The sequence below is a fragment of the Miniphocaeibacter sp. genome (assembly GCF_049276255.1).
Taxonomy (GTDB): Bacteria; Bacillota; Clostridia; order Tissierellales; family Peptoniphilaceae; genus Miniphocaeibacter.
Genome location: NZ_JBASWB010000083.1, coordinates 173014 through 230684, shown reverse-complemented (window position 1 = coordinate 230684; position 57671 = coordinate 173014). Strand labels below are relative to the sequence as shown.

The following is a 57671-nucleotide window of genomic DNA, read 5'->3' as shown; positions in this document are numbered from 1 at the left end:
TATTCTAAGGTTTTTTTCATAAGAAAAGTGGAATCATCATTAGTTAAAGCTAAATTGTACAAATATTCTTTTAGTTTTTCTTTGGTGTTTAGGTCACTAAATCGCTTGTATTTAAATATCTCTAATATCTCATTAAAATGTATAGCTCTAGTCTTACGGTTATTATATTCAAATATATTTATAGGCGCAATCTTCAGTTGACTACTAATAAAATTAAGTAATCTGTTAGCATTATTATTCCAGTTACTTAAAGAACAACCAGGATATCTAGCTAAACATAATTGTAAAGCGAATCCAAATCTATTAATATCTCCTCTATCTTGTTTTATAATATCTATATCATATTCTGAAAAACTAAAGTAAGCCTGAAAATCTTCTTCTGATAAATGATCTGTAGATAAAAGCTGATCTCGCTGAGATTTTGTTAAAATAGTTTTTAAGGGCATATTTTAGTTTCTCTTTTATTGATATATCTGTATAATGTTGATTTGCTAATTTTAGCAGCTTCTAGAATTTGTGGTATAGTGTATTCTTTACTATCATACATTTTCAAAGCCATATTAATAGTTGAGGAATTCTTCTTTGGTCTACCGCCAAGTCTTCCTCTTGCCCTAGCTGCTTTTAGTCCTGCATTAGTTCGTTCTATTATAATATCTCTTTCAAGTTCAGCTAAACTGGCCATAACTCTAAAGAAGAACTTTCCCATTGATGTAGAGGTATCTAGATTGTCCTGAAGGGATACAAAATTTACTCCTAGCTCTTCGAATTTTTCCGAAAGTTCTATTAAATGTTTTGTAGATCTAGAAATTCTATCTAATTTATAAATAACAACTGAATCACCTTTTCTTAACAGTTTTTCCATTTCTTTTAATTCTGGTCTTTCTTTGTTAGCTCCAGTTACTTTTTCTTTAAATATTCTATCTACTTCATATTTTTCTAAAGCATCTATTTGTAGATTTAGGTTCTGATCTTCTGTACTTACCCTTGCATATCCAAATATCATAAATACCTCCATGATTTTTATTTTAATAGTATCATAACTTAATTCCTTACACAAAAAAGAAACTATGATATTTGTACGAGTTTAAGCACCATGAAAGCATAAAAATAGGACCTTTTAGTTAATTGCTAAAAAGTCCTATAATCGTCCGTTTTTGATACTGTTATTTTTATATTTTATCATACATGTTTTTTATGAAAATCTTTCCAATATTTCCTTAACGGTACAAATACCCCTCTCGCGCTCGGTACCCCTATAGTGAAATTAAGGCTCTAGCAAGTGGTAATCCTCTTGTAAAAGAAAAGCTAGACTTAGATACTGAAATTAATAAGTTATCTATGATAAAGGCTGAATATATCAAGGATAGAAATGCTTTGCAGGAAAAAGCTGTTCGAACATTGCCTAACATGATAACAGGACTTAAAAATCATATAGACGATTTAAAAACAGATGTGGAATATACTAAATTAAATCCTGATGATGATTTTAAAATGACTATTAACGGAGTAGATTATGATGATAAAAAGCTTGTAGTTGAAAAATTAAGCGAGGTTATAAGTCTAAGGAACATTAAGGGTAAAACACCTATTGAGGTAGGAAAATATCGAGGTTTTAGGCTGTCTATATCATATAGCTATGAGATGTATCAATTTTCGGCTCACTTAGTTAATAAATGTGAGTACGAAGTGCAGTTAGGTAATGATATGTATGGTAATTTAACCAGGATAAATAATAAGATAAATTCTATTCCAGAAGAACTGGAGAGATATACTAACAACTTAATTTCTAAAGAATGAGAGTTAAAGTCTGCTGAAGAATTATTAAAAGAAGATTTTCCACAGGAAATACTTTTACAGGAAAAGGTCAAGCGACTAGAAGAAGTTAATAAAATTTTATCTTCAGATAAAGAATTAGATAATAGAATAAAGGATAAAAAGAAAGAAAAATCAAAAGGGATATATTTATAGGGTTGTATGATTATAGAATCGATTTCTAGAAAATTATACTGTAGAAAAAGTATAGGTAAGCTATTTGGGACTGATTCATTTAAAAGAGACTTAAATAAAAAAACAAGCTTAAAACAAAGGTCTCTGAAACAATTTATGTATAAAGCGACAAAAAAGAACTGAATTTACAGAAAAGAGTTTGTACAACCAATTATCTTGTTATAGAAAAATCTAATTTACAGAAAAGATTCCACACAGCCAATAAAATAATCATTTGCTTCTTTTAAAGTGTCTATAACATTTAAACTTTGTGGACAAATTGATTCACATTGCCTACATTCTACACAAAGGGATGCGTCCTTATTTTCTTCAACTAAGGAAATATATTCTTTTTTGTATCTATCTTTTTTATCATAGATTATTGCATTATTATATTTTGAGAAAATAGATGGAATTTGAACTCCTTCAGGACAAGGAAGACAATATTCACAAGCAGTACAGGCTATTTTTGTCTTACTATTAAAAAATTCCTTAACCTTATTAATAGTTTCCAATTCTTTTAAATCTAAGGAGTTAGGTTCTGATTTACTTGCAATTTCAATATTTTCTTTTACTTGATCCAAGTTTGACATTCCACTTAAAGCTAAGGAAACTTCATTAAAATTATAAACCCATTTCAAAGCCCATTGTGCCATTGAATATTCTTTATCTAAATTTTTAAAATAATCTTTAACTTCCTTTGGCCCATTGGCAAGAAAACCACCTTTAACAGGCTCCATAACTACAACTGACAAACCCTTACTTTTTGCATAGCGTAAACCCTCAACTCCAGCTTGGTAATTTTCATCCATATAATTTAGTTGGATTTGACAAAAGTCCCAGCTATAAGAATCTACAACTTCTTTAAATAATTCAAGATTATCATGGAAGGAAAAACCTACATACTTCATTCTTCCACTTTTACGCTCTTTATCGAAAAAATCGAAAATATTATTTTCAACCATTTTTCTATAGGAATTTTCTCCTAAAGAATGGGCTAAGTAAAAATCAATATATTTGGTTTGTAATTTTTCTAATTGTTCTTCAAAAATATTTTCATAATCACTATATTCCTTACAAAGCCATAAGGGCATTTTAGTAGCCAAGTACAATTTATCCCTGCCTAGCTTTTTTATGGCTTCTCCCATAAAAACTTCACTTTGACCATCATGGTAGGTATAGGCTGTGTCAAAATAATTTATACCGGAATCAAAAGCGTATTTAAGCATTTCAAAGCTTTTTTCCTTATTAATACTTCCGTTGTCATTTGAATCATACAATGGAAATCTCATACAACCAAAGCCTAATATAGATATATTAATATTTTCATTAATAAATTTTCTGTATTTCACTTTAAACATCTCCTTTATAACTTTATTAAATTATAACATTAAATAAGAAAAAGGGAGATAAGGTTTTCATATTGTAAAATTAATCGTTTTAATTTATAATAAGTTAGAAGGGTAGTTTCGTTTTTTATCAAATATTTACTATTCTAAGGAGGAATTAAATGAGTGCAAAGAAAACACCGTTATATGATCGTCATATAGCAGCAGGTGGAAATGTAGTAGATTATGCAGGTTGGATGTTACCTGTAGATTATGTAGGACTTAAAGAAGAGCATAAGGCAGTAAGAGAAAATGTTGGTTTATTTGATGTTTCTCACATGGGAGAATTTGATGTTAAGGGTAAGGAAGCATTAAAATTCTTAAACTATGTTTGCTCTAATGATTTTTCAAAAGCAGCAGATGGACAAATTGTATATACAATGCTATGTAATGAAAATGGTGGTATTATAGATGATTTACTAGTATATAAGTATAACAATGAACATTTCTTAATGGTTCCTAATGCAGCAAATACTGAAAAGGATTACAATCATTTAATAAAATACGTTAAGGATTATGATGTAGAATTTAACAACTTATCTGACAACGTAGGAGAAGTAGCAATTCAAGGTCCAAATTCACAAAAAGTACTTCAAAAATTAGTAGATTTTGATTTAGACCAAATAAAATATTATCATTTTGTAGATGATATTGATTACAAAGGGTATAAATTATTAATATCTAGAACAGGTTATACTGGTGAAGATGGATTTGAAGTTTATACAAGTCCAGAAGGAATACAACAAGTTTGGGATGACTTACTTGAAATTGGTAAGGAATTCGAATTACAATTATGTGGACTTGGCTGTAGAGATACTTTAAGATTTGAAGCTTCAATGCCATTATACGGCAATGAAATGGGAGATGATATTTCTCCATTAGAAGCAGGATTAAAATTTGCTGTTAAATTTGATAAAGATGATTTTATTGGCAAAGCAGCTTTAGAAAAAGAATTAGCTGAAGGACCAAAGAGAAAAATTATTGGACTTGAAATGGAAGATAAAAGAATTCCAAGACATGGATATGAAATTCAAAAGGATGGAAAAACTATTGGTGTAATTACAACAGGTTATTTATCTCCAACTTTGAATAGACGTCTAGCAAATGTTTTAATTGATATTGACGAAGCAGTAATTGGAAACGAAGTAGATGTAATTATAAGAAATAAAGTTTCCAAAGCTAAAATTATTAGCAAAAAATTCATGAAATAATTAATTATTATTAAAAATTAAAAATAAATTTTAGGAGGATTAAAATGAACGTAGAAAAAGGATTATTGTATACAAAAGACCATGAGTGGGTAAAAGTAGATGGAAATACTGCTTATATAGGAATAGCAGATTTTGCACAATCAAATTTAGGTGATATCGTTTATGTTGAATTACCAGAAGAAGATGATGAAGTTTCAGCAAAAGATTCAATAGCATCTGTTGAGTCTGTTAAAGCAGCAGCTGAAGTATTCAGCCCAGTTGATGGAACAGTAGTAGAAATAAACGAAGATTTAGATGATGATCCAGGTCTACTAAATAAAGCTCCTTATGAACATTGGATTGCAAAAGTAGAATTATCAGACAAATCTCAATTAGATGAATTAATGAACGATGCTGAATATACTGAGTTTTTAAAGGAGGCATAATTAATGTCTAAATATCCATATATTCCTCATACTGATGAGGAAATTAAGGAGATGTTGGATGTAGTTGGAGTTAGTTCTCTTGAAGATTTATTTTCAGATATTCCTGAAGAAATGAAAATGAAGGGAGAACTGGATTTACCTGCTTCTAAATCAGAAGGTGAAGTATTTGGTTATTTAAGCAAGTTAGCAAAGAAAAATAAAACCACTAGTGATTTAGCTTGTTTTATGGGTGGAGGAGCTTATGATCATTATATTCCTTCTGTTGTTAGCCATATTACAGGTAGATCAGAATTCTATACTGCATACACTCCTTACCAGCCAGAAGTAAGTCAAGGTACTTTACAATATATATTTGAATATCAAACTTTAATGGCTAATCTAACAGGAATGGACTATGCTAATGCTTCATTATATGATGGTCAATCCGCTGTAGCTGAAGCTGCTATAATGACTGCACAAATGTCAAAGAAAAACAAAATAGCAATTTCAGAAACTGCAGACCCTCAAGCAATTACAGTTCTAAGAACTTACACTCATGCTAGAGGAATGGAATTGGTTATTATACCTAGAGATGGTATGGTTACAAGTTTAGAAAAAGCTAAAGAAATTGTAGACGAAACAGTAGGAACTGTAATTATTCAAAGTCCTAACTTCTACGGTTATATTGAAGATATGGCTCCTTTTGTTGAATTAGCACATTCTCAAAAGAAAAGATATATTATTCAATCAACAGACCCAACTTCATTACCAATAATGAAAAAACCTGGAGAACTAGGTGTTGATGTTGTTGTTGGTGACGGTCAAGCTTTTGGTATACCATTACAATTTGGTGGTCCTTACCTAGGAATATTAGCATTTAATAAACCTTTCATAAGAAAGATTCCTGGAAGAATTGTTGGACAAACTGAAGATATGGATGGAAAAAGATCTTGGGTATTAACTCTTTCAGCAAGAGAGCAACATATTAAGAGAGAAAGAGCTACTTCAAATATATGTTCAAATCAAGGATTAAATGTATTAGCAGCAACTGTATACATGTCATCACTTGGTAAAAAAGGTATGAAGGAAGTTTCATATCAATGTATTGCTAAGTCCCATTATCTATTTGAAAAATTAAGTGGTTTAGATAAAGTTAAAGTATTAACTGATAGACCTTTCTTTAAAGAATTTACAATAGGTTTTGACAAAGATGCTGACGAAGTACTTGCTAAGCTAGAAGAAAATGGTATCTTAGGTGGAATTAGTCTAAGTAGAATTGATGAAAGCCTAGGAAACGGATTAATTATAGCAGTAACAGAAAAACGTACTAAAGAAGAAATGGATACATTTGTTAAAACTTTAGAGGAGGTATTATAATGGCTTACGATAAATTAATATTTGAATTATCTAAACCTGGAAAAACTGGATATAGACTACCTTCTTTAGATGTTGAAGGCAAAGATTTAAGTGAATATATTCCTGAAGAATTATTAGCAACAGAAGAATTGGATTTTCCAGAAGTTAGTGAAGTAGATGTAATAAGACATTTTACTAATTTATCTATGAAAAACTATGGACTAGATAGAGGATTTTATCCATTAGGCTCATGTACTATGAAATACAATCCTAAAATCAACGAAGATGTTGCATCATTAGAAGGATTCACTAATCTTCATCCTTATCAAAAAGATGAAGATGTTCAAGGAACACTTGAAGCATTGTATAATGTTGGAGAAGCTTTGTCAGAAATATCTGGAATGGATTTTATGACATTACAACCAGCAGCAGGTGCACATGGAGAAATAACAGGTGTTATGCTTATTAAGGCATACCATGAACATAATGGACAAAATCAAAGAAATAAAATAATAGTTCCAGATGCTGCACATGGTACTAACCCAGCAACTGCAGCTATGGCTGGATATGAAATAATAGAAATTAAATCTAAACCAAATGGAATGGTTGACATAGACGCTTTAAAGGCTGTAGTAGGAGACGATACAGCAGGATTAATGCTTACAAATCCAAATACTTTAGGTATTTATGATGAAAATATAAAGGATATAACTAGTATAATTCATGATGCTGGTGGATTGGTTTATTATGATGGTGCTAATATGAATGCTATATTAGGACACAGTAGACCAGGAGATATGGGATTTGACATTGTACATTACAATGTTCATAAAACATTCTCTACACCACATGGTGGCGGTGGTCCAGGAGCTGGTCCAGTAGGAGTTAAATCTTTCTTAAAACCTTTCTTACCTAAACCAGTAGTTGAGAAAAGAGATGATGGTACTTATTATTTAGACTTTGATGTACCATATACTTTAGGAAAAATGAAGGCTTTTGTTGGTCACGTTGCTATTTTATTAAGAACTTATAGTTATATTTTAACTATGGGTAAAGATGGTCTTAGAGATGCAAGTACTATGGCAGTATTAAATGCTAACTACTTGGCACAAAGCTTAAAAGAAAATTATAATTTACCATTAGACAGATTATACAAACATGAATTTGTATTAGCTGGAATTAAAGATGATACTCATACAATTACTACATTAGATGTAGCAAAGAGAATTCTAGATAAGGGCTTCCATGCTCCAACAGTGTACTTCCCATTAATAGTACCTGAAGCATTGATGATTGAACCTACAGAATCTGAACCAAAAGATACACTTGATGACTTTATAAAAGCATTAAATGAGATTGCTGAAGAAGCTAAGACAAATCCAGAACTTCTTAAAACAGCTCCTCATGATACTCCAGTTAGAAGACCAGACGAAACTAAAGCAGCAAAAGATTTAGTTTTAAGATATGAAGGAGAAATGAATGCCTAAAATAGTAGTAATCGGTGCTGGACCTGGTGGATATGAAGCAGCTATAAGAGCTGCTCAACTAGGTGCAGATGTAGTGTTAATAGAAAAAGGTAAATCTGGTGGTACTTGTTTAAATATAGGTTGTATTCCAACTAAAACTCTATGGAAAACAGCAGAACTTTATGAACAAGTAAAACATTCTTCTGAATTTGGAATAAATTTAGAAAATCCTTCAATAAATATGCCATCAGTAAAAGAGAGAAAAGATTATGTAGTTAATAGAATGAATACAGGTGTTGACTTCCTAGTTGAATCCTATCCTAATATAGAATATATTGAAGGGACTGCTAGTTTTAAAGACGATAGTACAGTTATTGTTAAAACAGCTGATGGAGAAAAAGAAGTTACTGGAGATAATTTTATTATAGCTACAGGCTCAGCTCCTCTTATACCAGGATTTGAAGGTTCAAGATTAGATAATGTAATAACTAGTACAGAATTATTAGATTTAGATTATTTACCAAAAAAATTAGTAATAATTGGTACTGGCGTAATTGGAATGGAATTTGCTAGTATATATACTTCCTTTGGTACAGAAGTAACAGTTATTGGATCAGATTTGTTAAAAGCAGCTGATGGTGAAGTAACTAAAAGAATTCAATCTATATTCAAACAAAAAGGTATGAAAATACAAAAGGGATATAGGGCTAGTAAAATAGAAAAAACAGACAATGGTTTAAAAGTTGTTGCTGAAAATAAAAAAGGAAAGGTTATTGAAGCAGAAGGAGAATTAGTATTACTTGCTATTGGTAGAATTCCTTATACTGAAGGTTTAAACCTTGAAGAAATAGGAGTAGAAACCAATAGAGGTGGAGTAGTAGTAGATTCTAATTTAAAGACAAATAAGCCTAATATTTACGCAATAGGAGACTGTATTGCAGGAAATACTCAACTTGCTCATATAGCATCAGCTCAAGGGTTAAATTTAGTTGAATATTTAATGGGTAATACACCTCATATTGTTATGGATGTAGTTCCTGCAGCAACATTTACCTTACCTGAAATAGCACAGGTTGGAAAAACAGAAGAGGAATTAAAAGAAGAAGGAATTGAATATGACAAATCTAAATTCTTATTCTCAGGAAATGGTAAAGCTGTTTCTATGGGAGAAACTGATGGATTTGTAAAAATTCTAGCTTCAAAAGACCATGAAAAGATTCTTGGAGTTCATGTTTTTGGACCTCATGCAAATGATATAGTACATTTAGGAGCTTTAGCAATGGCTAATGATTTATCTGTTGCAGCATTAAATAGAACTATATTTGCTCATCCAACTTTAAGTGAAACATTTATGGAAGCAGCTCATGGATTAGAGGGAGCATCAATTCATAGTGCTAATGTTGGAAGAAAATAAAACTTTAAAAAGGAGATTAAAATCTCCTTTTTTTAATGGGGAATTTTAAATTTATAAGGTTTTATTTTAAATTTCAAGTATATATTTAGATTTATGATAAATAATATATATTAAGTAGATAAAATTATTTTATGTTAAAATAGATATATATATATATTTATAATAGTATAAGGGGTAAAAATGAAAAAAATTAAAACTCAAGATGCAATAGGTCATGTATTACCACATGATATGACAAGAATTGTAAAAGATGAATTTAAAGGACCGGCTTTCAAAAAGGGGCATATTATAAAAGAAGAGGATATTCCTCTATTATTGGAAATGGGAAAAGAACATATTTATGTATTGGAAAAAGATGAGAATATGATTCATGAAAATGATGCAGCAAAAAGATTAGCCAATATATGTATTAACGACTATATGGAAATGACCGATGTTCAAGAAGGTAAAATAGAAATAAAAGCAACAGTAGATGGTTTTTTCGAAGTAGACAGAGAAAGACTATTTGAACTTAACTACTTAGGGGACATTGCCATTGCAACAAGAACAGGGAACCTACCTGTAAAAAAAGGAGATGTTCTTGCAGGAACTAGAATTATTCCTCTTTTAATAGACAAAAAACAATTGGAAGAAGCTGAAAAAATAAAAAATAATATACCTATTTTTAAAATTACACCTTTTAAAAAATTAAAAGGTGGTATAGTTACAACTGGATCTGAGGTATATAATAATAGAATAGTAGATAAATTTACTCCAGTAGTAAAAAATAAGTTAATAGAATATAATGTTGAATTAATCCATCATGAAATATGCGATGACAACACTGAAATGATTAAAGATGCAATTATAAAAATTAAAAATATGGGAGCAGATGTAATTCTTTGTACTGGTGGCATGAGTGTTGACCCTGATGATTTAACACCAGCTGCAATAAAGGAAAGTGGAGCTAATATTATAGCTTATGGTGCTCCAACATTACCAGGTTCAATGTTTTTAGTAGGCTATTTTGATGACAATACAGCAATAATGGGGTTACCAGGATGTGTAATGTATACAAAAACTACAGTCTTTGATATACTTTTCCCATATGTTATAGCTGGTAAAAAAATTACTAGAGAACAAATAGCTCGTTTAGGATATGGTGGTTATTGTTTAAAATGTGGAACTTGCCATTATCCAAATTGTGAATTTGGAAAAGGAGTTTAGTTATAAAAAGTAAAAAGAAATTTTTAATTATATTAATTTTCTTTATATTATTTATTTCTTTTGGTTTATATTTAAAATTTAATGGAAATAAATATACTTTAATAGATTTTAAATTATTATCTTTAATAAGAGACAATATAAAACCGAATATGTTTTTTAAGAGTATGACTATTTTAGGCAATGTTGAATCCTATTTTATTATTTTTATACCGGTTTCCATATACTTGTTATTCAGAAGGAATTATGCTGAATTTGTTACAATTTTATTTGCTATATTAATTGCAGTGTTAACAATGCAGGTATTTAAAAATATTTTTCAAAGAGTAAGACCAGAGGAGTTTTTTGCTGTAAATCAAGGTGGTTTCAGTTATCCTAGTGGTCATTCCATAACAAGTGCAGCAACTTACTGGACTATATTTAGGATTTTAAAAATAAAAAAGGTTAATGCAATAGTTTTAATTCCTTTTTTACTAATTCCATTTTTAATAGGTTTTAGTAGATTAGCATTAGGAGTTCATTGGCCTACAGATGTTATTTTTGGATTGTTATTAGGGTATTCTATATCAATGATAAGTATTGACTTATATAATAAATTAAAGGTGAAATATGATTGATAATTTTATTATAATTTTTACAGTTATAATTTTAGCTTTGACCTTGCTATTTGGAAGAATTTTAACGAAAAGTAGTGGTTTTTCAATAGACTTAAAAGTTAGAGAATTTTTCTATAAAAATGCAACTAAGCAATTTAAACATGTAATGAATATGATTACAACATTTGCTAATGTTGAAACCATACTAATTATTTCGATTCCTATATTGTTTTATTTAATATCTGAAAAAATGCTTGATAAGGCAACAGCAATAATATTATCGGTGGTTTTTTCAGTAGGAATTAGTCAAATACTAAAATTCTTATTTAGAGTTAGTAGGCCTACAAAATCACAAGAATTTAAGTACATTGGCTATTCATTTCCAAGTGGTCACTCTACAGTAGGCATGGCCTATTATTTAACCTTAGGATATATTATAACTGGTGGATTAGCAGGATACGCAGAAATATTTTTCTTAATGTTTGTATTTGGGATTTTAATAGGATTTAGTAGATTGGTCCTAGGAGTACATTGGTTTACAGATGTTACAGTAGGATTGATTTTAGGATTATTGTGTAATTGGTGGGTAGTAGAAATATACAATACAGGATATTATATTAACTGGTTATTTAATTAAAGGAGGAAATATGAGTTTTTTAGACAGATTAAGAAAAGATAAAATGAAGGCAATGAAGGAAAAAGACAGAGATAGAGTAAATGTTATTACCTTGCTAATGTCATCAATATCTTTAGCGGAAAAAGAAAACAAAAAAGAATTAACAGATGAAGAAGCTTTAGTTTTTGTACAAAAAGAATTAAAACAATTAAAAGATACTTTAGAAGCTACTCCAGAAAATAGACAGGATATTATAGACGAAACTAAAAGAAGAATAGATATAATAGAAGGTTACCTTCCAGAACAAATGTCAGAAGAAGAATTAACTAAAGAAATTCTTAATATCATAGATGAAAAAAATCTAGAAAAAACAAAAAGAAATAAGGGAGTTATTATAAAAGAGGTTTTAGGTAAATTCAAAGGCAAAACTGATGGAAAAACCGTAAATTTGGTAATAGATAAAATATTGGAATAATCTCGTGTTTTGCGAGATTATTTGTTTTTATAATATTAAACATATGGTAAAATTATAGTTGAAGTAAAAACAAGGAATGATAATATGACAGAAGGTTTAAATAATTTTTTTAGTTTTATATCAACAATTAGAGTACAAGATATTATAGATATACTTATTGTTGCCGTAGCAATTTATAAAATATATATTCTTATTAAAGAAACAAGGGCAGAACAATTAATGAAGGGAATTTTAGCTATTTTCTTTTTCTCTATAATAAGTGATATTTTAAATTTATATACAGTTTCATGGATTTTAAAACAGGCATGGACTGCAGGTTTTGTATTAATAATTGTTGTTTTTCAGCCAGAATTAAGGAGAATGTTAGAGTATATAGGTACAAGTAATCTTTTTAAAAAATCCTTTGTAGATCTACAATATGATGCAGCAAAGCGTAACTCTACTGAAATTACTCGAGCTGTAGCTTCTTTAGCGAGACAAAAAATAGGAGCATTAATAGTATTTGAACGTAGAACGGGTTTAAATGAAGTAATAGAAACAGGAACTTTACTAAATGCTGTAATTTCAAGTGAATTATTAATCAATATATTTATTCCTAACACTCCATTACATGATGGGGCAGTTATTATTAGGGAATCTACTATAAAAGCTGCATCATGTTTTTTACCTATGTCTGAAAATCAATCTATTTCTAAGGAATTAGGTACTAGACATAGGGCTGCATTAGGAATTTCGGAAAAGTCAGATTGTTTATCTGTTGTAGTTTCTGAAGAAACAGGAACAATTTCAATTGCTGAAAAAGGAGAATTACAAAGATATATTGATGTTGAAACATTAGAAGACATTTTAATGAAATTTTATAATGTAAATAATGAGGAAAGCGTGAATGACTATGAAGAGTAGATTGAAAAATAATTGGCATTTAAAATTAATTTCTTTATTATTTGCAATTGGACTTTGGTATTATGTAGTTATGGATAAAAACCCTACAACTACAGCTAACTATAAGAATATAGAAGTAACAATAAAAAGTGAAGATTATTTAACAAAAAGGAACTTGGCTATTGTCGATCCAATAGAACCAGTTGTAAATGTTGAACTTAGAGGGACAATTAAGAAATTAAATGAAATTAAGCGTTCGGATATTATTGTAACTGCAGATATGTATGGAGTAACAGGGGATTCAGCAGAAATTGATTTAAAATATACAGTACCTGATGGAGTAACTATAGTTAATAAATCTCATGATAAGATGACCTTTAAATTTGATGAAGAAGTAGAAAAATCATTTCCTATTAAGGTAGATACAATAGGAGAACTTCCATCTAATAATATGCAGTTAATAGAAGCTGAACCTGTACCGAAAGAAGTAAAAATAAGCGGTTTTAAAAAGGAAGTTGCAAAAATAGATAAAGACCAAGTTAAAGTAACATTGGACTTGTCCGTAATAACAGAAAGTGGTAAAATCACCAAAGATATTGAAGTATATGATAGAAATGGTGATCCAATGAAGAACTTAATAATGGATAATACAAAGGCTACTGTTAATATTTATATTTCTAGTAGTAAACAGGTTTCTATTAAACCAGTTGTTAAAAATGAACCTGAAAATTTTTCAATGTCAGATTTAAAACTAAGTAAGGATAAAGTAACTATACTTGGTGAAGAGAAAATATTGAAGAATATTACTGAAGTAAATACAGAGCCAATAGATTTACAAGGTATTACTAGTAATGCTACTTTAAAAGTTAAATTGGATTTACCTGAAGGCGTAACATTATTAACAGGAGAAAATGGAGAAGAAACGATAGATGTGCAAATAATTACACATTCAGAAGAAACAGGTGTTACTAGTAAAAGGTTAGTTAAAGAACTTTCAGAATTAAAAATATTAAACAATGATGAAAATAGTGGTGTTTTATTTCCAAATAGCGAAAATGATATAGATATTGATATATATGGAGCTGAGGAAAAAATAAAAAATATTAAAGTAGATGATATTATTTTAAGTATCGATATTAAAGGGTTAAAACAAGGCAAACACGATGTTACTATTCAAGCAGAAAGTATTGAGGGAGTAGATAATATTATAATTAGTCCTTCAAAAATTACTATTGAAATTGAATAATATCATAGGAGGAAAAATGGGAAAATATTTTGGAACTGATGGAATAAGAGGAGTGGCAAATAAGGAATTAACTCCAGAATTAGCTTATAAAGTTGCTAGAGCGTCGGCATATAAATTAAATGAAGACAATAACAAATTAATAATAATTGGAAAAGATACTAGAAAATCAGGAGATATGTTAGAAAGTGCCTTAGTAGCAGGTTATACATCTATGGGATATAATGTATATCTACTAGGGGTAATACCAACACCAGCTATTGCATACTTAACTAAATATTATGGTGCAGAGGCGGGAATAGTTATTTCAGCTTCTCATAATCCAGCTGAGTTTAATGGAATAAAATATTTTGGTAGCGATGGCTTTAAATTACCTGATGAAGTAGAAGAAGAAATAGAAAACATTATAGAAAATTATAAAAAAATAGATGTTAGACCAATAGGTAAGGATTTAGGTACAGTTGAATTTAAAGAAGATGCTAAGGAGTTATATTTAGAATATTTAAAATCAAGAGTAAATCTTGATTTAACAGGAGTAAATATTTCACTTGATTGTGGCAATGGAGCTACTTATGAAATAGCACCTAGATTATTTAAAGATTTAGGAGCGAATGTTACTGCAATTCATACAGAACCAAATGGACTTAATATAAATTTAAATTGTGGATCAACTAATCCAGAAGAAATTGAAAACCTTGTGAAAAAAACAAAGTCTGATGTAGGTTTTAGCTATGATGGTGATGGCGATAGACTTATAACAGTTGATGAAAATGGTAATACATTAGATGGAGACCATTACTTAGCTGCTTGTGCTTATCATATGAAAAACAAAGGAACCTTAAAAAATTCCGGAGTAGTAGGTACGGTTATGACTAATATTGGTTTAGATGAATACTTAAGCAAAATAAATGTAGAGTTGAAAAAATCCAATGTTGGTGACAGATACGTACTAGAAATAATGAGAAAAGATGGCTATTCTCTTGGGGGAGAGCAATCTGGTCATATAATTTTTTTAGACGATAATACAACAGGTGATGGAATGTTATCCTCCTTAAAGATTTTAGAAGTAATGCTTGAATCTGGAAAAAGGATGTCTGAATTAAATGAATTAATGATAACCTACCCACAAGTATTAATAAACGCTAAAGTTTCTAATGAAAATAAGAACAATTATAAAAAAGATGAATTTATTTTAGAGGAAATAAGAAAATTAGAAGAAAAATTTAATGGAGAAGGAAGAGTTTTAATTCGACCTTCGGGAACAGAGCCTTTAGTAAGAGTAATGATAGAAGGTAAGGACCAAAATGTTCTAAGGAAAGAAGCGGAAAAATTAGTAAAAATAATTGAGGACAGATGTTCTTAGGAGGAAGTATGCAAGATTATATTTTAATAGCTGATTCAAGCTGTGATTTAAATAAAAAGTTAAGTAAAGAAGTTAAGGTTGAATTAGTTCCTTTTAATATAGATGTTAATGGAGAGACTTTTGTAGATGATGGTAAAACGGATTTAAAAAAATTTATGAAAAATGTTGATGAAAGTAAAACAGCACCAACAACTGCAGCTCCTTCACCTAATTTATTTATGGAAAAATTTAAAGAGAAAAAAGAAATTTTCATTGTAACAATATCCTCGAAATTAAGTGCAACTTACAACAATGCTACTTTAGCAAAAAATATGTTTCTAGAGGAAAATGAAGCAAAAATACATGTATTTGATAGTAAAAGTGCCGCTTCAGGAGAAACCTTAATAGCTCTAAAAATAAAGGAATATATTGAAGCTGGTTTAAATTTTGAAGATATAGTAAGTAAAGTTGAAGATTTTATAGAGAATATGAAAACATATTTTATTTTAGATAAATTTGATACACTGGTAAAAAATGGAAGAATGTCAAAATTTACAGGAACAATAGCAAAAGCTTTATCATTTAAACCTGTAATGGAGGCAGATAACGGACAAATAGGTGTTTTTGCTAAAACCAGAGGCTATAACAATGCTGCAAATAAATTAGTTGATACAATAGCAGAAACCTATGATAATTTTGAAAATAAAACATTAATAATAGCTCATTGTGATGCAGCTGATAGAGCCAAGAATTTAAAAAATAATGTAAGTAAAAGATGTAATTTCAAAAATATAGAAATTGTAGAAACAGGAATGCTTTCCTCTGTATATGCAAATACAGGAGGAGTAATAGTAGCTTTTTAAGGAGGGTTATGACTAAAAAAGTAATATTAGGTATGAGTGGTGGCGTTGATAGTTCAGTTTCAGCGCTACTTTTACGAAAACAAGGATATGAAGTTGCTGGTGCAACTATGAATATGATTCCAGAAGGGGAATTATTTAAAGAAAAGTATTGCTCATTGGCCAATGCTACAGAAGAGGCAAAATTAGTAGCAAAGGATTTGGGAATAGAACATTATATTATAGATTTAAAGAAGGAGTTTGACCAAGCTGTTATTGAAAGTTTTGTAAAGGAATATTCACTAGGCTATACGCCAAACCCTTGTGTTAGATGTAATAAATATATTAAATTTGGTGAATTTTTTAAAGAAATAAAAAAACTTGGTGGAGATTTTATTTCTACAGGTCATTATGCAAAGGTAGAATACGATAAAGATAAAAAAAGATATTTGTTAAAAAAAGCCAAAGATGCTAAAAAAGATCAAACATATTTTTTATATAATTTAAATCAAGAGGTATTAAAGGAGGTAATATTTCCTTTAGGGGATTTAACAAAAGATGAAGTTCGAGAAATAGGTGAAAAAAGTGGGATTGTAACCTATAGTAAAAAAGATAGTGAAGAAATCTGCTTTATTAATGAAGATGACCATGGAAATTTCATAAAAACAAGAAATCCCAGTGTAGTTGGTGTAGGAAACTTTATAGATGAAGATGGTAATATACTAGGTAAACATAAGGGAATTGTATATTATACTATTGGACAAAGAAGAGGTCTAGGTATTGCCTTAGGAAAAAGGGTATTTGTTAGTAAAATTAATCCTATAACAAAGGAAATAACCTTATCTGATGATGAATCTCTGTATAAAAAATACATTGAAGTAAGAGATTATAATTTAATTTCAGTAGATGATATTAAAAGACCATTGGAAGTAACTGTGAAAATTAGACATGGAGTTAATGAATATAAGGCTATGGTTACTCAAGAAGAAGATAAATTGCTTATAGAATTTGAAGAACCTGTTAGAGCTCCTTCTAGAGGACAATCTGCTGTAATGTATGATGGAGATATTGTTGTAGGTGGAGGTATAATTGAAAATGTCTGGTAATATAAAAACAATAGGAATAGTTTCTGCACTAAATACTGAAATTAGAGCTTTTAAAGATGTAATTTCAAATATAGAAGAAAAACGAATAGGCAGACATCTTTTTTATTTAGGAGATTATGAGAATAAAAAAATTATTTTTACAGATTCAGGCGTAGGTAAGGTAAATGCTGCTATAACAAGCCAAATATTAATAAATGAATTTAAACCTGATTTTATTATTAATACTGGTATTGCAGGCGGATTAAATGAAAAATTAAGTCATACTGATTTAGTTGTTGCCAATGAACTAACCTATCATGATTTTGACTCAAGATTATTAGAAAAATATTCTCCTTACATTAAATCATTTAAAGCAGAAGAAAAGTATTTGGAAATTGCAAGAATGGTTTTAGAAAATAAAAAATATTTTGAGGGACTGGTTATTACAGGAGATCAATTTATTACCGATTCTTCCAAAAAAGAAGAACTTATAAATAATTTTAATGCTTACTGTGTTGAAATGGAAGGGGCAGCAATTGCTCATACAGCCTACTTAAATAATATTCCCTTTATGGTAATAAGGTGTATTTCAGATTTAGCCGATGATGACGGTGACGATGATTATGATGATTTTGAAATTATAGCAGCAGATAAGGCTAGTAAATTTACCTTGGAATTTATAAAAAAATTATAAAATTCATATATGCTTTGCATATATGAATTTTTTATGTTTAAATTTAATTTTTAATAGTTATTTTTCTTATTAAAGGATTTGATATTTTCTTATACCAAAAATCAATTAAGGGACCATTGAAAAATGCATTTATAACAGTACCAATTCCTACAGGTCCTCCAAAAATCAAGGCAGAAATCATAAAGATGATATCTTGAGCCATTCGTATATACTTGTACTGAATATGGCTATAATCAGTTATTACGAGGGTTATGGCATCGTAAGGAGCAACACCTAAGTCAGCTGAAATATAAAAGGCAACTCCAAAAGTGAAAAATATAGTTCCCAATATTAAGAATAAAACCTTAAAAGGAAAGGTTAAATCAAAAAAAATAATATTGGATATGAGTTTAGTAAAATAATCTATTAAAAAACCAATGGAGACCATTGTTATTAAAGTACCAGGTCCAATATACTTTCTTCCAAAAATAAAAATAAAAAATAAAAATATAAGATTTAATATAAATTGATAGGTTCCTAAAGAGAGCCCAAATAAAGAACCAATAGCAATATTTGAGGCAGTGTAGGTATCGACTCCTACTTGGCCAACATTTAAAATAGCCGCTCCTAATGCAATAATAAGTACGCCTGATATAGAGAATATAATCTTTATAAATGTTTCTTTATTACTCATTTTATCACTTCCTTTAACTATATTAGCATCTCAAATTAGCTAGTAGTTGTCAAATTATTTAGTATTAGAATTTTAAGCTAGTTATAAAATATTTTTTAAAAGTTATGTATAGAAGTAATTAGAATAGTAAGAAAGTATAAAATCTATAAAAATAGGTAAAATTACTTTAAGGATTACTGTGAAGGGTATTAAGAAGAAAGGAAGATAGTTAAACTAGGAAATAAGAGCATGTTAATTTATTAGCTAATATCTATAAGAGAATAACTTCTTACAGATAAGTTAAAATAGTATAAGATTTTAATGAACATAGATTGAATTAATTTAATAATATTAGTAAGATAGATATTGTTATACTATAATGAATTGTAAAATAAAAAATAAAGGAAAAAACATGACAAGATATTTAGAATATACATTAAGATATTTAATGATAATATTTGCTTTTGTATTTGCCATTTTAAATAAGAGTATGTCATTATTAAATTTTTCTGTATTATTACTGTATATTGTTTTTTTCCATCTTACAAATTATGAAAAATTTAATGTAAATATAAAAATTGTTTTAATATTGTTGGAGATCTTACTTGGTATATATTTAGCTAGGGGAAATATTTTCATTATTACCATATATATGGTCAATCCAATATTAGATATATTAAAGGAATTAAATATACCTATGGCTCTTTTGTATTTACTTTCTATAGTCGTAATAGCTATCTATTACTTAAGATTGAATTTTGATATATATAAAATATTTAGTTTTATTATTGTTTTTATTTTTTCTGTTACTCTAGGGTATGCTTTAAGACAGAATAAAAAAATAAAAATAATGGAGAATAAAATTGATGAATTGATTTTAGACAAGAAAGAATTAATTAATGAACACAGAAACAAGGATATTCTTCTAGAAGAAATTTATACAAATAAAGAAAGAAATAGAATATCTAGGGATATTCACGACAGTGTTGGTCATAGACTTTCAGCAATAATAATTCAATTATCAGCAATAGAAAAAATAGCAAAAATTGATGGAGATAAAGCAGCAGAATTAAGTGGTAATTTAAGAAATTATGCAACAGAAGCACTAAATGATATACGAAGGGTCCTAAGGAGGATAAAGCCACAAAATGTTGGTAAAGACGAACTAATAACCCTAATACAAGAAATAATAAATCAAAACTCTAAGTTAACTGGCTTAGATATTAAATTCAAATTTTCTTCTAAAAGGTATTCTGTTCCAAACAATATAGAAGAGGTTTTTCTAAATGCAGTAAGGGAATTTATTTCCAATAGTATTAAACACGGAAAAGCTTCTTTAATCTATATTAATTTATTTTATAAAGAAGATGAAATAATTTTAAGTATGAGAGATAATGGTATTGGCTCAGAAAAAATAGTAAAGGGAGTTGGATTAACAGCCCTAGAAGAAAGAATTAAGGAAAATAAAGGAAGTTTAACAATAGAAACAGGAAAACAAAAGGGGTTTTCTGTTAATATAGCTTTTTATAGAGGTAAATATGATAAAAGTAATGTTAGTTGATGATGAAAAATTAATAAGGGAAGGTTTAAAAATATTAATTACATTAGATAATGAAATAGAAGTTGTTGAAGAGGCAAGTTCAGGAAAAGAAGCATTTGAAAAATTTAAGGAAAAAGAAATAGATGTAATTCTCCTAGACATACGTATGCCAGAATCAAATGGTATAGATGCTATTAGATTAATTAATGAGTATGGAAAAGGAAATACAAAAATATTAATTCTTACAACATTTAAAGATACAGAATATATAAACGAAGCAATAAGTTTAGGAGCTTCTGGCTATTTATTAAAGGATAGTGATCCAGAATCCATAATAGGTGGAATAAAATCGGCCTATTATGGAAATGTAGTTTTAAACAGTGAAGTGTCTGAAATAATCTTAAATAGTAAGAATTCAAATAAAAAAGAAATAAATATAGATAATTACAAGATAACAAATAGAGAATTAGAAATAATTAAACTTATAGCTGAAGGCTACAGCAATCAAGAAATTGCTAACCAATTATATTTATCTGTAGGAACGGTTAAAAACAATATCTCCTCAATTCTTCAAAAATTAGAACTAAGAGATAGGACCCAAATAGTAATATTTGCTTATGACAACAATTTAAGATAAGGCTAAACCATGACTAAAGTCATGGTTTTTTAGTTACTAAAGGCAGTATTTAATTTAATAATAATCTAGTAATATATAACTTAGGAGGTATTATATGAATATTTTAAAAGTAGAAAAAATAAATAAATCTTATGATAATAAAAAAGTTTTAAATAATGTAACTATGGAAGTAGAAGAAGGGGATTTATTTGGATTAATTGGGCCAAATGGAGCGGGAAAATCAACTTTAATACAAATAGTTTGTGGATTACTGGGACAGGATTCTGGAAGTATAGAATTATTTGGCATGAATTATAAGAATAACAGCATAGGAATAAAGAAAAGAATAGGTCTTGTTCCTCAAGAATTAGCGATTTTTGAAAACTTAACAGCCAAGGATAATTTAGAGTATTTTGGAAGAATGTATGGACTAAAAGGGAAGGTTTTAAAAGAGAGAATTACAGAAGTTTTGGAACTAATAGGACTTGACCCTAAAGATAAAAAACAAGTTCAAAAATATTCTGGTGGAATGAAAAGAAGATTAAACTTAGGTTGTTCTGTTTTACATAAGCCAGACCTTCTGATTTTAGATGAACCAACAGTAGGTGTAGATGCACAATCTAGAAATAATATATTTGATTATTTAAGAAAAATTAATAAAGAAGGTACAACAATAATTTATACATCACATTATATGGAAGAAATAGAAGCCTTATGTAATAAAATATTTATTATAGACCTAGGTGAAGAAATTGCTTATGGTGAGAAAAGTGAGTTAAAGACAATGTATGGAAGTAGTTCAATATTAACTATATATTTAGATAGGATTGAAAATGGAATTCAAGAGGAACTGAATTTAATAACTGGTGTTTTAAATAGTGAAGTTGATGAAAATAAAATAATAGTTAAAGTAAATAAGAAGGAACTAAACTTTACAAATATATTTAAACTAATAGAAAATAGAAATTTAACAATAGAAAACTTTACCATAAAAGATTCAAACCTTGAAGAAATATTTCTTAATCTTACTGGAAAGAAACTAAGGGATTAGGTGATTTTATGATAATAGCAACTCTTAAACAATTTTATAGTACTATAAAGAAAAATTTTGCAAGCTATTTCTTTACATTTTTAGTTATGCCTATTGGGCTTTCCTTGTTACTTTCAAATGCAAATACCAGTTTATTTTCAGGGGAAATTGAAATAAACCCATTAAGTATAACAATTAAGGATAAAGACAATTCAGAGTATTCTAAACTATTAGAAAAAATATTTAAAGATAAAGAAATGAAAAAATTCTTTAAAGTTGAAGACAAAGGAGATTATTTAATTACAATCCCTGAAGAATTTGAAAATGAAATATTAGAAAATGGTAAATTTAATATAACAATTGAAACTATAGAAGATAATTCTAGTATATATGGTTTGGAAACAATAGAAAGTATTTTAAATTCAGTAGGTAAGGGAATAGTAAAATCAATAGAAAATAATAAAATATCGGAATCATTAAGTGAAGTAAATTTAAAAGCACAAGTTTTTAACGATTTAACGCAAATGCAAAATACTGTCTTTTTAGAAAATAAAAAAATAGAATCATCATCAAAATTAACAAGTCAAAGTTTTTATGCAATGACATTAATGCAGTTTTTATTTTTAAACTATCTTTTATCTGCAGTAGTAAGTAGTAAAAAACTATCAGAAACAACAGCGCTTTTTCAAAGAATAGATATGCTACCGGTAAATAAAATTAAGTACAAATTAGTAGATACATTGGGGGATTCTTTTATACTAGTACTTTTTGCCCTTATTTACATGTTAATATATAGAATTTTAGCTAAGGCATTTATGGAAAATTTCGGTATGTATATATTATCAATACTAGTTATTTCAATAACAGTAGGCTTTATAATATTTCTATTAAATAACATAAAAAAAGAAGTTGCGATGATTTTAGCAAATATAGCAATGTATTTACAATTGGTTTTTGGTGGTATGATAGGACCTGTTGATAAATTATTTTCCGGAACTATAATGGAAAAACTAAGTAATATTAATTTAAATGTAATATTCTTAGATCCTTTAATGAGTGCTTTTAATAATAATATTTCATTAAAAACATTTATTCCTCATATAATAGTAATAATCATATGTATTATTATTTCACTAATTATTATAACAATTAAAGAAAAAGAAAGAATAGGGGGTAATTATGAAATTATTAAATAATTATTATGCAAATATAAAAAGACTAATAAAAAGTCCAAAGATTTGGTTCATTTTTGTAATTGTGCCTGCTTTCATGTACTTACTATATTTCTTTATGTTTAATAATAGCGGAATGTCTTATAATACTTATGGAATAGTAGTAGAAGACACTGGAAATAAATATGAAGAACTACTTGAGGTTTTTGGAGAAAATCCTAATATAATAAAAAATAGACAAGAGGCAACTAAGCTATTGGAAAACTATGATGTAAGTATAGTTTATTTAATAGGGGAAAACTTTTCAAAGGATTTAGAAAACAATAAATTCCCTAAAATTGAAAAACTATTTGTAGATGATTCAGGTGTGCAAATAGAAGATAAATTGATTAACGACAAAATAGGTGAATTATTAGAGAAAAACTATCTTAAAACGAATAATATAGATGTTGAGTCTTTAAACATACAATCTGAAGTAAATATTAAAACTGTAAATAATAAAACAGATGTAAATGGATATTCTTTGATTATTTTAATGTTATGTTGCTTTTTTATAATATCTTTTATAGGTCAAATAGGACAGGATATTATAAATATAAGTAAGACAAGAGTTTTAAGTAGAATATTGATTTCACCAAATAAAAGCTTTACAAATATATTTGTAATATTTTTAAGTTATTTAACCTTAGTAGGGACTATATTTACTATAATGACAGCAATAGGGTTTAAGGTTCTACAAACAGAAAACATGGAATATTTTAGATTAATTTTAATGATATTTTCAATTTCTGCCTATTCATTATCATTTGTAATATTAATTACCAGACTAGCTAAAAAAGAAATAGTACTTTCAATGGTACCCCTTGTAGTAGGAATAATGTTTTTTATAACATCAGTACTATATTTTAATAATGTTAATATTCCTAATTGGGCTGAGTATTTATTTTACTTAAATCCTTTATATTGGATTATAATAACAGTAGAAACAAATAATTTAATTAATTTAATTCCAATATTGCTTATGACCCTTGTATTATTAACGTTTGGTAGCAATAAATTGGAAAAAATGCAAAATATTTAAAAAAACTTTAAAAAAAAGCTTGCATTATTTTAAAATCTGTATTATAATAAAAAAGTCGTCAGTTGATGATGACTTCGTCGGGGTGTGGCGCAGTCCGGTAGCGCACGTGGTTTGGGACCATGGGGCCGGGGGTTCAAATCCTCTCACCCCGACCATCTGTATACCCGACTTTTCGATTGAAAGGTTGGGTATTTATTTTTATGTTCATAGTGTCATCAAATAATTCTACTTGGTATATAAATATACTGAGTAGAGTTTTTTTATCCTCATTTGTAAGATTTTTAAAATCGTTAAATTGATACATAAATCCCCTTATTTCATCTTTAGAGTATGGAATATGTCTTAAAATTCAATAATTGCTCTCCAATGGCTTTTTTACGCTTCTGTATGCTATTGTTTTTATCAACGATACCTTGATTCATAACACCATTTAAAATTGCATTATTTAAAACTTCTTCCTCAGTATCTAATTTTTTTAATTGCTCTTTTAATACAAGAAATTCTTTTTCCTGACCTGATATAGTAGTTGTTAAATGTTCATATAATTTATCTATATATTTATCAATTAGTAAAATATTATTTCTTTGTGCATATTCTTCAATTGCTCTTAACTGTGCATCAATACTTTCTTCTCTTTGATTATCACTAGAAAATCTAGCATATGCCACTGCTTTTTTCATTGTTCCTTCTTAATAAAAGTAAAGGATATATGGTATATTATAGTTGTTTAGACTAGGGCATATACCATATATCCTTTTTTATAAATTATTCATGCTGTAACATGAGGGGCTTTTTATTTTATCTATCTAATAGAGTCTTCTATCATTTTAACAAAATCTGTATTCAATTCTTTCAATGATTTTATTTTATTGGTTGCAGTATCATAATCTTTTTTATACTTTAAATACTCATCATACAGATCATTTTTTGTAACAGTTTTGTCTTGTCCGTTGTAGACTTTTATTTCATCAATTCCAAATACAACACTATTCTTGTATGTTATGGAATCTTTATTTACTATAAACTTATTAGCTGGGTGGCCAGAGCCAACTCCACTTGTTAAAAAAGTGTATATATTATTATCTTTTATCTCGTAATAAAATTCCATATAGTCTAGATTTCTACTTTCAAACACTCTTTCATCTGAGATACTAGTCATCAAAAACGCCTGTAAACCCTTATCTAATTTATCAAAATTATTTTCAACTGGAGCCGGTGTTGGTGCAAGTTCACCTCTTAACTCCTTTTCTATATTTTTAGAAACAGATTTTTCTCCTCCAACTATAATTACATTTTCAATATTAGGATTATTGTTGATGTAATTTTTAGTAGCTTCACTAAAGTTGGTTGGATGAGTTAATAATATTGCTCCATTATTCATGCTTGCAACTGGTGCAGATGCTAAAGCATCAGGAAATTTTGTTCCGTCTACTAGAACAATTGTGTCTATATCTATATTGAAATTTTCCTTATAAGAATCTGCAACTCCTACAGCAGTAGCGTATCTGTCTTTTCCAGCAAATCTATAAAAACTTGGGAAGTCAAAAGAGCTAATATCTATATATGGGATTGAGTTTGTTCCTCCAAAAATCATATAAGGTTTCATTGTAGATTTGTAAGGAAGTAAGGAAGTTGTAGAACGAACACCATCTCCACGGTCGAAATTAAATTGACCTACTAATGGGGCTGCAGATAAGGCATCAGCAAAATGGTTACCATCTATTACAGCAATTCCGGATTCTTCAACTTCTTTTTCAGTAATAGGATTTCCAAGAAGTTTAAATCTAGTAGTGGCTATTTTTTTTGCTGTACCCAATCTGTCATTTCCAGCCAATCTTTCAACAGAAACTCCTAGTAGTTTTAGAGAGTTTTCAACACCAGCAGATATTGTAGAAGTTCCTCCTAATAAATATACTTTCTCAACTTCCAGTCTTTTAATTTCGCTAGAAACTACACTTGGAAGGTTATCTTTTCCGACCAATAGAATTGGAGCTTCTATTTGAACTGCTAGAGTGCCTCCAACTAATGCATCTGCAAACTTCTCTCCACTTGCTACAACTGCGTATTTTGATTTGTCAAAAGTTGCCTTACTAGCTTCTACTGCTGTCTCATATCTTCCTGCACCTGCAATTCTTGTTACATTTAACTCTCTTGTATCAGCTAAAGACGTAACTGGAATTAAAGATGATACAGTTAAGGTTGTAGCCAATACTAAACTTAAAATTTTCTTTTTCATAAATTCCTCCAAATATTATTTGTTTTATATTTTAATCAGGCAAAATGCCATGATCTCCATATTCTGTAGCAATTGTAAAATAACTATCATCAGCAACATCGTATTCTTCTAAATATCCATTATTATTTATTCTAAAAGTAGTGATTGTGGTAACGTTTAATCCATCAATACTATCTTGTTTTATTACAGCGTTCCATTGAAATCCATCATGGTCTATTAGTATCATATAAGGACTTTCAGTTAAAAAAGACCATTCAGGAGTAGATTCCCTATATTTAAGAACGCTAACAACCCAATCTTCAAATTGATTATGGGTTAAATCTTTTGTGTTAATTGAATTAGTAAAGGCATTATCTGAAGAATTATCAGTTTTTTCTATAGTTGAAGCTTCAGTCACCTCTGTTATTTCTATTATTTCAGTTGGATTAGTGGCTTCTGTTGATTCAACATTTTCGGTATTAATTGCATTCGTTTCTAAATTATTGTCTTTATTTAAATCGTTCTTATTACTACAAGCAGATAGATTAAAAACAATAATTAGAATTAAGATTAATAATTTCTTTTTCATTTTATCCTCCTATTATAACTTGCTAGAATTTATTAAAAATGTCACCTTGAAAGGTTATTGCTCTATCTATAATTTTAAGGCTAGAAAGCTCATCATTAAAACAAACCATTGTTTCATATTTTGGGTTTTATGATTTTAAAACAACAATATTTTTATCTTTTATATGTTTTACTCTTTAGAATAGCTTCATCACCAATTATAATTGCGGCAATTCACGGTTATTTTCTATAGCTTGTTTTATTATAAATATAACATCTCCATCTTGGATTTTTGTGTTTATAATATTCATACCCATAGTTTTTAGTCAAAAATCTATAAGTATATATGTGTCAACTTACCATAGCTTTCTTTATCTTCATCAGCATAGATAGGTTCTTCATATGCTATTTTCCTCAACAAAGGGATTTTCTTTTTATAAACTGTTCTTTTACTGTAACTTACTTTATTAAATATTATATCGTTTTTTACATCTAAATTATAAAACTTAATAAAAATACGGAAATCTGTTAACAAATGAGAATGCAGAACTTAGGGATAGGCTACTCTAAATAGGCTAGCTTTATACTAAACATGATAGAAACTAAATAATAAGAAAAAAAGAAACAAGATAAACTTATTAATAGTAATAATAAATACTATTTGATTTAAAGAAGGGAGATTGATTTGAGAAAGATTAATAAAAATCATATTATTATTTTTAATATATTGTTATTAATATGGTTTAGTTTAGATATGATAGGGTTTAAAATAGGTGGAAAAGAATTAGTTTCTCAAGTTTGGAAAGAAGATGGAATATTCTTTATTATATATTCACTAAGTTTTTTTATATTGAACACTATAACAGGTATAAAAGTATTGATAACAGTATTATCTATTTGGCTTATTACTCAATTTTTAAGCCATGAATTATATACAATAGTTGGTGAAGGGGAAGGTAAAATAAGGTTTTTTTAAATACAATAAAAGTATTTGAAAGTTCATCTAAATATATACCGGACTTATACCATATTATTTTATATATACTTATACTACTAGTCTTAATTACAGCAGTAATATATTTTTATGATTTAAGGAAATTAGATTAATAAGTAAACCCCCTAAATTCAGAAATGAATTTAAGGGGTTAAATATATTGATATAGAAACAAAGTAGTAAGTTATAAATAAAAACAAATTTAGTCCACAACTAGAGAAAATATTTGTAATTGTTAAAGCTTATTTTATACATGATTTCTGACTATTATTATAATTAGTTATATAGATAATTTTTGTTATTATCAAATACTTTAAAAACATCATCATAAAATAATATAGCTTCATCTTTTAATAAGGAGCAAACTAAGTCAAATTCATTTTTATCAATAAGTAGATATCTATTATTAATATCCTTTAATAGTAATTTTTCCATGCTACCTCCTATGGATTATTATTAGTTTAGTATTCTTAATTATAACATTAATAGTGTGTTTTTTTATAATTTATACTATAAAAAAACTTACTGTATTTTTTAATAAACTAAAAAATTCTTCATTAATAGATTACAGGACTTTGTTTATTATTAATAATAAGTTATGATTTATATGTTAATAAATTTAAAACAGAGGGAAGAGAACATAGGAGAATTGAGAATGAATAATAATATTTATGTTTTTAAAATAGGTTATATAGATAATAGGAGCTACTTAGTAAAGGAAATAGAAGAAGGGAGATTACGTCAGGGCTGGGGAGCTATGTTTGATGACAAAAAGCCAATGGCAATTTTTTATGGAAAGTTTAAATTTCTTCAAGCCTGGAAGGATAATTGGCCTTTAGACAAAACAGACCCTAAAAGAATTAACGAGATATTTTCTCAACTGTTATTAATGAACGATTTTAAGAAAGGTGACATATTAGTAGTTCCTAATATGCCGGAAGACAATTATTTTAAATTACTAAAGGTTACAGATGCCTACCGTTTTGAATATAATACCGGTAAGGAAAAAGAAATTGATGATTATAGGCATATTGTACCAGTAAAGGAAGTAGCCACTATTTCTTTTGACTATGATAGTAATAGTGAGATAATCTTTAAAGAGATTGGTTTAAATGAAAAAAACATCTATAAGCTAGATTCAGAAGAAATTTTTAAGGCTATAAATAATTTGATTTTAGAATTTAATTTAAAGTACTAGGAAGTAACAATGTCTGACAATATAAGAGAACTAATGGAAAAATTCCAAGTTAGAAAAAACTATGAAGATAAAAGTAAGTTTATTAATTGGCTGCAACAAATTATTAAAGCTATGGATTATGACTTTAAGATTGATAAGTATAGCTCTAAAGGTAGAAATTTAATAGTAGGAGATGTTAATAATGCAGAAGTTATTTTAACAGCCCATTATGATACTCAAGTGAATTACTTTCTTCCTATGTTTATGGGAATGAATTGGCTAGGATTTATTATAGGTCAATTATATATTTTGTTTATTATTTTACTACCGGCAATTTTAATAGATTTGTTTTTTAAAAATATTTTTAATTTAAATATACCAAATATTTTTATAGTTCTAATTGTTGTACTTACATTTATTTATACTCAAACAGGACTTGCAAATAAAAATACTCTTAACGATAATACTTCCGGTGTAGCAACATTAATTAATATTATGGAAAACTTAGATGATGTTTATAAAAATAAAGTATGTTTTGTATTTTTTGATCAAGAGGAGCTAGGACTAATAGGTTCAAGTAAATTTCAAAAGAGATATGGGAAATTTATAAAGAATAAGCCATTAATTAACTTTGATTGTGTAGCTAATGGGGATAATTTGTTTTTTATTGGAAAAAAAGATTTTAGAAATTCTATCTTTAATAATACCTTAACAAGTTCAGTAGAGAAGATAATGGAAAATAATATATACGGTAAAAAGTATGTAATAGGACCGGCTAATAGATATATTTATCCATCGGATCAATTAATTTATAATAATAGTCTTGCTGTTGCAGCTTTAAAGAAAGCTCCAGTTATAGGATACTATTTAAACGGAATTCATAATTCAAGGGATAAAATTTTTATGAAAGAAAATATTGATTTAATTACAGAAATAATTATAGACTTTATTAAAAAGATTTAAAAAAAGAAGAACCTAGTAAATACTAGGTTCTGTTTCATTTATTTGGAAAATAGAATTACATTTGTTGAATCTTCCTTAATTTCAATACTAATATTATAATTAGTAATCATATCTTTTTCTTTAGATATAATACTATCTAATTTTTCTTCCATTTTAATTGCTAATTCTTCAGCAGTTCCTGAACTTGTACCGTCTTCTAGAAAGGCATGTATTTTAATAGAGTTATTTTCCACATCTATATTAAAATCTCTAATTTCTGCATAAACATCAATATTTCTAAATTCTTCTTTCATTTTGTTTTCAATACTAGTAGTTACATTAGTAGGTATGGATATTTCTTCTTTTGTAGCTTCTTCATTGCTATTCTCAGTTTCTTTTATAGCTTCAGTTTCATTTGTGCTACTTTCGCTTTCCTTTTCTTCTTGTATACTAGCTTGGTTCTCTGTTGTGCTAGTTGTATTTTTAGAACTATTACAAGCGGTTAAGCCTAGTGATAAAATTAAAGTTAATATTAATAATTTTTTTTTCATTTTTCCCTCCAATATTTTATTACAATATAATTCTACCACAAAAAAATACCTATAAAGTTTACAATATATCTAAATCTATTGTATAATTTGGTTTAGTGAAATAATAAAGTATAATATTATGAATAATTAAGGAAAATGAAAGTTGGTGACAATTATAAAAAAACTCGGAATAATAGGTGGTATGGGTCCTTTAGCAACATCTTTATTTATGAAAAGAATAGTTGAAAGAACTCAAGCTTACAAGGACCAAGACCATATAAATACAATAGTTTCAAATCATGCAACTTTACCTGACAGAACTGAGGTAATTAGAAAGAACAAACCGGAAGAATTTCTTAGTAAGATTGATGAAGATATTAAATTAATGGAATTTGCCAAAGTAGATAATATTGCTATTCCTTGTAATACATCACATTTTTATTTTGATGAAATACAAAAAATGACAAATATAAATCTTATTAATATGGTAGATGAAACTATTAAATATATTAAAAATAATACGAATTTTAATAAAGTAGCTGTCCTAGGAACCTATGGTACAATGGGATGTAAAGTTTATGATAAATATGCTTTATTAAATGGTTTAGAGGTTTATTCTTTAACAGATTTGGAAGAAAAAATTTCTGTAGACACTATTTATGATGTTAAAGAAAAGATGATTTTAAAATCTGAAAAATTTAATGAACTCTTAAGAAAATTATCTAAAGAGAATGTAATTTCAATCTTGGCTTGTACTGAACTTAGCTGTCTAGATCTACCGGCTGATTTAAAAAATTATTATATAGATGCAATGGAAGTTCTAGTAGAAAAATCAATTGAATATTCAGGTGGAAAAGTAAAAAGCTAGAGAGTTTTCTCTAGCTTTTAATAGTATTCTTTTAAATCATAGTCATATTTTGATATTTCCTTTTCCCCATTTTCATTTTCAAATTCCAATTCATAAAATATTGGTCTAAATTCTGAAAAGTCAATATCTTCAAAGGATTCTACATCAATGGATTTTAAGGTAGTACCCTTATCTATAGCGTTACAAGTAATTGTAATAATACTTCCAGTGTTATTAGTTAAATCCATACTTAGCTTAGTAATATTGTAGTTACTGTTATTACTTATATCGACTTTACCAAGTCCATTTTCAAATTCTCTTGCAAGGACTATTTCAATATCTTCAGCTTTAGGATGTTTTCCACTTGTATCAACATATTTGTTACTATTATTTGTTTCTACTGTGGTGCTTATATCTGTTTCACTAGATTTTTCTAAATTAGAATTATTTTTATTACATGAAACAATAGTAAGTAATATAAGTATTACTATTAAACTTGAAATTTTATTCTTCATTTTATCACCTACTTGTATTATAACAGGAATTATTTATCTAGAATAGGAAAAATCTCCCTTTTTCTGTCTATTAACTATCATATTTATAAGTATAAGAACACTAGTCATAATTCCTTGTACCAATATTACTTTAAGTAGCATATTAAAATCCATTTTATTACTTGCCTTTATTCCCTCTAAATACCAGTAAGGTGGGAATATTGAAGAAAGTTTAATTAAATACTGTGGCAAAAACTCCTGTGGAACAAATACCCCTGTAATAAAACATAGACTTAGGGAGATAACATTGTTAAGGGCACCGTTATTAGAAGAGTCCTTTGACCTGGAACTTACTAAATAGGCAAGGGCAACCATTGGTATTGTAAAGGCTATTAAATTAATTAAATATAAGGGATATTTTTCCAAACTTGTCTTATTTTTAAACAGTTCCAGTAAAGAAAATCCTAGGCAAACAAATAACATTAATATTAATGATGAAGCATATATGGAAATAATGAACTTATTAAATTTTGTTTTAGAAACTCTTACCCTGTTTTCTACACCATCACGTAAAAAGGAATTATATCCTAAATATATAATAGATAGGGAAAAAAGTATTATTATATAGGTTAGGTAGGTGTAATAAAATTCTGTATTATTTCTAGTAGTGTTATTTAATATTTTAAAGTTTGTATTTTCAGATAATATATTTATACTTTCTTTATTGGAGTTTTCAATATTATATTTTTCTAAAGTAGCATTGGTGTTTAAATATTCGTCTATAGACAGATTTATGGCTGTAGGGGCAACAGAGTCGTCTTTTGCAAAATAGGATAAGTTATTTTCCTTGTCAATAAATAAAACGTAGGCGGTAATATTACCGAATAATTTGTCCTTGGCTTTTTCATCTGAAATATTTTCTTTTGAAACCCTATACTTAGTTTCTAAAAAGTCGATTAAATTTTTGCTTTCACTATTATTTGCCTTGTCAATTACTGTTATATGATAATTTGTGTCTAATGTTTCAACATTGGAACCATTGTTAATACTTAATAATATAGTAAAAAGTACTATATATAAAATTAAAGACCATTTATTTGCAAAAATTATTTTAAAATAGTTTTTAAATGTTTTCATTTTTTCTTCTCCTAGTGGTGAATAATATTAATATTACGAAGATTATAATCAAAGTAAATATATTAAAAAGATTTAATAAATAGCTACTATTATTTTCAAAGTAATAAATGTTTTTGTAGGCCTTAGTAATTACAGTTGCCGGATTAATATATTTTATTATAGGTAATTTTTCTTCTATAACATATGGAGTAGTATTAACCATCATTCCTGCTAAGAAACAGCTAAAGACATAAACAATTGCACTAATATTATACTTACTAGCAAGTTTTACTTTAAGCACCAAGGATATTAACACACCAAATAATAAGCCTAATATTGTTCCCAAGGTTGAAGTAATAATTACTTTAGGTAGGTATTCTATAAGGGAAGCTTTTAATATTAGTAAATAGGCTACAGCAACATATGTTACAAGGAGGGAAAAGGTTAAGGCTCCTAAAAATTGTGAAGTAATCAGTTTAAACCTATTTACAGGTGAAGCCAGTATTCTTTTTACATATTTCATTTCCGATTTTGGATTTAAAACCTCTCCAATGTCTATACCCTGATTTGCAGCAGAAAGGCAGGCCATAGCAAGTATTGTAAAGAAGAATATAAGTGATTCGTTTTTACTGGATGAATCAAATTTATTTTTAATATTATTATCTTTATTATAGGTATCCATAATTTCTTCAGGATTAATATTTATGTCCTTGGCTAAAACTTTTCCATACATCTTACTAATATGGTTGTACATATTTACCGTTTCATAAACTAAAGAGGAATACAAATTATAGTCATTAACAACTACTTCTAAATCTTTATTTCCTTTAATGTAGGCGGTAATTTTTTCTTCCTTTAAATCTTTTTCATAGTTAGAACTTTCAATAATTTTAAAAACTTTTTCCTTACCCGATATTTCAATTTCTTCCAAAGTTTTAGCAACAGTAGTATCTTCAACTGCAATAGGAATTGTTTCAAAAAGATTTTCACTATCTATATTTGCAATTGTTAAGTTAAAAAGTGTTAAAAGTAAAATTGGAAGGGTTAAACTAAAAAACAAGGTGGACTTATTTTGAAATAGTTCCTTCAGTTTTAATTTATAATAATTAAAAACCATTATCTCTTAACTCCCTTCCTGTAATTTCTAAAAAGACATCATTTAATGTTGGAGTTTTAATATTAAGGGAATCATATATAATATTGTTCTTATTTAAATAATTTATTGTATTACTAATAGCTAAATCATTTTCAACAATTATTTTTAAATCATTCTTATTTTTTAATATCTTACTTACACCGCTTATGTTGTTTAATTCACCCATATAGTTTTTATCTATTTTTATATTTGCTATTTCCAAGGAATTTCCTAAACCGACAAATGATTTTAGTTCCTTAGATGTTCCTGTAACTAGAATATGACCTTTGTCAATTATAGAAATTTTATTTGCCAAATATTCCACTTCTTCCATATAGTGGGAAGTATAAATAATAGTAGCTCCTTTTATATTTAATTCCTTAATACCTTCAAGGATTTTATTCCTACTTTGAGGATCAACAGCTACAGTAGGTTCATCAAAAATAATTAATTCCGGTTTATGGGCTATTCCACAAGCAATATTAAGTCTCCTTAGTAGACCTCCACTTAATTTTTTCGGTAAAAATTTTCTAAAATCATTTAATTCTACAAAGTCTATTGCTTCTTCAACATATTGTTTTCTTAATTTTTTATCTTTAATATAAAGACCACAGAAGAAATCTATATTGTCATAAACATTTAAATCGTAAATTATAGAAATATCTTGAGGGATATAACCAATTTTTGCCTTAATATTATTTTTACTTGAATTCATTTTTTCATTAAAAATAAAAATTTCACCTTTTTCATAATTTAAGAGAGAAAGAATACAATTAATTGCTGTAGTTTTTCCCGAACCATTAGGTCCAACTAAACCATATATATCACCATTATTAACAGCTAAATTAAAGTTATTAAGGGCTAGTACCTCTTTATATTGTTTAAATAAATTTTTAACTTCTATCATAAAAACCTCCTAAGTTTTATTGTTAACTATACTTTAAGCTATTTTGTTCTTTCCTAGTAGTGAATAAAATCACTTCTTATATGACATTTGTCACTAAGGTAATTTATATAAATTTCTTATAAGTACAAAGACAAGGCTTATAGATTATGTAAATTTATTAATAAATAGAAAACCTATACTTAAAGAAGTTAATTGGTATAGGGTTTTCTATTTATATTATGAAAATTCTTAAATATATTCTATAATTAAAAGTATTAAAACAAGGTAGGATTTTATGAATAATTATTTTAGCAGTATTTTTATTTGGTTTATTACAACAATATATTTTGTTATAACTCTTCCTTTAGGAAATTCTATTATTCCTTTAATTTCTTTAGGACTATTAAGCTGTGCATATTTATTTAAAAATAAACAAATTAAGTTTTCCATAATGATTATCTTTCTTATATTAATTTACATAGAGATAAAGTTTATTTATTTTGTCCCTTTATTGTTATACAATCTATTAAATCGAGATAATTTAATTAATATTCTTATATTAATTTTTACAACCTTACTTGTTTGGAATGTTTTTAATAAAGAAGAATCTCTCTTTATAATTTTAAATATATTTATAGCAGTATTATTTAAAATGAAAGATATAAAAATAGCTTATTTAGATAATAAATATAGGAATTTTATAATAGAATCTAATGAAAGAAATTTTAAATTGAAAACTGAAAACCAACAATTAATAGAGGAACAGGATAAGGGAATATCCCTTGCAATTTCTAAAGAAAGAAATAGAATAGCAAGAGATATACATGATGGAGTAGGGCATATTATTTCCCGTTCTATTTTACAGGTTGGAGCCTTAATTATAAGAGAAGAAGACAGGGGTAGAATAAATGACTTAAACCTATTAAAAGGTTCCTTAACTGAATCTATGGAAGAATTAAGAAGAAGTTTACATAATTTACAAGAGGATAGTATAAATTTAAAAAATGAATTGGAAAAAATTATTAGAGACTATACTTATTCTGAAATAATTTTCAATTATAATCTTAGTGAAAATAAGGACTTGAATTTTAAATACTCAATTATATATATTATAAATGAATCTTTGAATAATATTATAAAACATTCAAATGCTACTTTAGTGGAAATAAACTTAAGAGAAACAGTGGACAATATTTATATATTAATAAAGGACAATGGAACAAATCAAAAAATTATTAAATATGGTATTGGTTTAAATTCAATTAAGACTAGGGTTGAGGCAATAAATGGTAACTTACAAGTTTCAAATGAAAATGGATTCAGAATTTTTATTAATATAGAGAAAGAGGGAATATGAATATAATAATTATAGATGACGATAAAATGATTACCTATGCATTAAAGACCATAGTTGGGTCAGACAGTGAAATAGAAGTAGTTGGAATTGGCTACGGATATGAAGATGCACTAATATTTTTAGAAAAAGAAAGAATAGATATTGCCTTGTTAGATATTAGAATGGGAGATAAAACCGGAATAGATATTTTAGAATATATTAATAATAAAAATATAGACACAAGGGTCTTATTCCTAACAACTTTTTTAGATGATGAATATATAAAAAAGGCTTTGTCATTAGGTGCTTATGGCTATATTTTAAAAGATGATTTTGAAAATATTATACCTGCAATTAAGGCTGTAAATGCAGGCCAAAAGGTTTTTGGTTCAAATGTCTTAAATACAATATACAATGAAAGAACAAATAAAGAAGAACTTTCAACAATATTAACGAAAAAGGAATTAATTATTTTAAAAGAAGTTGCCGAAGGTTTAAATAACAAAGAAATTTCAAGTAAACTATATTTAAGTGAAGGAACTGTAAGAAATTATATTAGTTTAATTTTAGAAAAACTTGACTTAAGGGATAGAACCCAATTGGCAATTTACTATTTAAATAATAAATAAGACAGGAAAACCTGTCTTATTTAAAAAATTCTAAAAATACCCTATAAATATATTCCTGATCCTTTACTCCGGCTAATTCCCTTATGGAATGCATTGAAAGTATAGGATTTCCAATATCTACTGAATCTATATTTAAATTTTGGCTTGTTATAGGACCGATAGTTGAGCCACCTAATATATCTGAACGGTTTACAAAGTACTGAACAGGAATATTTACACTATTACATAATTGGGAAAAAACTGAAGATGAAACGCCATCACTAGTATAATTCATTCTAGCAGAAACCTTTATAACCGGTCCTTTATTTATTAGTGGTAGGTTAGTAGGGTCATTTTTCTCAATATAATTAGGATGTACTGAATGAGCCTGATCGGCAGAAATTAAAAATGATTTTGCTAATGCAATTTCAAAATCTTCAAAACTACCACCACTTGTAGTAATAATTCTTTTTAAAGTATCCCTTAAAAAAGGAGAACCTGCACCTTGTTTTGTCTGAGAGCCTACTTCTTCGTTGTCAGAAACCAGTATAAGCTTTGTAAAAGCCGAATCTTCTGAATTTAATAAGGCCTCTACACTAGCATGGGCCATTCCAAGATTGTCAATTCTACCAATAGTAAAAAACTCGTTATTATTTCCTAAAAATTCACCCTTTTGTCTGTCATATAGAAACAGGTCAAAATCTAAAATGTTATCAATATCTTCATTTATTTCCTTGGCAATAATATTTAGAAGGTAGTTTTCTTTTTCCAGTTCCTCATTTATTAAGCCAATAATTGGTAAGGTGTCTTTTTGTTTATTATATTTGTAACCATTATTTATTTCACGATTCATATGAATAGCTAAATTTGGTATAATTAGAAGATTTTTATCGATATTAATATTTTTAACTATCGGTTTGAAAATATCCTTTGATTTTAATACGACTCTACCGGCTAAAGACAAAGGCCTATCAAACCAAGTGCTTAATATTGGACCACCGTAAACTTCTGTATTAAGTTTTGCAAAGTGATTTTTTTCAAATATTTCAGGAGAAGGCTTAACTCTAAAAGTAGGGGAGTCACTATGAGAGCCTATAATTCTAAAAAAGTTTTCTTTTAGATTACTTCCCATATGAAAAGCTATAATAGCACTGTCGTTATTTGTTAAATAGTATTTTCCGTTTCTTTTTAAGTTCCATTTTCTATTTCTAGAAAGTTTTGTATATCCTTTTTCTATAAGAGATTTTTCAAAATTATCTATTACATGAAAAACAGAAGGACTATTGTCTATAAAGTTCATTAATTTTTCTGCCATTTTTTTATTATACATACAACACCTCATTAAATTTTTTATCGTATTTATTATAACATTTAATGAAATTTTTATTTAAACATAAAACACAATAGTTTTGAAAAAGATATATTTTAGTAGGCTTGAAGAAGATATAGTATAGTGCTATAATTAAAGTATCTTCGGGGCGAGGTTAAATTCCTCACCGGCGGTAAAGTCCGCGAGCCGTAAGGGTTGAATTGGTGAAATTCCAATACCGACAGTATAGTCTGGATGAAAGAAGAAAGCTGAAAATAAATGCTAATTTGTATATCCAAATGCCCAGAAGTATTATAGGGGCATTTTTTATGTCCTAAATATTTAGGAGGATATAATGAGAAAAAATAATAATTTATCTACAATGATAAAAGTTGCACTACTTGGAGCCATAGCTTCAATATTAATGTTGTTTAATTTCCCTTTGCCTTTTGCACCACCATTTATGAAAATTGATGTTTCAGAGGTGCCGGCAATTATTGCAGGATTTACATTTGGTCCTTTATGGGGATTTATAGTAGTTGTTGTTAAACTTCTATTAAAATTTTTAACACAAGGAACTTTAACGGCAGGTTTTGGTGAATTATCAAATCTAATAGTTTCTTCTTCCTTAGTCGTAACAGCATCATTAATATACAAACGAAAGAAAACTCTTAAAAATGCAATATTTTCATTAACAATAGGGATTATTTTAATGAGCGCATTAGCAACTTTAAGTAATTACTATGTAATATTTCCACTATATGGATTACCAATGGAGACCTTTGCTCCTACTATGGAAAAACTTAATCCTTTAGTTAGTAATGTGCCAACTTTTATTTTATTTTCAATTGTACCGTTTAATATAATTAAGGGTGCATTAAATGCTACGATTTTAGGAATATTGTATAAACCATTATTACCTAGATTAAGTAAAAGTAATGGGTAAGTTAAATTAAGATTAGAGCTTAATAACTTATATTGCCAAAAAAAGAATTATGAAATATACTTTTAGAATCGTAGTAATACGATTCTTTTTTTATAAAATATCCTATAAGGATTGCTTGATTAGGGCATAAGTTTTATACTAGTATAATGAGGTAGATTATGTTTAAATATATTTCAAAAAACGAAAAAGATACAAATGAGTTTGCTAAAAAAATATCTAAAGCTTTAAAAAGGGGATATGTAATTTCCCTAAAAGGAGAAATGGGAGCAGGTAAAACTACTTTCACAAAGATGATAGCAGATTCATTAAATATAAGGGATAATGTAACAAGTCCTACTTTCTCTTTAGTTAACACATATTATGGTGATGTAGAATTAAATCATTTAGATTTATATAGACTAGAAGAAGAATCAGAAGTGGAAACTATAGATATAGATAATTATTATTATCCTAGTGGGGTAACAATAGTAGAGTGGGCAGAAAGAGCTTCAAATTATTTACCTAGAAATTATATAGAGATTTCCATTAATAAACTAGGGGAAACAGAAAGAGAATTTATAATTGAAGGTAGAAATAAGATAGAGAAAGAATTAATAGAAAGACTGAAATAAAATGAAAATATTAAGTATTGATACTTCAACTATGATTTCTAGTTGTTCAGTTATGGAAGATGGAATTATAATTGGAGATTATAATATAAATCAAGAATTAACTCATAGTGAGACATTAGTACCTATGATTAAAGATTTATTAAAAAATTTAAATATTAAAATAGAAGAAATAGATCTATATGCTGTTGGAAAAGGACCAGGCTCCTTTACAGGACTAAGAATTGGAATGACTGTAGCTAAGACTTTTGCTCAGATTTTTAATAAGGATATTATAGGGATTTCTACCTTAAAAGCCTTAGCTTCACAAATATTAACAGAAAAGACCATAGTTCCAATTTTAGACGCTAGAGGAGGCAGGGTTTATTATGGAGTTTACAAATACGAAAACAAGGAAATAATAAATGTTGAAGAAGATGAATTAATTTACTTTGACGATTTAATAGAAAATTTAAAAAACAAATACAAGGAAATTATTTTTGTTGGAGATATTAACTCTGATTTTGAAATGGAAATAAAGAAAAATAGTAAATTTACAATTGCACCAGCTTCTTTAAATAGTTGCATTGGTAGAAGTTTATGTTTTTTAGCTAATAAGGAAAAAGATGAAGTTGTAAAAGATAGTTATTTAACTCTAAAGCCGGAATATATAAGAAAATCACAAGCACAAAGGGATTTGGAGATGAAGATTAAAAATGTTTAATATTAGAAAGATGGTTCACTCTGATATAGATGCCATTTCAGAATTGGAAAGAAAAATTTTTAAAAATCCTTGGTCATATGAAAGTTTTAAAAGTGCTTTAAACAATGAATATGCCCATTATTTTGTTGTAGAAAAAAATAATGAATTAATAGGTTACTTTGGTATGTTAATCGTATTAGATGAATGCCAAATTCACAATATTGGAATAATAGAGGAAGAGCAAAACCAAGGATATGGAAATAAAATTATGGAATATATTATTAATTACTGTAAAGAAAATAATATAAATTTTATATCTTTAGAAGTAAGGGAATATAATTTTAAAGCTATTCACTTGTATAGCAAGTATGGATTTAAGAAAATGTCCAGAATTAGTGGATACTATACAAACCCTTCAGAAGATGGATTATTAATGAGATTAGATTTAGGAGATAAATTTGAAAGAATTGAAAATTCTAGCTATAGAAACGTCATGTGATGAAACTTCTGTAGCTGTTATAAAAAATGGTAGAGAAATAATGTCAAATATTATATCCTCTCAAATATCTACACATAGAATTTTTGGTGGTGTTGTACCTGAAATTGCCAGTAGAATGCATTTAGAAAATATTAACTTAATAATTAAACAGGCTTTAGAAGAAGCAGGTATTGGTTTTGATGATATTGATGTAGTTGCCTGTACAAAGGGGCCAGGGTTAATTGGTGCATTATTAGTTGGAATTTCGTCAGCAAAGGCTATTTCTTTTGCACTGGATATTCCATTAGTTGGTGTAAACCATATGGAGGGACATATTTGCGCAAACTATTTAGTCCATAAGGATTTAGAACCACCTTTTATTGGCTTAATAGTTTCCGGTGGTCACACCTACTTAGTTGAGGTAAATAGCTATACGGATTTTGAAATTATTGGGCGAACAAGAGATGATGCAGCAGGGGAGTCCTTCGATAAAATAGCAAGAGCCTTAGGACTAGCTTACCCAGGTGGACCTGAAATAGATGCTCAGGCTAAAAAAGGAAATCCAAAAGCAATAGATTTTCCAAGGGTAATAATAGATAAAAAAACATATGACTTTAGTTTTAGTGGTTTAAAAACAGCGGTTTTAAATTATATAAATAATCAGAAACAAAAACATATGGAAATAAATATACCAGATGTATGTGCAAGTTTCCAACAAGCTGTTTTAGATGTTTTAATAGAAAAATCCTTTAGATTATTAAAGGAAAAGAAAATGGATAAATTTGTTATCTCCGGAGGAGTAGCAGCTAATTCAAAATTAATAGAAATGGCAGAGGAGAAGGGAAGAGAAAATAATATAAAGGTATATTATCCTTCTAAAATTTTAAGTACCGATAATGCTGCAATGATAGGCTGTGCAGCTTATTATGACTATGTTAATGGAAAAAGAGATAAATTAGATTTAAAGGTTTATCCAAATTTAGAATTGGGACAATAGAAAAAACTGGAAAAGCAGGGTAAATTAAATATTTTAATACCCGCTTTTTTTTCAGTCTAAAAGAAATTTTATAAAAAATATAAAAAAATTATTAAAAATATGAGATTTTATTGATAAAACATATCAATAGTTATAGAATAGATATAGATAATAATTATCAAATTATTAATTTAATAATATATAAGTATAATAATAAACAAAGGATTAGGGGTAAATATGATATTAACAATAGCACCAGTAGGGGTGCCTTTAAAAATAGTCCATATTAGAGGAAAAGATAGTCAGCAAAAACAATTAGCTAATATGGGATTTGTATTAAATGCTGAAATAACAATAGTAAATGAAATGATGGGTAATCTTATAATATCTGTAAAAGGATGTAGGGTAGCTATTGGGAAAGATTTAGCAAATAGAATAAAAGTTGAAATTATATAAAGGGGTGTTAGTTTGATTACATTAAATAAAGCAGAAGTAGGTAAAACATATATTGTAAAAAAAATTAATGGTGCTGGAGCCATAAGACGTAGGATTATGGATATGGGAATAACAAAAGGAGTAGAACTGTATATTAAAAAAGTTGCTCCATTAGGAGACCCAGTACAAATTACCTTAAGAGGTTATGAACTAACATTAAGAAGACAAGATGCAGAAATAATAGAAGTAGAGGAGAATTAAATGAGCAAATTTACAATTGCTTTAGCCGGTAACCCCAATAGTGGTAAGACTACCTTATTTAATTTATTAACCGGTAGTGAACAATATGTTGGTAACTGGCCAGGGGTAACAGTAGAAAGAAAAGAGGGACTATATAAAAAAGACAAGGATATAAATATAGTAGATTTACCAGGAATATATTCTTTATCACCTTATACATTAGAGGAAGTAGTTTCCAGGGATTATTTAATAGATGAAAATCCTGATGTTATTATTAATATTTTAGACGCAACAAACCTAGAAAGAAATTTATATTTGACTACTCAACTAATGGAGTTAGGTATTCCTGTTGTAATTGCTCTTAATATGATGGATTTAGTTGATAAAACAGGAGAAAAAATTTTAACAAATGAATTAGAGGACCACTTAGGAACTAAAGTAGTTAAAATTTCAGCTTTGAAAAAAACTGGAATCGACGAATTAATAGATGCATGTGAAGAGGTTAAAAATAAAAAGGTAGAACCTTTAAAAATATTTAATGAATCCATTGAACAATATATTGAAGACATTAAAAAAATATCAAATAAAGTAGATTATCATAACAGTATGAGATGGATAGCTGTTAAACTTTTAGAAAATGATGAAAAGATAATTGAAAAAATCGGCTTAGACGATTCTGAAAAAAGTAAATTAAGTGATTTATTAAATAAATTTGAAGAAGAATTTGATGATGATGGAGAAGGAGTAATAACAGACGGAAGATATAATTTTGTAAGTAATATTACAAAACATATTATTAAAAATAAAAGGTCTGGCCTTAGTACATCAGATAAAATAGATAGAATAGTTACAAATAGATTTTTAGCAATTCCTATATTTGCTGTATTTATGTTTGCTATTTACTACATTTCAATAACAATAGGTAATGATATTATAGGAGAATGGGTAAATGGTACATTAATTGAGGAAATTATACAAGGTGGAGCAGAAAGTCTTTTAGTAGGCTGGGGAGTTTCAGCTTGGCTAGTAAGTTTAATAGTTAATGGTATTATTGGTGGGGTAGGAGCCGTACTTGGATTTTTACCAGTTATTGCAATACTCTACTTCTTTATAGCTATCCTTGAAGATATAGGATATATGGCTAGAATTGCCTTTATATTAGATAGAATATTTAGGAAATTTGGTTTATCGGGAAAATCTTTTATTCCGATTTTAATAGGAATAGGTTGTTCAGTACCGGGAATTATGGCAACAAGAACAATAGAATCAGACAAGGACAGAAGAATGACAATTGTAGTTGCTTCCTTTATGCCTTGTGGAGCTAAATCTGAAATAATTGCCTTATTTGCTGCATCTGTTTTTGTTGGTAAATGGTGGTTTGCTCCAATTTGTTATTTTGCAGGAATAGCTGCAGTAGTTATTAGTGGAATAATCTTAAAGAAAACCAGTAGATTTGCAGGAGAGGCTGCTCCATTTGTAATGGAACTTCCATCCTATCATATGCCAAAATTTGGAAATGTTTTAAGGGTAACTTGGCAAAGAATAAAAGCCTTTATTATAAAAGCGGGAACAATAATTTTAGTTGCTACAGTTGTAATATGGTTTTTACAAAACATAAGTACATCATTTGAGTTTGCAGAGTTTTCAGCAGAAAGTCATTCATTATTAGAAGCAATAGGAAAATTCTTTGCACCTATATTTGAGCCATTAGGATTTGGTAACTGGTTAGCAGCAGTTTCATCTGTCGTAGGATTAGTGGCAAAAGAAATGGTTGTTAGTACCTATGGAGTAGTTGCAGGTGTTGGAGCTGACTTAACATTTGAAAGTCCTGACATGATTCAATTTGCTTCCCTTGCCTTTACTACAGTTTCAGCTATGAGCTTTATGATTTTCAACCAGTTGAATATACCTTGCTTTGCAGCAGTTGGAGCAATAAGACAGGAAATGAAAAGTGGTAAGTGGACAGCTTTTGCATTAATTTACCAAATGGTATTTGCCTATACAATATCTTTAATGATATATCAGTTTGGCTCTGTACTTGTATTAGGTAATGATTTTACAATATGGACAGGAATAGCCTTAGTAGTATTAGTAGTATATATATTCCTGTTATTTAAGCCGGATAAAAACAAAATAGATAAAAGTAAATTAAGTATGTCCATAGACTAGATTAAGAAAGAAGGTTTTATTATGGCTACAATAGTAGTGTTAGCAATACTTGTTGGCATAGTTGCATTTGCTATAAGAAGTATGAGGAAGAATAAATCAGGATGTAGTGGTTGTAGCTCATGTCATATAAGTAATTGTCAATCTAGTAAAAAATAATTTAAAAACAGATAGTTTAATTATAAACTATCTGTTTTTTTATATTGAAAGATTGCCTTCAGATCTAAACTGTTTTGGCGTTATTCCGTATTCGTTTTTAAATTGGTGACAAAAATATGATGTGCTATCAAAACCTACTAAATGAGAAATTTCATTTATAGATAAATTACTATCTAAAAGTAAAAGTATTGCCTTTTCTAATCTGAAATTTAGTAAAATAGCTGGTAGACTATGACCTACATGCTTAGATATTAAATTCGATAAGTAAGATTTACTAATATGAAACTTATTAGATAGTATTTCCAAGGTGATTTTTTTTCCACAATTATTGTAAATGTAAATTAAAATAGTTTTAATTAAAGGGTTTGAGTAATTATAAATTAATTTGTTTTGAGATGCTGTATAGAAATCCAGCATTTCAAAAAATATGGCCTTTAATGATTTAATATCATTTGATTCTGATATCTTTAAAAGAAAAGAATTTCTTTCATGTAATATTGTATTTGTATATTCTATATCCTTAATATTTTTTATGGTGTTCCAATAGAATATTCCATTAAATTGTATTAAATAGTTTTTGAAAAAGTCAAAACTTGTGTGATCTTCGGCTATTTTATTGAAAATAGATTCAGAAAGCTCCTTTGTCTTATCCCTATCCTTCATTAAAACAGCTCTAATTAACTGATTTTCTAAAATGTCCAAAACAAACTCCTAAATGTTAATATATTTATATAATTTACATTATTTTAACATAAATAAGGAAAATCAACCAGTAAAATTTGATTTCATAGTGTAGGATAATATATAATGAGAATGTAATTTGGGATAAAATAGAAAAGGAGACAGGGATGAACAATTTATTAAAAAAAATATTTTCGGTATTTTTAATTACGGCTTTAGTTTTTTCAGCTCTTGCTGGAACTATTGAAGGTGGAAAAACCTCTTATGCCAGTTCAGCAAATAGTGTAAGTATTAGTAGAAATGAAGTAGTTAAAAATAATGTAGTGTTTTTAAATTCTGTTAAGAATAAGAGTATTAATGGAAACTCTACGGTTACTTATGTTGAAGATAGTGGAGAAGAGTTAAAATTTACGCCACTATATAATGATGATACTGAAACTTATTATTTTGAAATTTTAATAGGAAAAGCAGGAAATTGGAAAATAAAAGAACATAATATTGAAGGTGTTAATTATACTAGTGATTTAGATATTATAGTACATGATAGTTTATATGATATGACAGGTTCTTCAACAGGTTATGTTTACAAATCTGCTATATCAGAAAACACCAATATTAGTGGAGATAATTTAGAACAAGTATTGTCACAACTAATAGGATTAAACAGAAATGGAAATTACGCTGAAGTAAAAGTAACTATTGGAAATAGTAGTAGTTCAGGCGTTTTCTATATTGATTTTGATGGTGTGTCATCTTCTATAAATATTCCTAATAATATTTATTTAAATGCTGGTAATTATACTTTAACAATAGAAGTTGATGGCTATTCAACTACAGAAAATATAAATCTTACAAGCGATTATACAAATGTTGAAGATATTAATTATGATGAATCTCCACAATTAAGAAGCCTATCTTCTACTTCAAGTCTAGCTAGTGATTTTTATGTAAAAAGATATTCAGGAAGCGACAGATATGCTACAGCAGTAGAAATTTCTAAATCAAAGTTTTCAACAGCTGAAAATGTAGTTTTAGTAAATAGTGATTCTGTTAATGAAATATTGTCAGCAGCAAGCTTAGCAAAACAAAAAAATGCACCTATTTTATTAACAAAAGCAGATAAATTAAATTCTTATTCTGAAAATGAAATAAATAGATTAAAGGCTAAGAATGTATATATAGTTGGTAGTGAAAAAGAAATAGGCAAGGCAATAGAAACTAATCTACAAAATAATGGAAAAGTAGTTACAAGATTAACAGGTTCAAATATTTATGGTACAGCTATATCGGTAGCTAAGCAATTAAGTAGTTTTAATACTGTTATTGTATCTTCATCATCTAGTCATTCCGATTCTTTGTCAGCAGCGGCTTTATCGGCAAGTAAGGGATACCCAATTTTATATGTTGAAAATTCTTCAATACCAAGTGAGACTTTAAACTATATAAAATCTAAAAATTGCTCTGTAATTGTTGTTGGTGGTTCTGCAACTGTTAGTAACTCAGTACAGGATAAATTAAAAGCAGAAGGAAAATCAGTAACCAGAGTATATGGAGCAGATAGATACGGAACAAGTATTAATTTAGCAAAAACATATTTTAGCTCAACAGGTATTATTAATTTAGCAACAGGAACTACTTTTATCGACTCATTAAGTGGAGCTTCTGTAGCAGGATTAAATAATTCACCAGTTGTTTTAGTAGAAGGAAATTCCGTTAGTTCAGATTTAAAGAACTATATAACTAGTTCTAAGGCAAAAACTATAAATATTTTTGGTGGTACAGCTAGTGTTAGTAAGGAATATGAAAACAGTGTACAAAAAACCTTAAATGAAATTTATAATAGTTCATCTATTCAAGGAGGTAATACTTCTGTTAAAATATTATTAGACCCAGGACATGGTGCTGGTTCAGCCCATAATAGAGGTTATGTTGGTCCAAGATGGAAAAATGAAGGTGATGGAAATTACTATTTCTCATTACTTTTAAAGAAAGAATTGGAAGCTTATGGAATAAAGGTTGGAACTACAAGATCAAGTATAGGAAAGGACCCTTCTTTAACATCACGAGGACAATCTGCAAATGGATATGATTTATTTATTTCTTTACACACAAATGCATTAAATGGCTCAGCTAAAGGTGTGGAAATCTATGAAGATGTTAATGCAAGAGCGACTTCCTTAGCAACTAATTTAACAAAAACCATATCATCAACACTAGGAACATCAAATAGAGGTGTTAAATACAGATATTATGGAGCAAATACCAGTGGAGTTAATCCAAAGTCAAATTATTATGGAGTATTAAGAAATAACGCTGCTCCAGCAGGAATGTTAATAGAGCATTGCTTCCATGATAATCTTTCAGATGTTACTAAATATGAGTCAAAGGCAGAAACTCTTGCTAAAAATATGGCTAGTACAATTGCTTCATATTATGGTTTAAAATAAGAGACTACTTATGTAGTCTTTTTTTAATGCAAAATTAAAAAAAATATGATATACTTAGTCAATGTGAGTAGTTGTATATTTTATATTTGGAGGAAAATTATGAGCGCAGTTTTAGTAAATAAAGAAAAAAATAGAGCAGTATTTACTGTTGAAGTACCACAAAATAAATTTGAAGAGGCTATACAAAAAGCCTATGTAAAAAATAAAAAAAGATTTTCAATACCAGGATTCAGAAAGGGAAAAGTACCTAGAAAAATCCTTGAAATGAATTACGGTGAAGGAATTTTTTATGAAGATGCTATTAATATATTGTTACCAGAAGTATATGAAGAAGCATTAGATGAATTAGACTTAAATCCTGTAGATAATCCTGAAATTGATATTGACGAATTAAACAGGGAAAACCCTGTTAAAATTAAATTTGAAGTTGATGTTAAACCAGAACCTAAATTAGGTGATTACAGTAATCTTGAAGCAGAATTAGAATCCTATGAAGTTAAAGAAGAGGATATTGAAAGAGTTATTAATAGTGCTTTAGAATCTAATTCAAGATTAGTTAGTATAGAAGATAGAGAAGTAAAGGACAAGGACATTGTTAATATAGATTTCGCAGGTAAATTAGATGGAGAATTATTCCCTGGTGGACAAGCTGAGAACTATGAATTAACAATTGGTTCAAATACCTTTATCCCAGGCTTTGAAGATCAGATAATCGGTAAGAAAATTGGAGAGGAATTTGAAGTAAATGTAACTTTCCCAGAAGATTACCAAGAAGAAAGCTTAAAGGGAAAAGATGTAGTATTTGAAGTTAAATTAAATTCTATTCAAGAAAAAGTTTTACCTGAATTAGATGATGAATTTGTTAAAGATGTTTCAGAATTTGACACATTAGAAGAATATAAAAACAATATTAAAGTTGATTTAGAAGAACAAAATGAATCTAGAAAGAAAATAGATAAAGAAAATAAAGCAATAGAAGCCTTAATAGATGTAATGGAAGTAGAAATACCAGATTCCATGATTAAAAATGAAATTGAAAGAGAATATGAGGATTTCCTTTATAGAATCCAAGGAATGGGCTTAAATGCTGAACAATATTTCTCCATTACTAATACTACAGAAGAAGATACTAAAGAAGAGTTAAAACCTAATGCAGAAAGAAAAGTTAAATCAGATTTAGCAATAGAAGCTTTAATTGCAGCTGAAGGAATAGAAGCTACTGATGAAGAAGTAGACAAAGAATTAAATGAATTAGCTGAGCAATATGATCCAAAAAATAAAGATAAATTCATTAAAAATATGAAAAAATCAGGTAATTTAGAAATGATTGCTGAAAATGTTAAGAAGAAAAATGCAGTAGAAAAACTTGTTAGTATGGTCAACTTTAAAGAAAAATCTAAGTAATAAATATTTAGAGGAGGCAAAATTATGGCACTAGTACCAATGGTAGTAGAACAAACTAATAGAGGGGAAAGATCTTACGATATTTTTTCCAGATTGTTAAAAGATAGAATAATTTTTATAAGTGGAGAAATTAATAATGTTATGGCTGATTTAGTTGTAGCACAATTACTTTTTTTAGAGTCAGAAGACCCAAAAAAAGACATTCAAGTTTATATTAATTCTCCAGGTGGTTCAGTTAGTGCAGGATTTGCTATATATGATACAATGCAATATGTAAAATGCGATGTTAGTACAATTTGTATTGGAATGGCTGCAAGTATGGGAGCATTTTTACTTGCTGCTGGAAAGAAAGGCAAGAGATTTTCTTTACCAAATGCAGATATAATGATTCACCAACCATTAGGTGGAGCACAAGGTCAAGCTGAAGATATTAGAATTCAAGCAGAAAAAATATTAAAAACAAGAGCAAGATTAAATGATATTTTAGCTGAAAAAACTGGACAACCATTAGAAATTATAGAAAAAGACACTGATAGAGATAATTATATGAGTGCTGAAGAAGCAAAGGAATATGGATTAATAGACGAAGTTATAGACAAGTCTAAATAGGGGAATATATGTCAGAAATAGAAGAAAAAAACATTAGTTGTTCTTTTTGTGGAAAAACTTCTGATGAGGTTAATAGATTAATAGCAGGACCAAATGTTTATATTTGTGATGAATGTGTTAAGCTATGTAATGATATAATTGAGGATGATTTTATTAGGGAAAAAGAAGCTTCTCACTTAGATGAGAAGCTTTATAAACCTATAGAAATGAAAAAAATTCTTGACCAATATGTTATTCAACAGGAATTAGGGAAAAAAGCCTTATCTGTAGCTGTTTATAATCATTATAAGAGAATAAACAGCAACTATAATAATAAGGATATTGAACTTCAAAAATCCAATATATTATTAATTGGACCTACTGGTTCCGGAAAAACTCTACTTGCTCAAACTCTAGCAAAGACATTAGATGTACCTTTTGCAATTGCAGATGCAACATCTCTTACAGAAGCTGGCTATGTTGGTGAAGACGTAGAGAATGTAATTTTAAAATTAGTACAAGCTGCTGATTACGATATTGAAAGAGCTGAACGAGGTATAATCTATATAGATGAAATAGATAAGATTACTAGAAAATCTGCTAATCCATCAATAACTAGAGATGTAAGTGGTGAAGGAGTTCAGCAAGCTTTATTAAAAATTATAGAGGGAATGGTAGCAAATGTTCCTCCACAAGGTGGAAGGAAACATCCTCATCAAGAGTATATACAAGTAGATACAACAAATATACTATTTATTTTTGGAGGTGCCTTTGAAGGCATTGAAAAAATTATAGAACAAAGAAAAGATACAAAATCTATCGGCTTTGGAGCTGATATTAGAGATAGAAAAGAATCAAAAATTGGAGAACTTATTAAGGATATTAGACAAGAGGACTTGTTGAAATTTGGTTTAATACCAGAATTAATAGGTAGAATTCCAGTTATAGTAACCTTAGAAGAACTGGATATTGATTCTTTAATGAGAATATTAGTTGAACCTAAAAATGCAATAGTTAAACAATATGTAGAGTTGTTTAAAATGGATAATGTTGATTTAACCTTTACTGAAGACGCTTTAAAGGCTATTGCACAAAAAGCATATGACCGAAAAACAGGAGCTAGAGGATTAAGGTCCATTATTGAAGAAACCTTAATGGATATTATGTTTGAAATACCTTCTAGGGAAGATGTTAAAGAGGTTGTTATAGATTCAGATACTATAGTTAAAGGTTCAGAACCTAAGTTGATTTTTAATAAAAAATAAAAAGCTCACAATTGTGAGCTATTTTTTTTAGAGAGGGTTTTATGAATAAAAATATTACTTATGAAGTAAATAATAGAAAACTACCTACAATACCAATGAGAGGTATATGGATTTTTCCAAATACTATAATACATTTTGATGTAGGTAGAGATATTTCTATAAATGCATTAAATGAATCTATGATAAAAGACTCATTGATTTTTTTAACAGCACAAAAAGATGCTAGTATTGATGAGCCTAAAATAGGTGATTTTTATGATACTGGTGTTATAGCAGAAATAAAACAAACGTTAAAGCTACCTAATGGAAATATGAGGATTCTAGTTGAAGGAATTAGTAGAGCTGAAGCAAAAGAATTTATTTTTGAAGATAATTATATTCAAGCAGAATTAAAAGAATATGTTTACAATGAAGAGAAAGTTGTACTTGATGATAATTTAAAAGCTATTACTAGATTAGTAATTAATGATGCAAAGGAATATATTAGTTTAAATCCAAATATTTCTACAGAGATGATACTGCCAATATTAGAACAAGATGATCCAAGTCGTTTAGCTGATATTGTAGCATCATATATAAATTTAGAAGGTGACGATTATTTTAGTATTATAAAGGAACTGGATATTTATAAAAGGCTGGAAATATTACATGGAATTCTATTAAAAGAAATAGAGTATTTAAAAATTGAAGAAGAAATAAATAGAAAAGTTTCAAAACAAATTAGTAAAAACCAAAGAGAATATTATTTAAAAGAACAGTTAATGGCTATTAGACAGGAATTAGGCGAAGATGATGACGAGGAAATAGCTTTTAAATATACTGAGCAATTAAAAAAACTAAAACTAAATAAAAAGTCAGAAGAACATGTTTTAAAGGAAATTAATAGATTAAATATTCTTTCACCTGGCAGTCCAGATGTAAATGTAATTCGTTCTTACGTTGAAGAAATATTAAGTTTGCCATGGAATAAAACTACAAAAGAAAAATATGATATTAAAAAGGCAAGGGATATTTTAGAAGAAGACCATTATGGACTAGAAGATGTTAAAGAAAGAGTATTGGAATTTATTGCTGTAAAGAAAAAGACTAAGGGGTTAAAGGGACCAATACTATGTTTAGTAGGACCACCAGGAGTAGGTAAGACATCAATTGTAAAATCCATTGCTAGAGCTACAAATAGAAACTTTGTTAGTATGCGACTAGGTGGAGTGAGAGATGAAGCTGAAATTAGAGGTCATAGAAAAACCTATATAGGTGCAATGCCAGGTAGGATAATTAAGCTAATGGAAGATGCTGGTACAACAAATCCAGTATTTTTACTAGATGAAATAGATAAATTGTCCTCAGATTTTAGAGGAGACCCTGCTTCTGCTTTATTAGAGGTTTTAGACCCAGCTCAAAATGATGCTTTCATAGATAATTATATTGAAATTCCTTTTGATTTATCTAAAGTAATGTTTGTTACTACAGCTAATTCATTAAATACTATACCGGCAGCTTTACTTGATAGAATGGAAGTTATAAGAATTTCTGGCTATACTGAATTTGAAAAATTAAATATTGCTGAAAAATATTTAGTGCCTAAACAAGTTAAAGAACATGGTTTAAAACCAAATGAGTTTTCAATTTCAACAGATTCTGTTAAGAAAATGATTACAAATTATACAAGGGAAGCAGGAGTTAGAAATTTAGAAAGATTAATTTCTAAGGCTGTAAGAAAAGCAGTAATGGATATAGTAGAGAATAATAAAAAAGTAGTTAGAATTTCTTTAAGAAATTTAGAAAAATATATAGGCAATGTAAAAATTGTTGATGATGATATTCCTAAAGAAGATATGGTAGGAGTAGTAAATGGTCTTGCTTGGACTGAAACCGGTGGGGAAATATTAACTATTGAAGCAACTGTAATGGAAGGTTCAGGAAAAGTACAATTAACCGGTATGCTTGGCGATGTAATGAAAGAGTCAGCTATGGCTGCAGTGTCATTTATAAGAAGTAACCAAGATGATTTAGGAATAAAAGGTGAATTCTACAAAAACAAAGATATTCATTTACATTTCCCGGAAGGAGCTGTTCCAAAAGATGGACCATCGGCAGGTGTTTCCATTATAACAGCCTTAGTATCGGCTTTATCTGGTAAGAAGGTAAGCCATAATATTGCTATGACAGGGGAAATTACTTTGAGAGGTAGAGTTTTACCTATTGGTGGAGTTAAAGAAAAAGTTTTAGCTGCAAATAGATATGGAATAAAAAATATAATTTTACCAAAAGCCAATGAAAAAGATGTAGAATTAATACCGAATAAAATAAGAAAATTATTACAATTTAATTATGTTGAAACTATTGATGAAGTTTTAAACTTAGCTATAAAAGAATCATAAGAAATTATGGTTCTTTTTGTTTTTAGAAAATTTAATTTTATAAATTTAATATTTGATTTTAAGTTAAAAGATAGATTGTATTATTGAACATTATACAAATATGCATTATAATTAATAATACAAAGAGGTGAGGACGTGATAATAAAATTAAATTTGCAATCTAGTACTCCTGTATATTTACAGTTAAGAAATGAAATTATAAAGGGAATTGCTAGTAAAGAAATAAATCCTGGAGAAAAACTTCCAACAGTTAGGGACATGGCAAAACAAGTTGGGCTTAATCCAATGACTGTAAATAAAACCTATCAGATTTTAAAAGAAGAAGGTATTGTAAGAACTGAAGGAAGAAATGGAGTTACAGTAAGAGAGGACATTGTAGCTAATGAGTTATTTTTATCAAAATTAAATAATGAAGTAGAGCTTATAGTAACAGAATCAATAGTCAGAGGCTTTAGTATAGAAAAAATAATAGAGATGATTAACAATACCACTAAGGAATATGGAGAGGTAAAATAGATGATAATGCTCTTTTTTATTATGAATCTTACTTTAATGCCGCTTGTATTTCTAATGTATTATTGGAATAAAAAGACCTTAAAATATAGTAATGGGGAAATTTTTCTAGTAAAAATCCCCTATTCTGAAAAGGATAATAAAGAAATATTGGAAATTTCAAAAAAATCTCTTAAACTTTTAAAAATATTATCCCTATTAAGTGTAATACTAATCCTTCTTGGAAGCTATATACTAATTTATAAAGTTCATTCCTTTATGTTTGTACTAGTAGTAATACTATTAATACAGTTGCTCATTGATATATATTTAAATGCTCAAAGAAAAAAGGTTCTAACGATGAAAATAGAAAATAATTGGCAATTTCCCACAGATGTTTTTATAGATACAAAATTAATTAACTCTGATTTAAAATCTAAATATAATTTAGTTTTATATAGTTCATTATTTGTATTTATTATATCTGTAACAATTTTTATATTTGTTCAAAATTTAAGCGAATTAGCATTTTTTATATTATTTTCTTCAATTAATATTTTAATATTTACACTTATTATGAAGTCTGAAAACTATAATTACATCAGTGAAGATTTTGAAGAAAACTATGAATATAATTTGGAAAAAATTAAGGCTAATAAAAGAATTTTAAGTCAATTTGTTGTTATAAATATTTTAACTGCTGGTATTTCCATATTCATAAACCTAATTTTAAAGGAAAAAAATAGTTTAATATTAAATACAGTATTAATTTCAATGATAATAAATATTATAGCTATATTCATCTTCTTCATTAGATACAGTAAATTGAATAAAAAATATTATATTGGTAAAAACAACATTAATACGACTGGAGACTTTTATGACTATTTTGGATATAACAATCCCTATGATAATAGAATATTTGTAGAGAAAAAAGTTTCAATTGGTATGACTATAAATACAGGTACATTAAAAGGTAAAATTGCAGTATTATTAACTTTTATACTTATATTTTTTGCTATGTTTGCAACCGGAACAAGAGATTATAATTATGACTTAAATAATAGTTATTTAAAAGTATCTTCTAATTTATATAGTGATGAAATTAAATTAAGGGATATAGAAAATATAGAATTTAAGGAAATAAAGGAATTTCCTAAAGGCTATAGGTCAAATGGAGTAGGTACTGCAAAACAGAATTATGGCAGTTTTAAATATGAAGGATGGGGAAATGTAAGACTGTATTCCTACAATGACAATAGTTTTTATATTCTAGTTGATACAAGTAGTAAAAAATATATTTTTAATGAAAAGACAAAAAAAGAAACAGAAGAATTATTTAATTCCATAAGGGAAAAATTAGAGTAATTTTTGTTCTTTAAAATAAAATATAAAAAAGGAAGTGGAATATGATTTTTTTCTTCATAATAATGATTATCTTAATAATTGGAACCTATATATTTATCTATAGAGCCTATTATAAAAGTACAGATTATAAAGATGGTAGAATTATGCTAGTAACTATTCCCTATGAGCACAAGGACGATGAAGGTATTAAGCTTATTACCGAAAAGTCTAAGAAGGTAATAAAAATAATAGGAATTTTTCATAATTTGTTAATGCTACTATATTTTTATGGTTTATATTTTTCGGATTTTAACAAATATCTCTTTAATGAATACTTTGCTTTTAAACTAACTATTGTAATAATGTTGCCCTTAGTAGTTTTGCAGGTATATCTAAATAAAAATCATAAGCAAATTAAGAAAATAAAAAAAGATAATAACTGGGCCTTAGCAACTGAATATGAAATTGAAGTTGATACTAGAATACTTGCTGATAATTTAAAGGGGAAATATAATAAATTACTATACTTAAGCTTAATACTAACAATAATAATTGGATTTCTAGGTTTTTTATTAAAATCCAAAGTTGAATTATTTGAAATACTTGTTTTATTATTAAATGTTAACTCCATAAATCTTGTAATTATTTTACTTCTTAAGCTAGATGATTATATTTATATTTCTGATGATTATAAGGAGAATTATAAGGCTAATAAGGAAAAAATAGAAAATAACTATAATTTAATCTATAAATTGATTTTAATTGATTTTATACTTATTTTTGCCTATATAATATTAAGCTATTTACTAGGTTATATGAATTATGTATTTATTTTTTTAAATATTTTTCTTATAATTTTATGTATTATATTTATAATAATCTTTTATAAGCAAAATAAGAAATATGAAGTAAGCAATAATAATATTTCAAAAGTCGGAGATTTTTATGACTATTATGGTTATAATAATCCCTATGATAATAGGACAATTGTAAATTCAATAATATCTATCGGAACAGAAATAAATAGGGGAAATATTAAGGGAAAGATGATTAATTTGCTTACTTCCTTATTTTTTGTAGTTGTTTTAGTAGGCTCTGTAATTTTTTTACATGACACAATATATGCAAGTATAGAGTATACTATTACAGATAATAAATTGGAAATAGAAGTTTCCACCTTTAACTCAACAATAAATCTAAGGGAAATAGATTCCCTTGAATTTAAAGAAGAAATAGACTTTGAAAATGCCTATAGAATAATAGGAAATGCTATGGAAAATTATAATGCCGGTTCATATAGGATAAAGAATTATGGAAACGTGACCTTATATAGTTATAATGATGTAGATTCTCATATAGTTATTAAGTCTAAGGGAAAAACATATATTTTTAATAACAGGACTAAGGAAAATACAAAAAAATTATTTAAAGATATAAGAAAAAGTATAGAAGAATAGTAGAAGAAAAAGTCAAAATTAAAGTAGTAAGTAATTCTTACTGCTTTTTTTATTGCAATAGTATTAAGTAGTTTTATAAATAGTGTTAATAATTATACTAATAAATTCAATATATTATTGATTTTATTAGTATATATTGATAAACTTAGATAGAATGAAATTAATTATTTTTTATGAGGTGAAGAATGGATATTAGAAATTTAGCAGTAAATACAATTAGAGTATTGTCTGTAGAGGCTGTACAAAAAGCAAAATCAGGCCATCCAGGTATGCCTATGGGAGCTGCTCCAATGGCCTTTACTCTTTGGAACGATGTTATGAATCATAATCCTAAAAATCCTAATTGGTTTAACAGGGATAGATTTATATTATCAGCAGGACATGGCTCTATGATGCTTTACTCACTATTGCATTTATTTAACTATGGTTTAACAATAGATGACTTGAAAAACTTTAGACAGTTAGATAGTAA

General features: G+C 27.7%; 59 protein-coding genes, 1 tRNA gene, 1 pseudogene and 1 riboswitch (2 of these 62 only partly in view). Of the genes and pseudogenes, 46 read left to right on the top strand and 15 right to left on the bottom strand.

Annotated elements, in window-relative coordinates; genetic code table 11:
• Positions 1-446 (bottom strand): annotated as a pseudogene (locus WAO56_RS12735) (Tn3 family transposase) (its annotated part extends 2008 nt beyond the left edge of the window); the annotation flags it as partial.
• Positions 437-1003, bottom strand: a complete 567-nt coding sequence (locus WAO56_RS12730; protein ID WP_422144433.1) for a recombinase family protein — start codon at positions 1001-1003, stop codon at positions 437-439. The pseudogene WAO56_RS12735 and the gene WAO56_RS12730, both read right to left, overlap by 10 nt.
• A 335-nt stretch (positions 1004-1338) precedes the next feature.
• Here WAO56_RS12730 and WAO56_RS12725 point away from each other — a divergent pair, with 335 nt between their 5' ends.
• Entirely contained in the window at positions 1339-1797 is a 459-nt protein-coding gene (locus WAO56_RS12725; protein ID WP_422146382.1) for a hypothetical protein, read from the top strand.
• Positions 1798-2183: 386 nt separating this feature from the next.
• Here the strand turns inward: WAO56_RS12725 and WAO56_RS12720 are convergent, their stop codons facing one another.
• Complete coding sequence (locus WAO56_RS12720; protein ID WP_422144431.1) at positions 2184-3338, bottom strand: aldo/keto reductase; 1155 nt, start codon at positions 3336-3338, stop codon at positions 2184-2186.
• A 158-nt stretch (positions 3339-3496) separates the two neighbouring features.
• Here WAO56_RS12720 and gcvT point away from each other — a divergent pair, with 158 nt between their 5' ends.
• The 15 genes from gcvT (at position 3497) to WAO56_RS12645 (ending at position 18200) form a co-directional block, all read left to right on the top strand.
• Positions 3497-4585 (top strand): glycine cleavage system aminomethyltransferase GcvT, encoded by a 1089-nt coding sequence (gene gcvT, locus WAO56_RS12715; protein WP_422144430.1) that lies wholly within the window; start codon positions 3497-3499, stop codon positions 4583-4585.
• Between the two features lie 44 nt (positions 4586-4629).
• Positions 4630-5010, top strand: a complete 381-nt coding sequence (gene gcvH / locus WAO56_RS12710) for a glycine cleavage system protein GcvH (RefSeq protein ID WP_422144429.1) — start codon at positions 4630-4632, stop codon at positions 5008-5010.
• Between the two features lie 3 nt (positions 5011-5013).
• Complete coding sequence (gcvPA, locus tag WAO56_RS12705) at positions 5014-6366, top strand: aminomethyl-transferring glycine dehydrogenase subunit GcvPA (protein ID WP_422144428.1); 1353 nt, start codon at positions 5014-5016, stop codon at positions 6364-6366.
• Complete coding sequence (gcvPB, locus tag WAO56_RS12700; RefSeq protein WP_422144427.1) at positions 6366-7832, top strand: aminomethyl-transferring glycine dehydrogenase subunit GcvPB; 1467 nt, start codon at positions 6366-6368, stop codon at positions 7830-7832. The genes gcvPA and gcvPB overlap by 1 nt, the downstream gene beginning before the upstream one ends.
• Entirely contained in the window at positions 7825-9225 is a 1401-nt protein-coding gene (gene lpdA / locus WAO56_RS12695) for a dihydrolipoyl dehydrogenase (protein ID WP_422144426.1), read from the top strand. The genes gcvPB and lpdA overlap by 8 nt, the downstream gene beginning before the upstream one ends.
• 180 nt (positions 9226-9405) lie before the next feature.
• The gene (locus tag WAO56_RS12690) at positions 9406-10431 is read left to right on the top strand and encodes a molybdopterin-binding protein (protein WP_422144425.1); all 1026 of its coding nucleotides are present in this window, start codon (positions 9406-9408) and stop codon (positions 10429-10431) included.
• A gap of 149 nt (positions 10432-10580) precedes the next feature.
• Positions 10581-11045: a phosphatase PAP2 family protein gene (locus WAO56_RS12685; RefSeq protein WP_422146381.1), complete on the top strand. Its 465-nt coding sequence runs from the start codon at positions 10581-10583 to the stop codon at positions 11043-11045.
• On the top strand, positions 11038-11661 hold the full coding sequence (locus WAO56_RS12680) for a phosphatase PAP2 family protein (protein ID WP_422144423.1): 624 nt from the start codon (positions 11038-11040) through the stop codon (positions 11659-11661). Before WAO56_RS12685 ends, WAO56_RS12680 begins: the two co-directional genes overlap by 8 nt.
• A gap of 10 nt (positions 11662-11671) precedes the next feature.
• Complete coding sequence (locus WAO56_RS12675; RefSeq protein ID WP_422144422.1) at positions 11672-12115, top strand: GatB/YqeY domain-containing protein; 444 nt, start codon at positions 11672-11674, stop codon at positions 12113-12115.
• A gap of 84 nt (positions 12116-12199) precedes the next feature.
• Positions 12200-13018 (top strand): diadenylate cyclase CdaA, encoded by an 819-nt coding sequence (gene cdaA, locus WAO56_RS12670; RefSeq protein ID WP_422144421.1) that lies wholly within the window; start codon positions 12200-12202, stop codon positions 13016-13018.
• Complete coding sequence (locus WAO56_RS12665; protein WP_422144420.1) at positions 13002-14243, top strand: YbbR-like domain-containing protein; 1242 nt, start codon at positions 13002-13004, stop codon at positions 14241-14243. The genes cdaA and WAO56_RS12665 overlap by 17 nt, the downstream gene beginning before the upstream one ends.
• Before the next feature lie 16 nt (positions 14244-14259).
• Positions 14260-15603: a phosphoglucosamine mutase gene (gene glmM, locus WAO56_RS12660; protein ID WP_422144419.1), complete on the top strand. Its 1344-nt coding sequence runs from the start codon at positions 14260-14262 to the stop codon at positions 15601-15603.
• Between the two features lie 8 nt (positions 15604-15611).
• Entirely contained in the window at positions 15612-16445 is an 834-nt protein-coding gene (locus WAO56_RS12655) for a DegV family protein (protein ID WP_422146380.1), read from the top strand.
• 8 nt (positions 16446-16453) lie between these two features.
• Positions 16454-17527, top strand: a complete 1074-nt coding sequence (gene mnmA / locus WAO56_RS12650; protein ID WP_422144416.1) for a tRNA 2-thiouridine(34) synthase MnmA — start codon at positions 16454-16456, stop codon at positions 17525-17527.
• Positions 17517-18200: a 5'-methylthioadenosine/adenosylhomocysteine nucleosidase gene (locus tag WAO56_RS12645; protein ID WP_422144461.1), complete on the top strand. Its 684-nt coding sequence runs from the start codon at positions 17517-17519 to the stop codon at positions 18198-18200. Before mnmA ends, WAO56_RS12645 begins: the two co-directional genes overlap by 11 nt.
• Positions 18201-18243: 43 nt before the next feature.
• On the opposite strand, the gene WAO56_RS12640 is transcribed toward WAO56_RS12645, so the two are convergent.
• Positions 18244-18873, bottom strand: a complete 630-nt coding sequence (locus WAO56_RS12640) for a YczE/YyaS/YitT family protein (protein ID WP_422144415.1) — start codon at positions 18871-18873, stop codon at positions 18244-18246.
• A 391-nt stretch (positions 18874-19264) separates the two neighbouring features.
• On the opposite strand from WAO56_RS12640, the gene WAO56_RS12635 reads away from it, so the two are divergent.
• The 6 genes from WAO56_RS12635 to WAO56_RS12610 all read left to right on the top strand — a co-directional run bounded on the left by WAO56_RS12635 (position 19265) and on the right by WAO56_RS12610 (position 24446).
• The gene (locus WAO56_RS12635; RefSeq protein WP_422144414.1) at positions 19265-20413 is read left to right on the top strand and encodes a sensor histidine kinase; all 1149 of its coding nucleotides are present in this window, start codon (positions 19265-19267) and stop codon (positions 20411-20413) included.
• On the top strand, positions 20391-21029 hold the full coding sequence (locus WAO56_RS12630; protein WP_422144413.1) for a response regulator: 639 nt from the start codon (positions 20391-20393) through the stop codon (positions 21027-21029). Before WAO56_RS12635 ends, WAO56_RS12630 begins: the two co-directional genes overlap by 23 nt.
• A gap of 94 nt (positions 21030-21123) precedes the next feature.
• The gene (locus WAO56_RS12625; protein WP_422144412.1) at positions 21124-22059 is read left to right on the top strand and encodes an ATP-binding cassette domain-containing protein; all 936 of its coding nucleotides are present in this window, start codon (positions 21124-21126) and stop codon (positions 22057-22059) included.
• An 8-nt stretch (positions 22060-22067) separates the two neighbouring features.
• Positions 22068-23234 (top strand): ABC transporter permease, encoded by a 1167-nt coding sequence (locus WAO56_RS12620; RefSeq protein WP_422146379.1) that lies wholly within the window; start codon positions 22068-22070, stop codon positions 23232-23234.
• The gene (locus tag WAO56_RS12615) at positions 23218-24291 is read left to right on the top strand and encodes an ABC transporter permease (protein WP_422144410.1); all 1074 of its coding nucleotides are present in this window, start codon (positions 23218-23220) and stop codon (positions 24289-24291) included. Before WAO56_RS12620 ends, WAO56_RS12615 begins: the two co-directional genes overlap by 17 nt.
• Positions 24292-24369: 78 nt before the next feature.
• A tRNA-Pro gene (locus WAO56_RS12610) sits at positions 24370-24446 on the top strand.
• Positions 24447-24614: 168 nt separating this feature from the next.
• Here the strand turns inward: WAO56_RS12610 and WAO56_RS12605 are convergent.
• The 3 genes from WAO56_RS12605 to WAO56_RS12595 all read right to left on the bottom strand — a co-directional run bounded on the left by WAO56_RS12605 (position 24615) and on the right by WAO56_RS12595 (position 27095).
• Positions 24615-24971: a recombinase family protein gene (locus WAO56_RS12605; RefSeq protein ID WP_422144409.1), complete on the bottom strand. Its 357-nt coding sequence runs from the start codon at positions 24969-24971 to the stop codon at positions 24615-24617.
• 122 nt (positions 24972-25093) lie between these two features.
• Positions 25094-26527 carry a cell wall-binding repeat-containing protein gene (locus WAO56_RS12600; protein WP_422144408.1) on the bottom strand — a complete coding sequence of 478 codons (1434 nt, stop codon included), beginning with the start codon at positions 26525-26527 and terminating at the stop codon, positions 25094-25096.
• 31 nt (positions 26528-26558) lie between these two features.
• Complete coding sequence (locus WAO56_RS12595) at positions 26559-27095, bottom strand: hypothetical protein (RefSeq protein ID WP_422144407.1); 537 nt, start codon at positions 27093-27095, stop codon at positions 26559-26561.
• Between the two features lie 663 nt (positions 27096-27758).
• Here WAO56_RS12595 and WAO56_RS12590 point away from each other — a divergent pair.
• A complete protein-coding gene (locus WAO56_RS12590; protein ID WP_422144406.1) occupies positions 27759-28049 on the top strand; it encodes a hypothetical protein in 291 nt (96 codons plus the stop codon).
• A 294-nt stretch (positions 28050-28343) separates the two neighbouring features.
• On the opposite strand, the gene WAO56_RS12585 is transcribed toward WAO56_RS12590, so the two are convergent.
• On the bottom strand, positions 28344-28502 hold the full coding sequence (locus tag WAO56_RS12585; protein WP_422144405.1) for a hypothetical protein: 159 nt from the start codon (positions 28500-28502) through the stop codon (positions 28344-28346).
• A 220-nt stretch (positions 28503-28722) separates the two neighbouring features.
• On the opposite strand from WAO56_RS12585, the gene WAO56_RS12580 reads away from it, so the two are divergent.
• Together WAO56_RS12580 and WAO56_RS12575 are read left to right on the top strand one after the other, a co-directional pair.
• On the top strand, positions 28723-29265 hold the full coding sequence (locus WAO56_RS12580) for a hypothetical protein (protein WP_422144404.1): 543 nt from the start codon (positions 28723-28725) through the stop codon (positions 29263-29265).
• A 9-nt stretch (positions 29266-29274) separates the two neighbouring features.
• Complete coding sequence (locus WAO56_RS12575; RefSeq protein ID WP_422144403.1) at positions 29275-30207, top strand: M28 family peptidase; 933 nt, start codon at positions 29275-29277, stop codon at positions 30205-30207.
• Positions 30208-30245: 38 nt separating this feature from the next.
• Here the strand turns inward: WAO56_RS12575 and WAO56_RS12570 are convergent, their stop codons facing one another.
• Entirely contained in the window at positions 30246-30737 is a 492-nt protein-coding gene (locus WAO56_RS12570) for a hypothetical protein (RefSeq protein WP_422144402.1), read from the bottom strand.
• Between the two features lie 145 nt (positions 30738-30882).
• On the opposite strand from WAO56_RS12570, the gene WAO56_RS12565 reads away from it, so the two are divergent.
• Positions 30883-31584 (top strand): aspartate/glutamate racemase family protein, encoded by a 702-nt coding sequence (locus tag WAO56_RS12565; protein WP_422144460.1) that lies wholly within the window; start codon positions 30883-30885, stop codon positions 31582-31584.
• A gap of 17 nt (positions 31585-31601) precedes the next feature.
• On the opposite strand, the gene WAO56_RS12560 is transcribed toward WAO56_RS12565, so the two are convergent.
• The 4 genes from WAO56_RS12560 to WAO56_RS12545 are packed head-to-tail and all read right to left on the bottom strand — an operon-like array spanning position 31602 to position 35215.
• Positions 31602-32078 carry a hypothetical protein gene (locus WAO56_RS12560; RefSeq protein WP_422144401.1) on the bottom strand — a complete coding sequence of 159 codons (477 nt, stop codon included), beginning with the start codon at positions 32076-32078 and terminating at the stop codon, positions 31602-31604.
• A 33-nt stretch (positions 32079-32111) separates the two neighbouring features.
• The gene (locus tag WAO56_RS12555; protein WP_422144400.1) at positions 32112-33194 is read right to left on the bottom strand and encodes an ABC transporter permease; all 1083 of its coding nucleotides are present in this window, start codon (positions 33192-33194) and stop codon (positions 32112-32114) included.
• Positions 33181-34290, bottom strand: coding sequence for an ABC transporter permease (locus WAO56_RS12550; RefSeq protein WP_422144399.1), 1110 nt, complete (start codon positions 34288-34290; stop codon positions 33181-33183). The genes WAO56_RS12555 and WAO56_RS12550 overlap by 14 nt, the downstream gene beginning before the upstream one ends.
• Entirely contained in the window at positions 34280-35215 is a 936-nt protein-coding gene (locus tag WAO56_RS12545) for an ATP-binding cassette domain-containing protein (RefSeq protein ID WP_422144398.1), read from the bottom strand. The genes WAO56_RS12550 and WAO56_RS12545 overlap by 11 nt, the downstream gene beginning before the upstream one ends.
• 631 nt (positions 35216-35846) lie before the next feature.
• On the opposite strand from WAO56_RS12545, the gene WAO56_RS12540 reads away from it, so the two are divergent.
• Positions 35847-36551: a sensor histidine kinase gene (locus tag WAO56_RS12540; protein WP_422144397.1), complete on the top strand. Its 705-nt coding sequence runs from the start codon at positions 35847-35849 to the stop codon at positions 36549-36551.
• Positions 36548-37159, top strand: coding sequence for a response regulator (locus tag WAO56_RS12535; RefSeq protein WP_422144396.1), 612 nt, complete (start codon positions 36548-36550; stop codon positions 37157-37159). The genes WAO56_RS12540 and WAO56_RS12535 overlap by 4 nt, the downstream gene beginning before the upstream one ends.
• 16 nt (positions 37160-37175) lie before the next feature.
• Here WAO56_RS12535 and WAO56_RS12530 read toward each other — a convergent pair whose 3' ends face one another.
• Positions 37176-38468 carry a M18 family aminopeptidase gene (locus WAO56_RS12530; protein ID WP_422144395.1) on the bottom strand — a complete coding sequence of 431 codons (1293 nt, stop codon included), beginning with the start codon at positions 38466-38468 and terminating at the stop codon, positions 37176-37178.
• Between the two features lie 135 nt (positions 38469-38603).
• Positions 38604-38718: riboswitch (FMN riboswitch) on the top strand.
• Positions 38719-38802: 84 nt separating this feature from the next.
• Between WAO56_RS12530 and WAO56_RS12525 the strand changes: the two genes are divergently transcribed.
• The 9 genes from WAO56_RS12525 (at position 38803) to WAO56_RS12485 (ending at position 45137) form a co-directional block, all read left to right on the top strand.
• Positions 38803-39393 carry an ECF transporter S component gene (locus WAO56_RS12525; RefSeq protein ID WP_422144394.1) on the top strand — a complete coding sequence of 197 codons (591 nt, stop codon included), beginning with the start codon at positions 38803-38805 and terminating at the stop codon, positions 39391-39393.
• Between the two features lie 158 nt (positions 39394-39551).
• Entirely contained in the window at positions 39552-40004 is a 453-nt protein-coding gene (gene tsaE, locus WAO56_RS12520) for a tRNA (adenosine(37)-N6)-threonylcarbamoyltransferase complex ATPase subunit type 1 TsaE (RefSeq protein WP_422144393.1), read from the top strand.
• Between the two features lies 1 nt (position 40005).
• The gene (gene tsaB / locus WAO56_RS12515) at positions 40006-40704 is read left to right on the top strand and encodes a tRNA (adenosine(37)-N6)-threonylcarbamoyltransferase complex dimerization subunit type 1 TsaB (RefSeq protein WP_422144392.1); all 699 of its coding nucleotides are present in this window, start codon (positions 40006-40008) and stop codon (positions 40702-40704) included.
• Positions 40697-41182: a ribosomal protein S18-alanine N-acetyltransferase gene (gene rimI, locus WAO56_RS12510; protein ID WP_422144391.1), complete on the top strand. Its 486-nt coding sequence runs from the start codon at positions 40697-40699 to the stop codon at positions 41180-41182. Before tsaB ends, rimI begins: the two co-directional genes overlap by 8 nt.
• On the top strand, positions 41142-42158 hold the full coding sequence (tsaD, locus tag WAO56_RS12505) for a tRNA (adenosine(37)-N6)-threonylcarbamoyltransferase complex transferase subunit TsaD (RefSeq protein WP_422144390.1): 1017 nt from the start codon (positions 41142-41144) through the stop codon (positions 42156-42158). The genes rimI and tsaD overlap by 41 nt, the downstream gene beginning before the upstream one ends.
• A gap of 216 nt (positions 42159-42374) precedes the next feature.
• Positions 42375-42593 carry a FeoA family protein gene (locus WAO56_RS12500; RefSeq protein WP_422144389.1) on the top strand — a complete coding sequence of 73 codons (219 nt, stop codon included), beginning with the start codon at positions 42375-42377 and terminating at the stop codon, positions 42591-42593.
• Positions 42594-42608: 15 nt separating this feature from the next.
• Entirely contained in the window at positions 42609-42833 is a 225-nt protein-coding gene (locus WAO56_RS12495; protein WP_422144459.1) for a FeoA family protein, read from the top strand.
• Positions 42834-44981 (top strand): ferrous iron transport protein B, encoded by a 2148-nt coding sequence (gene feoB, locus WAO56_RS12490; protein ID WP_422144388.1) that lies wholly within the window; start codon positions 42834-42836, stop codon positions 44979-44981.
• Positions 44982-45002: 21 nt separating this feature from the next.
• The gene (locus tag WAO56_RS12485) at positions 45003-45137 is read left to right on the top strand and encodes a FeoB-associated Cys-rich membrane protein (protein ID WP_422144387.1); all 135 of its coding nucleotides are present in this window, start codon (positions 45003-45005) and stop codon (positions 45135-45137) included.
• A gap of 39 nt (positions 45138-45176) precedes the next feature.
• Here WAO56_RS12485 and WAO56_RS12480 read toward each other — a convergent pair whose 3' ends face one another.
• Positions 45177-45839, bottom strand: coding sequence for a helix-turn-helix transcriptional regulator (locus tag WAO56_RS12480; RefSeq protein ID WP_422144386.1), 663 nt, complete (start codon positions 45837-45839; stop codon positions 45177-45179).
• Positions 45840-45985: 146 nt separating this feature from the next.
• Here WAO56_RS12480 and WAO56_RS12475 point away from each other — a divergent pair, with 146 nt between their 5' ends.
• The 9 genes from WAO56_RS12475 to tkt form a co-directional block, all read left to right on the top strand.
• A complete protein-coding gene (locus tag WAO56_RS12475) occupies positions 45986-48265 on the top strand; it encodes a cell wall-binding repeat-containing protein (protein WP_422144385.1) in 2280 nt (759 codons plus the stop codon).
• Between the two features lie 99 nt (positions 48266-48364).
• On the top strand, positions 48365-49669 hold the full coding sequence (tig, locus tag WAO56_RS12470; RefSeq protein WP_422144384.1) for a trigger factor: 1305 nt from the start codon (positions 48365-48367) through the stop codon (positions 49667-49669).
• Between the two features lie 24 nt (positions 49670-49693).
• Positions 49694-50278 (top strand): ATP-dependent Clp endopeptidase proteolytic subunit ClpP, encoded by a 585-nt coding sequence (gene clpP / locus WAO56_RS12465; RefSeq protein WP_422144383.1) that lies wholly within the window; start codon positions 49694-49696, stop codon positions 50276-50278.
• A gap of 8 nt (positions 50279-50286) precedes the next feature.
• Positions 50287-51522 (top strand): ATP-dependent Clp protease ATP-binding subunit ClpX, encoded by a 1236-nt coding sequence (clpX, locus tag WAO56_RS12460; protein ID WP_422144382.1) that lies wholly within the window; start codon positions 50287-50289, stop codon positions 51520-51522.
• Between the two features lie 41 nt (positions 51523-51563).
• The gene (gene lon, locus WAO56_RS12455) at positions 51564-53903 is read left to right on the top strand and encodes an endopeptidase La (RefSeq protein ID WP_422146378.1); all 2340 of its coding nucleotides are present in this window, start codon (positions 51564-51566) and stop codon (positions 53901-53903) included.
• Positions 53904-54038: 135 nt separating this feature from the next.
• Entirely contained in the window at positions 54039-54419 is a 381-nt protein-coding gene (locus WAO56_RS12450) for a GntR family transcriptional regulator (RefSeq protein WP_422144380.1), read from the top strand.
• On the top strand, positions 54420-55763 hold the full coding sequence (locus WAO56_RS12445; RefSeq protein ID WP_422144379.1) for a PH domain-containing protein: 1344 nt from the start codon (positions 54420-54422) through the stop codon (positions 55761-55763).
• Between the two features lie 41 nt (positions 55764-55804).
• Entirely contained in the window at positions 55805-57199 is a 1395-nt protein-coding gene (locus WAO56_RS12440; protein ID WP_422144378.1) for a PH domain-containing protein, read from the top strand.
• Positions 57200-57384: 185 nt separating this feature from the next.
• A protein-coding gene (tkt, locus tag WAO56_RS12435; RefSeq protein WP_422144377.1) for a transketolase crosses the window boundary here: on the top strand, positions 57385-57671 show its 5' end (the start). It continues 1684 nt past the right edge of the window; the window shows 287 of its 1971 coding nt (coding positions 1-287); it begins with the start codon at positions 57385-57387; its stop codon lies beyond the right edge, outside the window.

What these genes read in the sequence shown, in the direction of transcription:
- WAO56_RS12730 (WP_422144433.1), bottom strand. Translation starts at nt 1,003, where the DNA reads ATGATATTTGGATATGCAAGGGTAAGTACAGAAGATCAGAACCTAAAT.
- WAO56_RS12725 (WP_422146382.1), top strand. Translation starts at nt 1,339, where the DNA reads ATGATAAAGGCTGAATATATCAAGGATAGAAATGCTTTGCAGGAAAAA.
- gcvT (WP_422144430.1), top strand. Translation starts at nt 3,497, where the DNA reads ATGAGTGCAAAGAAAACACCGTTATATGATCGTCATATAGCAGCAGGT.
- gcvH (WP_422144429.1), top strand. Translation starts at nt 4,630, where the DNA reads ATGAACGTAGAAAAAGGATTATTGTATACAAAAGACCATGAGTGGGTA.
- gcvPA (WP_422144428.1), top strand. Translation starts at nt 5,014, where the DNA reads ATGTCTAAATATCCATATATTCCTCATACTGATGAGGAAATTAAGGAG.
- gcvPB (WP_422144427.1), top strand. Translation starts at nt 6,366, where the DNA reads ATGGCTTACGATAAATTAATATTTGAATTATCTAAACCTGGAAAAACT.
- lpdA (WP_422144426.1), top strand. Translation starts at nt 7,825, where the DNA reads ATGCCTAAAATAGTAGTAATCGGTGCTGGACCTGGTGGATATGAAGCA.
- WAO56_RS12690 (WP_422144425.1), top strand. Translation starts at nt 9,406, where the DNA reads ATGAAAAAAATTAAAACTCAAGATGCAATAGGTCATGTATTACCACAT.
- WAO56_RS12685 (WP_422146381.1), top strand. Translation starts at nt 10,581, where the DNA reads ATGTTTTTTAAGAGTATGACTATTTTAGGCAATGTTGAATCCTATTTT.
- WAO56_RS12680 (WP_422144423.1), top strand. Translation starts at nt 11,038, where the DNA reads ATGATTGATAATTTTATTATAATTTTTACAGTTATAATTTTAGCTTTG.
- WAO56_RS12675 (WP_422144422.1), top strand. Translation starts at nt 11,672, where the DNA reads ATGAGTTTTTTAGACAGATTAAGAAAAGATAAAATGAAGGCAATGAAG.
- cdaA (WP_422144421.1), top strand. Translation starts at nt 12,200, where the DNA reads ATGACAGAAGGTTTAAATAATTTTTTTAGTTTTATATCAACAATTAGA.
- WAO56_RS12665 (WP_422144420.1), top strand. Translation starts at nt 13,002, where the DNA reads ATGACTATGAAGAGTAGATTGAAAAATAATTGGCATTTAAAATTAATT.
- glmM (WP_422144419.1), top strand. Translation starts at nt 14,260, where the DNA reads ATGGGAAAATATTTTGGAACTGATGGAATAAGAGGAGTGGCAAATAAG.
- WAO56_RS12655 (WP_422146380.1), top strand. Translation starts at nt 15,612, where the DNA reads ATGCAAGATTATATTTTAATAGCTGATTCAAGCTGTGATTTAAATAAA.
- mnmA (WP_422144416.1), top strand. Translation starts at nt 16,454, where the DNA reads ATGACTAAAAAAGTAATATTAGGTATGAGTGGTGGCGTTGATAGTTCA.
- WAO56_RS12645 (WP_422144461.1), top strand. Translation starts at nt 17,517, where the DNA reads ATGTCTGGTAATATAAAAACAATAGGAATAGTTTCTGCACTAAATACT.
- WAO56_RS12640 (WP_422144415.1), bottom strand. Translation starts at nt 18,873, where the DNA reads ATGAGTAATAAAGAAACATTTATAAAGATTATATTCTCTATATCAGGC.
- WAO56_RS12635 (WP_422144414.1), top strand. Translation starts at nt 19,265, where the DNA reads ATGACAAGATATTTAGAATATACATTAAGATATTTAATGATAATATTT.
- WAO56_RS12630 (WP_422144413.1), top strand. Translation starts at nt 20,391, where the DNA reads ATGATAAAAGTAATGTTAGTTGATGATGAAAAATTAATAAGGGAAGGT.
- WAO56_RS12625 (WP_422144412.1), top strand. Translation starts at nt 21,124, where the DNA reads ATGAATATTTTAAAAGTAGAAAAAATAAATAAATCTTATGATAATAAA.
- WAO56_RS12620 (WP_422146379.1), top strand. Translation starts at nt 22,068, where the DNA reads ATGATAATAGCAACTCTTAAACAATTTTATAGTACTATAAAGAAAAAT.
- WAO56_RS12615 (WP_422144410.1), top strand. Translation starts at nt 23,218, where the DNA reads ATGAAATTATTAAATAATTATTATGCAAATATAAAAAGACTAATAAAA.
- WAO56_RS12605 (WP_422144409.1), bottom strand. Translation starts at nt 24,971, where the DNA reads ATGAAAAAAGCAGTGGCATATGCTAGATTTTCTAGTGATAATCAAAGA.
- WAO56_RS12600 (WP_422144408.1), bottom strand. Translation starts at nt 26,527, where the DNA reads ATGAAAAAGAAAATTTTAAGTTTAGTATTGGCTACAACCTTAACTGTA.
- WAO56_RS12595 (WP_422144407.1), bottom strand. Translation starts at nt 27,095, where the DNA reads ATGAAAAAGAAATTATTAATCTTAATTCTAATTATTGTTTTTAATCTA.
- WAO56_RS12585 (WP_422144405.1), bottom strand. Translation starts at nt 28,502, where the DNA reads ATGGAAAAATTACTATTAAAGGATATTAATAATAGATATCTACTTATT.
- WAO56_RS12580 (WP_422144404.1), top strand. Translation starts at nt 28,723, where the DNA reads ATGAATAATAATATTTATGTTTTTAAAATAGGTTATATAGATAATAGG.
- WAO56_RS12575 (WP_422144403.1), top strand. Translation starts at nt 29,275, where the DNA reads ATGTCTGACAATATAAGAGAACTAATGGAAAAATTCCAAGTTAGAAAA.
- WAO56_RS12570 (WP_422144402.1), bottom strand. Translation starts at nt 30,737, where the DNA reads ATGAAAAAAAAATTATTAATATTAACTTTAATTTTATCACTAGGCTTA.
- WAO56_RS12560 (WP_422144401.1), bottom strand. Translation starts at nt 32,078, where the DNA reads ATGAAGAATAAAATTTCAAGTTTAATAGTAATACTTATATTACTTACT.
- WAO56_RS12555 (WP_422144400.1), bottom strand. Translation starts at nt 33,194, where the DNA reads ATGAAAACATTTAAAAACTATTTTAAAATAATTTTTGCAAATAAATGG.
- WAO56_RS12550 (WP_422144399.1), bottom strand. Translation starts at nt 34,290, where the DNA reads ATGGTTTTTAATTATTATAAATTAAAACTGAAGGAACTATTTCAAAAT.
- WAO56_RS12545 (WP_422144398.1), bottom strand. Translation starts at nt 35,215, where the DNA reads ATGATAGAAGTTAAAAATTTATTTAAACAATATAAAGAGGTACTAGCC.
- WAO56_RS12540 (WP_422144397.1), top strand. Translation starts at nt 35,847, where the DNA reads ATGAAAGATATAAAAATAGCTTATTTAGATAATAAATATAGGAATTTT.
- WAO56_RS12535 (WP_422144396.1), top strand. Translation starts at nt 36,548, where the DNA reads ATGAATATAATAATTATAGATGACGATAAAATGATTACCTATGCATTA.
- WAO56_RS12530 (WP_422144395.1), bottom strand. Translation starts at nt 38,468, where the DNA reads ATGTATAATAAAAAAATGGCAGAAAAATTAATGAACTTTATAGACAAT.
- WAO56_RS12525 (WP_422144394.1), top strand. Translation starts at nt 38,803, where the DNA reads ATGAGAAAAAATAATAATTTATCTACAATGATAAAAGTTGCACTACTT.
- tsaE (WP_422144393.1), top strand. Translation starts at nt 39,552, where the DNA reads ATGTTTAAATATATTTCAAAAAACGAAAAAGATACAAATGAGTTTGCT.
- tsaB (WP_422144392.1), top strand. Translation starts at nt 40,006, where the DNA reads ATGAAAATATTAAGTATTGATACTTCAACTATGATTTCTAGTTGTTCA.
- rimI (WP_422144391.1), top strand. Translation starts at nt 40,697, where the DNA reads ATGTTTAATATTAGAAAGATGGTTCACTCTGATATAGATGCCATTTCA.
- WAO56_RS12500 (WP_422144389.1), top strand. Translation starts at nt 42,375, where the DNA reads ATGATATTAACAATAGCACCAGTAGGGGTGCCTTTAAAAATAGTCCAT.
- feoB (WP_422144388.1), top strand. Translation starts at nt 42,834, where the DNA reads ATGAGCAAATTTACAATTGCTTTAGCCGGTAACCCCAATAGTGGTAAG.
- WAO56_RS12485 (WP_422144387.1), top strand. Translation starts at nt 45,003, where the DNA reads ATGGCTACAATAGTAGTGTTAGCAATACTTGTTGGCATAGTTGCATTT.
- WAO56_RS12475 (WP_422144385.1), top strand. Translation starts at nt 45,986, where the DNA reads ATGAACAATTTATTAAAAAAAATATTTTCGGTATTTTTAATTACGGCT.
- tig (WP_422144384.1), top strand. Translation starts at nt 48,365, where the DNA reads ATGAGCGCAGTTTTAGTAAATAAAGAAAAAAATAGAGCAGTATTTACT.
- clpP (WP_422144383.1), top strand. Translation starts at nt 49,694, where the DNA reads ATGGCACTAGTACCAATGGTAGTAGAACAAACTAATAGAGGGGAAAGA.
- clpX (WP_422144382.1), top strand. Translation starts at nt 50,287, where the DNA reads ATGTCAGAAATAGAAGAAAAAAACATTAGTTGTTCTTTTTGTGGAAAA.
- lon (WP_422146378.1), top strand. Translation starts at nt 51,564, where the DNA reads ATGAATAAAAATATTACTTATGAAGTAAATAATAGAAAACTACCTACA.
- WAO56_RS12445 (WP_422144379.1), top strand. Translation starts at nt 54,420, where the DNA reads ATGATAATGCTCTTTTTTATTATGAATCTTACTTTAATGCCGCTTGTA.
- WAO56_RS12440 (WP_422144378.1), top strand. Translation starts at nt 55,805, where the DNA reads ATGATTTTTTTCTTCATAATAATGATTATCTTAATAATTGGAACCTAT.